At 34.7% G+C, this 57,671-nt stretch carries 52 protein-coding genes and 1 tRNA gene (1 of these 53 running past the window's edge); 35 read left to right on the top strand and 18 right to left on the bottom strand.

All coding sequences use genetic code 11. The features are described 5' to 3' along the window. Nucleotides 1-64: the final stretch of a leucine-rich repeat domain-containing protein gene (locus VFM92_RS11080; protein ID WP_325122289.1), read on the top strand. 2,396 nt of this gene lie to the left of the window's left edge; only the last 64 of its 2,460 coding nucleotides appear in the window; its start codon lies beyond the left edge, outside the window; its stop codon occupies nt 62-64. Between the two features lie 69 nt (nt 65-133). Here VFM92_RS11080 and VFM92_RS11075 read toward each other — a convergent pair whose 3' ends face one another. Then, the gene (locus VFM92_RS11075; RefSeq protein WP_325122288.1) at nt 134-1,240 is read right to left on the bottom strand and encodes a DUF1573 domain-containing protein; all 1,107 of its coding nucleotides are present in this window, start codon (nt 1,238-1,240) and stop codon (nt 134-136) included. A gap of 134 nt (nt 1,241-1,374) precedes the next feature. Between VFM92_RS11075 and VFM92_RS11070 the strand changes: the two genes are divergently transcribed. The 3 genes from VFM92_RS11070 (at nt 1,375) to VFM92_RS11060 (ending at nt 5,128) form a co-directional block, all read left to right on the top strand. After that, nucleotides 1,375-1,761, top strand: a complete 387-nt coding sequence (locus VFM92_RS11070) for a DoxX family protein (protein WP_325122287.1) — start codon at nt 1,375-1,377, stop codon at nt 1,759-1,761. A 1-nt stretch (nt 1,762) separates the two neighbouring features. Continuing rightward, nucleotides 1,763-2,731 carry a tryptophan--tRNA ligase gene (gene trpS / locus VFM92_RS11065; RefSeq protein ID WP_325122286.1) on the top strand — a complete coding sequence of 323 codons (969 nt, stop codon included), beginning with the start codon at nt 1,763-1,765 and terminating at the stop codon, nt 2,729-2,731. A 150-nt stretch (nt 2,732-2,881) separates the two neighbouring features. Beyond that, nucleotides 2,882-5,128, top strand: a complete 2,247-nt coding sequence (locus VFM92_RS11060) for a Tex family protein (RefSeq protein WP_325122285.1) — start codon at nt 2,882-2,884, stop codon at nt 5,126-5,128. A gap of 79 nt (nt 5,129-5,207) precedes the next feature. On the opposite strand, the gene VFM92_RS11055 is transcribed toward VFM92_RS11060, so the two are convergent. The 3 genes from VFM92_RS11055 to VFM92_RS11045 form a co-directional block, all read right to left on the bottom strand. Continuing rightward, entirely contained in the window at nt 5,208-5,951 is a 744-nt protein-coding gene (locus tag VFM92_RS11055) for an MBL fold metallo-hydrolase (protein WP_325122284.1), read from the bottom strand. A gap of 55 nt (nt 5,952-6,006) precedes the next feature. Further along, entirely contained in the window at nt 6,007-7,491 is a 1,485-nt protein-coding gene (locus VFM92_RS11050) for an NAD(P)/FAD-dependent oxidoreductase (RefSeq protein ID WP_325122283.1), read from the bottom strand. A 119-nt stretch (nt 7,492-7,610) separates the two neighbouring features. Further along, a complete protein-coding gene (locus tag VFM92_RS11045; protein ID WP_325122282.1) occupies nt 7,611-8,480 on the bottom strand; it encodes a bestrophin family protein in 870 nt (289 codons plus the stop codon). A gap of 130 nt (nt 8,481-8,610) precedes the next feature. Here VFM92_RS11045 and VFM92_RS11040 point away from each other — a divergent pair, with 130 nt between their 5' ends. Together VFM92_RS11040 and VFM92_RS11035 are read left to right on the top strand one after the other, a co-directional pair. Continuing rightward, complete coding sequence (locus VFM92_RS11040) at nt 8,611-9,081, top strand: penicillin acylase family protein (RefSeq protein ID WP_325122281.1); 471 nt, start codon at nt 8,611-8,613, stop codon at nt 9,079-9,081. A 304-nt stretch (nt 9,082-9,385) separates the two neighbouring features. Continuing rightward, nucleotides 9,386-10,570 carry a hypothetical protein gene (locus VFM92_RS11035; RefSeq protein WP_325122280.1) on the top strand — a complete coding sequence of 395 codons (1,185 nt, stop codon included), beginning with the start codon at nt 9,386-9,388 and terminating at the stop codon, nt 10,568-10,570. Between the two features lie 86 nt (nt 10,571-10,656). On the opposite strand, the gene VFM92_RS11030 is transcribed toward VFM92_RS11035, so the two are convergent. Both VFM92_RS11030 and VFM92_RS11025 read right to left on the bottom strand, forming a co-directional pair. Continuing rightward, nucleotides 10,657-11,175, bottom strand: a complete 519-nt coding sequence (locus VFM92_RS11030; RefSeq protein WP_325122279.1) for a DUF1643 domain-containing protein — start codon at nt 11,173-11,175, stop codon at nt 10,657-10,659. Nucleotides 11,176-11,231: 56 nt separating this feature from the next. Continuing rightward, nucleotides 11,232-13,325 (bottom strand): amino acid carrier protein, encoded by a 2,094-nt coding sequence (locus VFM92_RS11025; RefSeq protein WP_325122278.1) that lies wholly within the window; start codon nt 13,323-13,325, stop codon nt 11,232-11,234. Nucleotides 13,326-13,676: 351 nt separating this feature from the next. Here VFM92_RS11025 and VFM92_RS11020 point away from each other — a divergent pair, with 351 nt between their 5' ends. From VFM92_RS11020 to VFM92_RS11000, 5 genes are all read left to right on the top strand, one after another. Next, on the top strand, nt 13,677-14,807 hold the full coding sequence (locus tag VFM92_RS11020) for a DUF4221 family protein (protein WP_325122277.1): 1,131 nt from the start codon (nt 13,677-13,679) through the stop codon (nt 14,805-14,807). Nucleotides 14,808-14,919: 112 nt separating this feature from the next. Continuing rightward, nucleotides 14,920-15,174: a DUF6364 family protein gene (locus VFM92_RS11015; protein ID WP_325122276.1), complete on the top strand. Its 255-nt coding sequence runs from the start codon at nt 14,920-14,922 to the stop codon at nt 15,172-15,174. Next, complete coding sequence (locus VFM92_RS11010; protein WP_325122275.1) at nt 15,164-15,595, top strand: PIN domain-containing protein; 432 nt, start codon at nt 15,164-15,166, stop codon at nt 15,593-15,595. The genes VFM92_RS11015 and VFM92_RS11010 overlap by 11 nt, the downstream gene beginning before the upstream one ends. 195 nt (nt 15,596-15,790) lie before the next feature. Continuing rightward, complete coding sequence (locus tag VFM92_RS11005; RefSeq protein ID WP_325122274.1) at nt 15,791-16,696, top strand: MoxR family ATPase; 906 nt, start codon at nt 15,791-15,793, stop codon at nt 16,694-16,696. A 279-nt stretch (nt 16,697-16,975) separates the two neighbouring features. Beyond that, on the top strand, nt 16,976-17,365 hold the full coding sequence (locus tag VFM92_RS11000; RefSeq protein WP_325122273.1) for a hypothetical protein: 390 nt from the start codon (nt 16,976-16,978) through the stop codon (nt 17,363-17,365). 55 nt (nt 17,366-17,420) lie between these two features. Here VFM92_RS11000 and VFM92_RS10995 read toward each other — a convergent pair whose 3' ends face one another. Both VFM92_RS10995 and pckA read right to left on the bottom strand, forming a co-directional pair. Then, on the bottom strand, nt 17,421-18,077 hold the full coding sequence (locus VFM92_RS10995) for a peptidoglycan DD-metalloendopeptidase family protein (protein WP_325122272.1): 657 nt from the start codon (nt 18,075-18,077) through the stop codon (nt 17,421-17,423). A 114-nt stretch (nt 18,078-18,191) separates the two neighbouring features. Continuing rightward, a complete protein-coding gene (gene pckA, locus VFM92_RS10990) occupies nt 18,192-19,814 on the bottom strand; it encodes a phosphoenolpyruvate carboxykinase (ATP) (protein ID WP_325122271.1) in 1,623 nt (540 codons plus the stop codon). A gap of 224 nt (nt 19,815-20,038) precedes the next feature. On the opposite strand from pckA, the gene VFM92_RS10985 reads away from it, so the two are divergent. The 4 genes from VFM92_RS10985 (at nt 20,039) to VFM92_RS10970 (ending at nt 23,117) form a co-directional block, all read left to right on the top strand. Next, a complete protein-coding gene (locus VFM92_RS10985) occupies nt 20,039-21,541 on the top strand; it encodes a peptide MFS transporter (RefSeq protein WP_325122270.1) in 1,503 nt (500 codons plus the stop codon). Between the two features lie 97 nt (nt 21,542-21,638). After that, complete coding sequence (locus tag VFM92_RS10980) at nt 21,639-22,181, top strand: SiaB family protein kinase (protein WP_325122269.1); 543 nt, start codon at nt 21,639-21,641, stop codon at nt 22,179-22,181. A 15-nt stretch (nt 22,182-22,196) separates the two neighbouring features. Next, the gene (locus VFM92_RS10975; protein ID WP_325122268.1) at nt 22,197-22,577 is read left to right on the top strand and encodes a DUF1987 domain-containing protein; all 381 of its coding nucleotides are present in this window, start codon (nt 22,197-22,199) and stop codon (nt 22,575-22,577) included. Between the two features lie 6 nt (nt 22,578-22,583). Next, nucleotides 22,584-23,117, top strand: a complete 534-nt coding sequence (locus VFM92_RS10970) for a hypothetical protein (protein WP_325122267.1) — start codon at nt 22,584-22,586, stop codon at nt 23,115-23,117. On the opposite strand, the gene VFM92_RS10965 is transcribed toward VFM92_RS10970, so the two are convergent. Then, nucleotides 23,114-24,148, bottom strand: coding sequence for a PorP/SprF family type IX secretion system membrane protein (locus tag VFM92_RS10965; protein ID WP_325122266.1), 1,035 nt, complete (start codon nt 24,146-24,148; stop codon nt 23,114-23,116). The genes VFM92_RS10970 and VFM92_RS10965 overlap by 4 nt on opposite strands. Nucleotides 24,149-24,202: 54 nt before the next feature. Continuing rightward, entirely contained in the window at nt 24,203-31,711 is a 7,509-nt protein-coding gene (locus VFM92_RS10960) for a PKD domain-containing protein (protein ID WP_325122265.1), read from the bottom strand. 376 nt (nt 31,712-32,087) lie between these two features. Here VFM92_RS10960 and VFM92_RS10955 point away from each other — a divergent pair, with 376 nt between their 5' ends. Continuing rightward, on the top strand, nt 32,088-32,606 hold the full coding sequence (locus tag VFM92_RS10955; RefSeq protein WP_325122264.1) for a hypothetical protein: 519 nt from the start codon (nt 32,088-32,090) through the stop codon (nt 32,604-32,606). Nucleotides 32,607-33,099: 493 nt separating this feature from the next. On the opposite strand, the gene hrpB is transcribed toward VFM92_RS10955, so the two are convergent. The 4 genes from hrpB to VFM92_RS10935 form a co-directional block, all read right to left on the bottom strand. Beyond that, the gene (gene hrpB / locus VFM92_RS10950) at nt 33,100-35,220 is read right to left on the bottom strand and encodes an ATP-dependent helicase HrpB (protein WP_325122263.1); all 2,121 of its coding nucleotides are present in this window, start codon (nt 35,218-35,220) and stop codon (nt 33,100-33,102) included. A 108-nt stretch (nt 35,221-35,328) separates the two neighbouring features. Beyond that, entirely contained in the window at nt 35,329-37,806 is a 2,478-nt protein-coding gene (locus tag VFM92_RS10945) for a TonB-dependent receptor domain-containing protein (protein ID WP_325122262.1), read from the bottom strand. Nucleotides 37,807-37,929: 123 nt separating this feature from the next. Next, entirely contained in the window at nt 37,930-39,279 is a 1,350-nt protein-coding gene (locus VFM92_RS10940; RefSeq protein WP_325122261.1) for an MATE family efflux transporter, read from the bottom strand. A gap of 33 nt (nt 39,280-39,312) precedes the next feature. After that, entirely contained in the window at nt 39,313-39,735 is a 423-nt protein-coding gene (locus VFM92_RS10935; protein ID WP_325122260.1) for a hypothetical protein, read from the bottom strand. A 174-nt stretch (nt 39,736-39,909) separates the two neighbouring features. Here VFM92_RS10935 and VFM92_RS10930 point away from each other — a divergent pair, with 174 nt between their 5' ends. After that, nucleotides 39,910-40,752 (top strand): alpha/beta hydrolase, encoded by an 843-nt coding sequence (locus VFM92_RS10930; protein ID WP_325122259.1) that lies wholly within the window; start codon nt 39,910-39,912, stop codon nt 40,750-40,752. On the opposite strand, the gene VFM92_RS10925 is transcribed toward VFM92_RS10930, so the two are convergent. After that, entirely contained in the window at nt 40,701-41,102 is a 402-nt protein-coding gene (locus tag VFM92_RS10925; RefSeq protein WP_325122258.1) for a hypothetical protein, read from the bottom strand. The two genes, VFM92_RS10930 and VFM92_RS10925, sit on opposite strands and share 52 nt — an antisense overlap. Beyond that, complete coding sequence (locus tag VFM92_RS10920) at nt 41,074-41,472, bottom strand: alkyl hydroperoxide reductase (protein ID WP_325122257.1); 399 nt, start codon at nt 41,470-41,472, stop codon at nt 41,074-41,076. Before VFM92_RS10920 ends, VFM92_RS10925 begins: the two co-directional genes overlap by 29 nt. A gap of 144 nt (nt 41,473-41,616) precedes the next feature. On the opposite strand from VFM92_RS10920, the gene VFM92_RS10915 reads away from it, so the two are divergent. From VFM92_RS10915 to VFM92_RS10895, 5 genes are all read left to right on the top strand, one after another. Continuing rightward, nucleotides 41,617-42,201 (top strand): hypothetical protein, encoded by a 585-nt coding sequence (locus VFM92_RS10915; protein ID WP_325122256.1) that lies wholly within the window; start codon nt 41,617-41,619, stop codon nt 42,199-42,201. An 80-nt stretch (nt 42,202-42,281) separates the two neighbouring features. Then, the gene (locus VFM92_RS10910) at nt 42,282-43,205 is read left to right on the top strand and encodes a lysylphosphatidylglycerol synthase domain-containing protein (RefSeq protein ID WP_325122255.1); all 924 of its coding nucleotides are present in this window, start codon (nt 42,282-42,284) and stop codon (nt 43,203-43,205) included. Then, nucleotides 43,202-44,326: a glycosyltransferase gene (locus VFM92_RS10905; RefSeq protein ID WP_325122254.1), complete on the top strand. Its 1,125-nt coding sequence runs from the start codon at nt 43,202-43,204 to the stop codon at nt 44,324-44,326. Before VFM92_RS10910 ends, VFM92_RS10905 begins: the two co-directional genes overlap by 4 nt. Next, on the top strand, nt 44,307-44,561 hold the full coding sequence (locus VFM92_RS10900; protein ID WP_325122253.1) for a hypothetical protein: 255 nt from the start codon (nt 44,307-44,309) through the stop codon (nt 44,559-44,561). Before VFM92_RS10905 ends, VFM92_RS10900 begins: the two co-directional genes overlap by 20 nt. Nucleotides 44,562-44,577: 16 nt before the next feature. Beyond that, nucleotides 44,578-44,775 (top strand): hypothetical protein, encoded by a 198-nt coding sequence (locus VFM92_RS10895; protein WP_325122252.1) that lies wholly within the window; start codon nt 44,578-44,580, stop codon nt 44,773-44,775. 73 nt (nt 44,776-44,848) lie between these two features. Here VFM92_RS10895 and VFM92_RS10890 read toward each other — a convergent pair whose 3' ends face one another. Together VFM92_RS10890 and VFM92_RS10885 are read right to left on the bottom strand one after the other, a co-directional pair. Next, nucleotides 44,849-45,277: a hypothetical protein gene (locus VFM92_RS10890; protein ID WP_325122251.1), complete on the bottom strand. Its 429-nt coding sequence runs from the start codon at nt 45,275-45,277 to the stop codon at nt 44,849-44,851. 88 nt (nt 45,278-45,365) lie between these two features. Further along, the gene (locus VFM92_RS10885; protein ID WP_325122250.1) at nt 45,366-47,810 is read right to left on the bottom strand and encodes a zinc-dependent metalloprotease; all 2,445 of its coding nucleotides are present in this window, start codon (nt 47,808-47,810) and stop codon (nt 45,366-45,368) included. A gap of 186 nt (nt 47,811-47,996) precedes the next feature. Between VFM92_RS10885 and VFM92_RS10880 the strand changes: the two genes are divergently transcribed. The 13 genes from VFM92_RS10880 to VFM92_RS10820 all read left to right on the top strand — a co-directional run. Then, nucleotides 47,997-49,229, top strand: a complete 1,233-nt coding sequence (locus tag VFM92_RS10880) for a PP2C family protein-serine/threonine phosphatase (protein ID WP_325122249.1) — start codon at nt 47,997-47,999, stop codon at nt 49,227-49,229. Next, the gene (locus VFM92_RS10875; RefSeq protein WP_325122248.1) at nt 49,222-49,860 is read left to right on the top strand and encodes a polysaccharide deacetylase family protein; all 639 of its coding nucleotides are present in this window, start codon (nt 49,222-49,224) and stop codon (nt 49,858-49,860) included. The genes VFM92_RS10880 and VFM92_RS10875 overlap by 8 nt, the downstream gene beginning before the upstream one ends. After that, nucleotides 49,857-50,966 carry a glycosyltransferase family 2 protein gene (locus tag VFM92_RS10870; protein WP_325122247.1) on the top strand — a complete coding sequence of 370 codons (1,110 nt, stop codon included), beginning with the start codon at nt 49,857-49,859 and terminating at the stop codon, nt 50,964-50,966. The genes VFM92_RS10875 and VFM92_RS10870 overlap by 4 nt, the downstream gene beginning before the upstream one ends. Next, nucleotides 50,963-51,718: a TatD family hydrolase gene (locus tag VFM92_RS10865; protein ID WP_325122246.1), complete on the top strand. Its 756-nt coding sequence runs from the start codon at nt 50,963-50,965 to the stop codon at nt 51,716-51,718. Before VFM92_RS10870 ends, VFM92_RS10865 begins: the two co-directional genes overlap by 4 nt. Then, the gene (locus VFM92_RS10860; RefSeq protein WP_325122245.1) at nt 51,719-52,789 is read left to right on the top strand and encodes an asparaginase; all 1,071 of its coding nucleotides are present in this window, start codon (nt 51,719-51,721) and stop codon (nt 52,787-52,789) included. It begins immediately after the preceding gene. Nucleotides 52,790-52,980: 191 nt separating this feature from the next. Then, nucleotides 52,981-53,067, top strand: a tRNA-Ser gene (locus tag VFM92_RS10855). Nucleotides 53,068-53,242: 175 nt separating this feature from the next. Next, on the top strand, nt 53,243-54,082 hold the full coding sequence (locus VFM92_RS10850; RefSeq protein WP_325122244.1) for a MotA/TolQ/ExbB proton channel family protein: 840 nt from the start codon (nt 53,243-53,245) through the stop codon (nt 54,080-54,082). Nucleotides 54,083-54,107: 25 nt separating this feature from the next. Next, entirely contained in the window at nt 54,108-54,437 is a 330-nt protein-coding gene (locus VFM92_RS10845; protein WP_325122243.1) for a hypothetical protein, read from the top strand. Continuing rightward, entirely contained in the window at nt 54,437-55,000 is a 564-nt protein-coding gene (locus tag VFM92_RS10840; protein WP_325122242.1) for a biopolymer transporter ExbD, read from the top strand. The genes VFM92_RS10845 and VFM92_RS10840 overlap by 1 nt, the downstream gene beginning before the upstream one ends. A gap of 3 nt (nt 55,001-55,003) precedes the next feature. Beyond that, nucleotides 55,004-55,468, top strand: coding sequence for an ExbD/TolR family protein (locus VFM92_RS10835; RefSeq protein ID WP_325122241.1), 465 nt, complete (start codon nt 55,004-55,006; stop codon nt 55,466-55,468). Between the two features lie 109 nt (nt 55,469-55,577). After that, nucleotides 55,578-55,916, top strand: coding sequence for an MFS transporter (locus tag VFM92_RS10830; RefSeq protein WP_325122240.1), 339 nt, complete (start codon nt 55,578-55,580; stop codon nt 55,914-55,916). Between the two features lie 2 nt (nt 55,917-55,918). Further along, entirely contained in the window at nt 55,919-56,131 is a 213-nt protein-coding gene (locus tag VFM92_RS10825; RefSeq protein ID WP_325122239.1) for an ISAon1 family transposase N-terminal region protein, read from the top strand. Between the two features lie 108 nt (nt 56,132-56,239). Beyond that, a partial coding sequence (locus VFM92_RS10820) for an IS1634 family transposase (RefSeq protein ID WP_325122238.1) occupies nt 56,240-57,671 on the top strand: 1,432 nt, incomplete at its 3' end.

Raw genomic sequence — 57,671 nt, 5'->3', positions numbered from 1 at the left:
TTTTGATTTTAGTATTAATAAATTTAAAGAACAGCATCCTGACTGTGAGGTCAGATTTTACTAATTTTAAACATTATAATGACAGTTTCAAATTACTAAGGAATACCTTCAAAATACTATCGAATTCAATTCGTTAGTTATCTTCTTTTACATAAGCTTTAATAATTAAATCTCGAGTAGGAGCTGTAGGGTCGTTGCTAAATAAGGTAACTCTCTTAATTTGAGTTCCTCGTCTTCCTATAGAGTCAAAAGATACCTTTATTTCTCCAGATTCATTGGGTTCAAAATTCATTTTCTTTAATTCAGATACTGTACATCCGCAGGTTGTTTTTGTTTTCCTAATAATTAATGTTTCTTTCCCTGTATTGGTGAATTTAAAAGTGTGGCTAAGTTTTTGACCTTCTACTATGTGCCCAAAATCGTACTCTAAATTCTCAAATTCAATATGAGGAGCATTGGCCAGTTCTTGTTCGGTCATAGGAGGAAAATACTCGTTGATCGTTGCAATTACATTTAGCGTCTTACTGCTATTTTCAACTTCATCCGTAAAAATAGTTAAGGGATCATTCATAAATCCCAAATCATCCTTTATTTTAGGTAAGTAATTAATTTCAATTTCAGCCGATGTTTTTGGAAGAATCAGTAAAGGAAGTTTGCTGACTTTTATAAAATCAGCAGATACAAATCTGTCTAAAATTGTGATTGTATCCTCTGATTGGTTATATACTTCAATAGTTTGACTAACTGGTTTTTCGGTGGTAATATTTCCGAAATTAATAAATTTACTTTTGAGTCTGATTCCGCCTAACTCAGTATTAAACTTATCTTCGATTGTTTTTGGTTTAGGTTCAACATATCCTGAAATTCTTAAGATTTTTGTTTCGGGCTCACCTGTAGTTCTCACTGTAACCGTTTTAGAAAATTTCCCGGGTCTGTTTAAAGGATTATAGGCTACCTCAATTTTACCTGTATCACCTGGTAACAAAGCTCCTTGTTCCCAAAATGGTGTGGTGCAACCGCAAGAAGCCCTTACAGATGTTAATTTTATCGAATCAGTTCCTGAATTTACAAATTTGAAAACATGTTTTGCCATTCCATCTGCCTCATTTATGATTTCAAAATCGAAGGAATCTTCTAAGAATGTGATTTTCGCAGTATTATTTTGTGCAAATACTGAAATGTGGAAAAAAAATAGAAAAACAATTGCTAGGGCGCTTTTAAGCAAATGGATATTCTTCATAAATTCGATTTTTAATTTAAAAACGAAGATACACAATTCTTCAACTTTTGAATCTTTAATTGACCTCAATTTTACCTGTAGTAATATGAGTTGTCATTTTTAAGTTTTTATAATTTTAACTTTATTGAAATAAAATGCCTTTTAAAAATTTTAGTTTACTGATTTTGCGCTTGGCTGGTGGTCTAATGATGCTTACGCATGGATATCCTAAGTTTAAGAAATTATTGAGTGGAGATTTTAGCTTTGCTGACCCTATTGGGCTGGGCGAAGAAGTAAGTCTTTTTGCTACCGTTTTCGCGGAATTTATTTGCTCAATTTTAGTAGCTTTAGGACTTTATACTCGCTTGGCTAGTGTTCCTATTCTTTTTACGATGCTAATAGCGGCCTTAGTCGTTCATGCGGGTGATCCATTTGGAAAACAGGAGTTAGGTTTGCTTTATGCTGCGATTTTTGCAGTAACTGCCCTAAATGGTGGTGGTAATTTCAGTTTAGATAAGATAATTAGAAAGAAAAATATATAAAATGTCAAGAATTTTAACGGGTATTCAAAGTTCAGGAAAGCCGCATTTAGGTAATTTATTAGGAGCAATTATTCCTGCTATAAAATTATCTCAAGACCCTAAAAATGAAAGCTTCTTTTTTATAGCAGATTTACATTCTTTAACGACAATTAAGGATGCTGACGTTAGAAAGGAAAACGTAAATGCCGTGGCAGCGGCATGGTTAGCTTTTGGCTTTGATACTGATAAAAATTTGTTTTACAGGCAGTCTATGGTGCCGCAGGTAACGGAGTTAAATTGGTATATGAGCTGTTATACGCCATTTCCGATGCTTGCTAATGCACATTCCTTTAAAGATAAATCAGATCGCTTAGCGGACGTAAATGCAGGTTTATTTACCTATCCGGTTTTGATGGCCTGTGATATTATTTTATACGATGCGGATATCGTGCCCGTTGGGAAAGACCAAAAACAGCATTTGGAAATGACACGTGATATTGCGAGTGCTTTTAATCACAGATATGGAGATGTTTTTGTATTGCCAGAAGCTAGAATTGATGAGCAGATCATGACGATTCCAGGTACTGACGGCCAAAAAATGAGTAAATCCTATGGCAACACTATTGATATTTTTCAAACTGATAAGAAACTCAGAAAAAATGTCATGCAAATCATTACGGATAGCACGCCAATGGAAGAGCCTAAAGATCCTGATATTTGCAATGTTTTCAATATTTATAAATTACTGGCTTCAGAAGAGCAAGTTGCAGAAATGCGAAAAAATTATGAAGGAGGAAATTATGGCTATGGTCATGCCAAACAAGCACTTTACGAACTATTAGTAGCAAAATACTCCAAAGAAAGAGAGCTCTACAATCATTATATGGAAAACATAGACGAGCTCCATAAAAAACTAGAAAAAGGAGAAGAAAAAGCAGCTGAGATAGCGAATAAGACGCTTAGCAGAGTTAGGAAAGTGTTGGGATATTAAAGGAGAAACTAGAGTCTAGATTCTAGAGCCAAGATGAGTTTTGCTTTTCATAATAACCTATGTACGTAAAAGGAAGATTTTAATTAAACTCTTCCTAAAATCATAAATCCAAAGTCTAGAATCTAGGTTCTAGAATCTTAAATCTAAAATATGGATCATATCATTAAAATAGCAGGCGAATTGAACGTTCGTCCGAAACAGGTAAAAGCAGTAGTAGAATTATTGGATGGGGGAGCTACTGTCCCTTTTATTTCTCGATATCGAAAGGAAATGACAGGCAGTTTAGATGAAGTGGCTGTGGCTGATGTACGAGACCGTCTGCAGCAATTACGCGATTTGGATAAAAGAAGAGACGCTATTCTGAAATCTATTAAGGAGCAAGAGAAATTGACGCCTGAGCTGGAAAAAGAAATTAATGCAGCTGAAACGATGGCTAAATTGGAAGATATTTATCTTCCTTATAAGCCTAAAAGAAGAACGAAAGCGACCATAGCCAGAGAAAAAGGTTTGGAACCATTGGCTAAATTAATTTTTGAGCAAGGTAATTTTGATTTAGAAGGCGAAGCGGCAAAGTATATAGATGAGGAAAAAGAGGTTGCAGATGTTGAATCTGCTCTTCACGGAGCTAGAGATATTATAGCCGAATGGACCAATGAAAATGCAGAGTTGAGGGCAGATATTCGGGAGCTATTTCTGGAAAAAGGAAAATTCAGATCGAAAGTTTTAAGCGGTAAGGAGAACGAAGGGCAGAAATATAAAGATTATTTCGAGTGGGAAGAAAATGTAAAGACAGCTCCATCTCACCGGATTTTGGCCATGAGAAGAGGAGAGAAGGAAATGGTATTGATGCTGGATATCAGCCCAGAGGAAGAAGATGCTATTTTCATCATGGAAAAGCATTTTGTAAAAGCTGATAACGAAGCTGCTCAGCAAGTCAAAATAGCATTAGGTGATGCCTACAAAAGATTATTGAAGCCAAGCATGGAGACAGAAATCCGTATTTTCACTAAGAAAAAAGCGGATGAAGAAGCCATTAAGGTATTTTCAGACAACTTACGACAACTGTTATTAGCAGCTCCAATGGGTCAGAAAAATGTAATGGCGGTTGACCCGGGTTTTAGAACAGGATGTAAATTAGTTTGCTTAGATAAACAAGGTAAATTATTGTTCAATGAAGCAATTTATCCTAATGAGCCTCAACTTCAGACCACCAAAGCGGCAGCTTTAATTTTGCAATTGGTGGAAAAATATAATGTAGAAGCCATCGCAGTTGGAAACGGTACTGCTGGCAGAGAAACAGAGAAATTCATGAACTCCATTGGGTTGCCTAAATCAGTGATGATTGTAATGGTCAATGAAAGTGGCGCCTCCGTATATTCAGCTTCCGAAGTAGCTCGAGAAGAATTTAAGGAATATGATTTAACAGTAAGGGGAGCTGTTTCTATCGGAAGAAGATTGATGGATCCATTAGCGGAACTGGTTAAAATAGATGCTAAGTCAATAGGAGTAGGGCAATATCAGCATGATGTGGATCAAAATTTATTAAAAGCAGGTCTGGATGACACGGTAGTCAGTTGTGTGAATAATGTTGGGGTTGAGCTCAATACTGCAAGTAAGCAATTATTAACGTACGTTTCAGGGCTAGGACCATCCATTGCTGAAAACATTGTGAATTACAGAAATGAAAACGGAGCTTTTAAAAGTAAAGAAGAATTGAAGAAAGTGCCTCGTTTAGGAGATAAAGCATTTGAACAAGCAGCTGGTTTCTTAAGAATAAGCGATGCTAAAAATCCGCTAGATAGTAGTTCAGTTCATCCAGAGCGATTTGCTTTGGTGAACCAGATGGCAAAAGATGTTCAGGCTTCGATTAATGATTTGATGAGTAGTAAAGAATTACGCGACAAGTTAGATATGAAAAAATATGTGACGGAATCGGTAGGTTTGCCCACTTTACAGGACATTATGCAGGAATTGGCTAAGCCAGGACGGGATCCGCGTGAGCAATTTGAAGCTTTCTCCTTTACAGAAGGAGTAAATGAAATCAGCGATTTGAAAGTCGGAATGAAATTACCTGGAATCGTTACCAACATCACCAATTTTGGTGCTTTCGTGGATGTGGGCGTTCATCAGGATGGTTTGGTGCATGTAAGCCATATAGCAGATAAATTTGTAAGCAATCCTGCTGATGTAGTGAATGTTGCTCAGAAAGTGGATGTTACGGTTTTGGAAGTTGATGAAGCCAGAAAACGGATTTCATTTTCGTTAAAGAAAGATCCATTTAAGCAACAAGCTAAAGAGGAAAAACCAAAAGGTAAATTCAAGAAAAAAGAGGATGAAAAAGCTGTAGAGGGAGACCTACAAGCCAAGTTAGCTGCTTTGAAAGGAAAGTTTAGCTAAAAGCTTAATTACATATAGCACTAAAAAGCCACTCTATTAATTTTTATAAAGTGGCTTTTTCATATATATCAATCCGTTATTAGTTTTTTGGATACCAGTTTCTTATTCGTACCTCAATATTTTCATTTTTAGCATTTACTATAGACTTGAATTTTTCCACATCTGCTAAACCTCCTTGACCTCTAAAATGAAAAGGATAAACGATAGTTGGTTTGAAGGCTAATACTGCATCAGAAGCCTGATTAATCGTCATAGTGTAAGGAATGTTCATACAAACAAAAGCAATGTCAATATTTTGCAGCGCTCTCATTTCTGGAATGTCTTCCGTATCACCTGAAATGTAAATGACTTTATCAGCAATATTTAATAAATAACCATTTCCTCTACCTTTTGGATGTCTGGATTCTTCGTTTTCGGGTAAGTTATACATCGGTAAGGCGGTAATTTCAATGCCCTTAAATGTGGTACTTTTGTCATTATCCAACGTTTCAATTTTCGCATTGTCTATTCCTCCTAATTGGTCTGCAACAGCTTGAGGTACAATAAAGTGAGATTTGGAAGTATTTAGAGCTTCTAAAGTTTCTTTATTTAAATGGTCACCGTGAATATCAGTGATGAGGATTAAATCGGCATCATTTAAGCCTTCAAATCCTTCTGCTCCGCCATAAGGATCTACATAAATTGTCATGCCATCATATTCAATGGCCAAAGTGCCGTGAACTATCGGATGGATTGTAATATTACCTTTAGTAGTACTGATGACTTCTTGAGCCAATAAACTACTACTCAAAAGAGTGAAAACAATAATTAATAAATTTTTCATAATTTTTTCTTTTGTAAACATCAATATTGACTTATTGTTGAACCGCTCATCATATTTAAATCATGATTCGTTCTTGCTTTTCGCAATTATAACAATAGCAATTCACTTTTTCTTTCAATAAGCCTGATTTTAGGATCGATTTCCCTAAAAGAGCTCTTACACTTTCCTGAATACCTTCTGTAATGCTCGGGTGAGGGTGTACGCATTCTGCTAATTCTTCAATTCCCTTACCCATACTGATAAGCAAAGCCACTGCTTGAATGGCAGTAGATGCTTGTTCGCCCACCACTCTCATTCCTAAAATTCGCATTTCCTCATCATCGGTGACCAGTAATTTGATGAATCCTTGAGTATTTCGCATGGCAACTGCCCTGGCAATAGTGGAATAGTCTGTGGTGACTACCTTATAATTTAATCCATTAGATTGGGCGGTTTTCTCATTTAAGCCAACTCCAGCTACCTCGGGATTTAGAAACATAATAGTGCTGATGTTTTCGTAAATCAGTTTTTTGCTGGGTACATCAAAAATTTTCTCCACCGCATATCGACCTTCTAATTCTCCTACATTGACCAAACTTATATCAGCAGTTATATCACCTACTGCGTATATATTTTTAACGGACGTTTTGGTGTCATTGTCTTCAACACCACGCTGTCCCATTTTGACAGGAACTGCTTCTTTCCAAACATTTTCGTAATTAGGTATTCTTCCCACGGACACGAGCGCTTTTTCAACTTCGAATATTTCTTGATGACCATCAGAAAAGTCCAATTGATAAACAACCTTTCCATCTTTTCTTTCCATATGGGATAAGGAAGAATTTCGGTGGATATGAACGCCCTGAGCCTCCAAATTCTTTTCAATGACCGCTACTACATCTGGGTCTTCAAAAGGCAGAATACTATCTCCCTTATCAATTAAATACACTTTTGTCTGTCCAAAACCAGAGAAAATAGTAGCATATTCACATCCAATTACTCCTGCACCAACTATCACCATGCTTTCTGGGAAATCATCCAGGTGCTCTATTCCATCGCTTGTCAGGATATGCTTTTCGTCTATAGAGATATTGGGTAAATAACGAGGCCTGCTGCCTGTTGCAATAATAATGTAATCAGCTTCAATCGCCAGCCGTTCTTTTTCAGTTTCAACTTCGACTAAATGTTCACTGATAATAGAAGCATTGCCTTCCAAATAGTCTATATATGGAGTGTATTTTGCATTAGTTTGCAATTCCTGAAGATGATTTCTAAGGAGATGTATCCTTTCACTTACTGCACTCTGAACTTCTGATTGAATTTCTTTCCAAACCGCTCTTGGCTTCTCTAATTGATAACGGTCAAGGTTTTTCCGAAATGCCAACATATCCCTAGAAAGCTCCCAAAGTGTTTTGGAAGATAATGCACCATTGGAGATACCAGCACCACCTAATGTGTTTTTTTCTATCAGTAATGTTTTCTTTTCTAAATCAATCGCACGCATTGCTGCCGCGTATCCTGAAGGTCCTGCTCCGATAATTACCAAATCGTAATGCTCCATAAACTCTTATTAATTAATGAAGCAATATAATAATTTATGGGGAAGAAATAGTGTTTTTCTGAGTGGATTGACCTTTAGAAATCTCTATTCACTTTATATAAATATTTTGTTTAACCAATTTAAGAAAGAAGCTCTATTACATTTTTCTCTATCTTCTGAGATAATTCATCGGTTGGTAAATCATTGACATCCCCACCAAAAGGTTCCTCAATTTCTTCTGCTATAAGTTCAACACTTACTAAAATGAAAAATACAAATATATCGATAGGAATAGTGAAATAATGGAATTCGGTGATGAAAGCTAACGGAAGCGTAACGCTATAAGTAAAAATGAATTTTTTGATAAACATACTGTAAGAATAAGGAATGGGAGTATTTTTAATGCGCTCACATCCTCCGAGTATGTCTGAAAACTCTTTCATTTCTTTATCTAAGACAAAAAACTGATGAGCATTTAATTTTCCTTCGGTCAGTAAAGAATTGATTTTCTGATATAGCAAAGATGTAATGGCATTAGGGATGTGATCTTTGGTTTCCAGTTCTTTAATAATTTCTTTATCTTTTATTTTTAATTGACTGACATCTACCCCTTTTCTCAAATGATTTTTTAGCGCAAACGCAAAAGCAGAAATTAATTCTTGAAAAAATACTCTTTCTTGTCTATCATTTTTAGAAATAAATGCATTAAGCTTAGAAGCTAAATTCCTTGAATTATTCAATAATAAGCCCCATAATTTACGTCCCTCATACCATCTGTCATAAGCAGAATTCACTCTGAAAACTAAAAATAATCCCAGAACTATACCAAGTAAAGAATGGACTACTGTTGTGCTGGTAAATTCAATTTGAAAATAATCTTCTAATAAGAAGGTAACTATTCCGGTATAAATCCCCATTAATAGTAAAAATGGAAGCAAGCTTTTCACTACCTGTCTGCTGTAAGAATGAAAAATTAGTCCGAACCAGTTTTTAGGATTGTATTTGATCATAGTGAAATAAAGTTGACAGCAAGAAAAGTTTAGATCTGCAATATTATAAGATTTTATATTCAGATTAAATTTTACTAGATAATTTTATATTTAGTAAGTTCATCATTATTGATTATTGAAAATGAAGTATATGAAGTATATACTAATCCTTATTTGCATTGCAAACATTCCGACTATTTCAGCCCAAATTTCCCCAGAGAAAATTGATATCGTGCGTGATAAGTGGGGCGTGGCCCACATTTACGCAGAAAAAGACGTGGAAGTATCTTATGGTTTAGCCTGGGCACATTCTGAGGATGGTTTCAAGACTATTCAATCAACTTTGCTGGCTGGAAAACTCATGGCTGGAAGACAATTCGGTAAAGAAGGAGCAGGCATTGACTTTTTCACCCAATTTATTGGCGCTCCTGATGTGGTGAAAGAAAAGAAAGACGAGCTTTCTCCTGAGTTCTTAGCCTTATTGGATGGATATATTCAAGGCATAAATTCCTATGCAAAAGCAAATAAAGAGGAAGTATTACACCGAAAGTTATTTCCAGTAACAGCAGATGATATGCTGACTGCTTTTGTTTTGTCGTTAAAGAATTTTTACAAAGTTTAATAATAAATTAAAAAGTACATTGAAAATATCATAGGCCTGAATTTTTCAATTCAATCCCTTTAAATCTTTAATTAAGTTGATAAGCCTATTCATTGAAGTTAATTAATCTGAAGTAGGGGTAATAGTATTTTGATTATTTTTGAGTTGTTAGTGTGAGGATATAGCACATTATAAAAAATGTAGGAAATATTTGGCTAAACTTACATAATTTCAATCATTAGACATTTAGTTTGTAGGCTTTGAACTAGTAACTATTGTCTTAGGTAAATACCTTCGTAGCTTATTTTAACCAAAAATCACAAAAATGGATGCAATTTCTATACTGAAAAGAACGCTTTGTTTATCTCTAGTTCTGTTTATAGTATCATGTCAAGACATTGAGATAAATCCTGATAATCAATCACTTGAATTAAATAATGAGAATATTGAAATCAATGACTCAAGTGTTTTCAACATGACTAAATTCCGAGAATCTTTTGACAAGGTAATTTTTCTAGAGAGTAGTCATTCATATAAATTTTCACATGTAGCAGAAAATGGTCTCCTAGTTAATTCGTACTATGGTAACATATTGTATGGTGAATTTGGGAAGAAAATGGGAGATGTGACGCATGAATATAACAATGATGGCATTATCACCTCATCACTCATCGTACGACATGGAAGGCCTGTTGATTCTGGAACCCGCTATGAATATGAATTTGATGAAACAGGGAAAATCTCCATCCTTTATGATTTTTATGGATACAACATATACCGAAAGCTGAAGATACAGTACAATCAAAATGAAAACCCTAAAAAAATAGAGTACTATCTTCATGATAGAGAGTTGTTGTATAGCAAGCAATTTACTTACAATCAGGATGATATGTTGATTTCATCTTCTGGGGAACGCTATGGGTCTCAATTAGATTATCTTTATGAATATAATGATCATAAAATGCTTGTGCAGATTAGGGGGACGGAAGTTTCATCCACTCGAAGTGTAGAGGTAGAGGAAAATTTTATTTATGATCATGAAAACAGGTTAATCGAAAGAACACTTAAAGACCGTTTTGATGAACGAAAAACCCTTTATGAATACAATGAAGATATAATGCTACAGAAAAGATACAGGTCAAGTGGTCAATTATCAGTTAGTTCAGAAATTGGGAAACATTTTGTCTACCAACAAGAGCAAATTCATTTTTATGACAATAGTGATATTTTTGAAGGTTTACTCAATATTGAATTTGAAAATGGGCTTGAAATTACTGGTACTTTTTACAGCGGTACTGATCCTGAGAATTTGAGTCAAGTGGGTTTTGGAAAAATTGAATACGATAATCAGGCGGATAAAGAACGTATTGATATTTTTGATGCACAAGGTGAATTTCTTTATTATCTAATTTATGGTAGTGGCACTAATAATTGGTTTTTACCAGATGGAAATTCTATCGATTTTGCAGATATCCCCGAGTGGGTCAAAAACATATTTTATTCTATGTAATCGCAATTTCTTTACGAGATAATTTATAACTAAGCACTTTCTTTTATGAGTTTAAAATATAAGAAGGTGTTTTTTGCTTTTAATGCCTATTCAATAATCCTTTCCATATAGTCTTCCATATCAAATGAAGTTAATTCAGTTGTTTTTTTAAGATAAAGTGGATGTTTTGGATGCCCAGATTTTAAGGGATTTCCTGCAGAAAGCCATTGGCAGTCATGAAATTGACTAAGATTAAATATATCTGATAAGCAGTGTTTTAAATAAGGTCTTGAATCAATTAAATTACCCCATGCTGCCCATATTACTGGGTCATTTTCCTCTAGTAGGTTTTCTATAATTTCAAGATTTTCCTCATGATATTTCTTTTGAATTTTTTGATGCAATAGGGTAGGTGATGTAGCTCTTTGTGGATAAAGATTTATCATCACCCAGGCATCAAAATGATTGTGTATTGCAATTCGTTCCACTGATGAAACTGTACCATCATATTGTTCGGGTCTTGCCTGACTAGGATTCACACCAACACAGAATAATGTTTTATTTCCTGTTTTTCCTAAAGTGTAGCGATACTTATCACTAGAGTCTGTATGATAAATCCAATTCATTCTTACAAATTAAAAAAAATTATAGATTTATCACTAGAAAATAATAATCTAAAAAATTATTCATCTGGCTGACCTAGCTTGCCGGCTTTCTTTTTTTCAAAATAATGTGCTAAATCTTTTCTTACTTCTGATGACATAATATAAAGACCAATCATATTTGGAACAGACATAGCTAAAATCATCATATCAGAGAAATCTAATACAGCCCCTAAACTGACAGAAGCACCAACAACCACGAATATCAAGAAAGTAATTTTGTATGTTAATTCTGATTTTTTAGTTTTTCCGAATAAGTAAGTCCAACCTCTCATTCCGTAGTATGACCATGAAATCATGGTAGAGAAAGCAAAGAGAAATACAGCTACTGCTAGAACATATGGGAACCAAGAAATGACAGAACCAAAGGCTAAAGCAGTCAAATTAACGCCAGTCACATCAGGAACTTCATGCATTCCTGTGAAAATCAAAACTAAAGCGGTTAATGTACAAACTACAACCGTGTCAATAAAAGGCTCCATCAATCCTACAAATCCTTCAGAAGGAGCATTATGCGTTTTTGTAGCACTATGTGCGATAGCTGCAGAACCCACTCCGGCTTCATTTGAAAAGGCGGCTCTTTGGAATCCAATAATTAAAACTCCTATAAACCCACCTTTCAATGCACTTGAATTTAAGGCTCCATTATAGATAGCGGAGAATGCAGGACCAATGTTTTCTATATTAATTCCAATAATTACTAGTGCGGCAGCTACATAAACTGCAGCCATAATAGGCACAACCTTTTCGGTTACTTTGGCAATACTTTCAATTCCACCTATAATAACTATACCAACTAAAACAGCTAAACCTATACCAAACCAAAAGCCCCAACCTTCTAATACGGCAAATTGAGTAGCCATAATTTGGAAGGACTGATTGGATTGAAACATATTTCCTGCGCCAAATGAAGCACCTACACAAAGAACAGCAAATACACCTGCTAATATTTTACCCAATCCTTTGATATTTCGTTTTTCTAATCCATGACGCAGATAATTCATGGGACCTCCAAATATTCTTCCATCGGCTTTAATTTCTCTGTATTTAACTCCCAGGGTACACTCCACAAACTTGGATGACATCCCTAAGAATCCAGCCAAAATCATCCAAAAAGTTGCACCCGCTCCACCTATAGAAATCGCTACGGCTACACCAGCAATATTTCCTAATCCAACTGTTGCTGATACTGCGGTCGCCAGCGCTTGAAAGTGTGTTACTTTTCCTGGAGCGTTAGGATCACTAAATTTACCTCTAGCTAATTCAATTGAATGTTTAAAGCCACGAATATTGATGAATCCTAATCTAAATGTGAAGAATATCGCACCAATAATTAGCCAGACCACAATAAACGGGATACTATTTTTTCTGATATCACCATTCGGGTATAAAAGTGGTCTTTCTTCATCAAAGGTGATACTGGCAAAATATTGAGCTCCTTGTTCTATTAAATCTTTCGTATTGTTTGGGCTGAAAATAACATCACCTTCAGCAACATTAAAATCAATTTCCCCATCTTCAGGTGCTTTCACAACATCCGCATCTTTTTTATCGATAGAAACAATTGCTATTTCATCTCCTTTCTTGACTTGAGTTCCATCCTTCACCAATTTCTTCTTTAAAAGAAATATTTTATCTGTCGTTGCAGTCCATTCTGGTGTTTTAATTAATTCTTCATCCGTGTAAATGATTGGATCATAAATACCAATAGCAGCAAAAGGGTCCCAAAACAATACTTTACTCATAAATTGGACAACGGGCTCGAATACTGCATTAAAATTTTCAGTTATAGATTCGGCTTCTATGGTAATGTTTTTAGTGATTGAAATATTTTCAGAATCTGAAATAATGACAGAATATTCTAAACCTTCGATCAATCCAGATGCATCAGATGCGGTCAGTGGTGTGTTTTTGTTTGACCATTTGAATCGATAGGGTGGTGTTCCTCCTGTAGTGTGTAATTTTATTTGACCATCATTGATGGTAGTGGTAGGATTTATAGTTTCTATTTCTACTTTTAGTGAATCACCTTCTTGAAAATTAGCGGCTGATACATTTTGAAGTGAATACGAAATTAGAAACGAGATGAAAATTAATCTTAAAATTTTGTTCATAGATAACAGATGTGTTAAGTAAAAACTGGTTTTAATTTGAATTTCAGTAAGACTATTTTTACTTCTTTAAGATAAAAGAAATAAGATAAATAGTGATTTGATCGTAAAAGACTAAAAAATCAACTTGCATGTATTGATTTTGTTCAAAGCTATAAAGAATTTATAAAACCACCATAGCTAATTCGATAAGTATAATTTTTGAGATATTCGTTAGATTCTTAAGAATCGTAATAATCCTAATTAAGTTATAAATAGTGATGGATATAGTATAAAATTGAATAATATAGCCATACTATTAGTCTGTTCGCTTTCGTTCTCCTCCAAATAAAAATGACTAGTTCGCATTTATTTATGAATACATTATCTGTATTGCTTATTTGCTGCTCAATGTTGTTTTCCTGCAGTCCAGGAACTGGAAATGAAAAAACTTATTATTCTGATTTCGAAGTAGAAATTGATACCATTCTGGTTGATTCTGAGGATGAGATTTTAATGGCTGGATCGGATATTTACACTTCAGGGGTTACAATTGACAATAAGAAACTATATAGCTTGGATCAAAAAAATTTCGCGCTTGAGATTATTGATACCGAAAATTATAGACTAGAAAATAAAGTATATTTCAAAAAAGAAGGTCCTGAAAGCTTAGGAACAGATTATTTTTATGATCTATTTCCTTTACCAAATGAACGATTTGGTTTTACTTTTTATGAAACATACAGAATTCATGACTTAAAAGGAAATCTTATTAAAGAAGTTAAATTAGATGAGAATTGGATTAATGGTAATTTAGAAGGCACAGAGCGTATTGAGTTATCTTCTGTGGATGTTCATGGAAATGTATTAGCAGGTATGCATTTTGATTTCGATAGTTTCAAACCAATTATGTTTTTACTTGATTCTGAAAAAGAAAAAGTTGAAAGTATTGAGTTACCAGAATTTGATAAGATAAAAAGATATAAAATTACGTTAAGGAGAAATGGAGGCTATTTAACTCACGCTGATCCAAATGTTTTTATAAAATTTCAAGAAGATAGTATCCTTATTTCTAATAGTGCATTTAACGATATCTACATCTATAAATGGGTGACCAAAGAATTAAAGCATATGACCTACAATCATCAATTAGTGCCTTCAGGAAAGCAAAAGACTTATCAAAATGATTCCGAATCTGAAGAAGAAATAATTCAAATCATTTATGATATATCAGAAGAGGTAGATTTTACCGAATTTTTTCGGGATGAACTGAATGATAAATATTATCGATTTGCTCATGAAGCCAATTATTTAGAAGATAAGGAGAATCCCACATATAAAGTATTTATGATGGTGTACGACAAAAAGCTAAAGCTAATAGGCGAAAAGGAATTAATGACCTTTGAAAGCGAGGTTACACCACTTTTTGTAAAGGATGGAAAAGTGCATTTTCACTTGAACATGGAAGATGAGCTAGGGTTTATTAGGATCGGTTTGAAAAACTAGTATTCCTAATAATTCCTAATTTCAAGTTGTATAGTTATTAATCTAGTTACTAAGAGCTCTCAATACGTGTTGACTTTGTAAGAACAAACACGTATTTTTGCTAAAAAACATTATGAACACTAAATTGACATTAACACTTGAAAAAGAAGTGATCGAGCTAGCCAAAAAATATGCTAAAGAAAAAGGTCAAAGTCTTTCTGAAATGGTTGAAAATTACTTTAAACTAGTAACTGTTAGCAGGCGGGAAATTAATGAAAAGCAACTTTCCCCTAAAGTCAGAAAACTAAGAGGAATAATCAAAATCGACCAAAAAATCGACTACAATCAAACCTTAACTGAAGAATTATCTAAAAAATATGGCATATAAAGTTTTTATAGACTCAGATGTAGTCATTGACTTTTTTACAGATAGAGAACCTCACGCAAATCCAGCAACCGAACTTTTTGAGTTGAATGAAAATGGGAATATTGTCTTGTTTCTATCAGCTGTAAGTATTAATAATACTTACTACATCGTCAGAAAATTTTTAGGACATAAGAAATCTCTGGAAGTGGTAGAATCCCTCACTGAGATGACTGAAATAATCGAAACATCAAAAGAAGAAATTATACAAGCGCTAAAAAATGATTTTAAAGACTTTGAGGATTCTATTCAGTATTCTTCGGCATTGACAATAAAGGGTTTAGATGCTATTATTACACGAAATATCAAAGATTACAAGAATTCAAAAATTGCCGTTATGACACCTTTGAATTTTCTGAATATGAAATATAAAAACGAAAGCTAAAAAACATAAAGAGTGTAGTGGTTTATTTAATTAGAATTGGAATGAAAGACTAAGCACGAAATGATCTTTAATATATTCAACTTGTACACATGCCAACTTGACAACCCGCTAACTTATCTTGCAAGTCCAAACAAATAATTTCAACTTTGATTTTTCATTATTGAACTATAATCAATTCAGTCAGTTTTAAGTACTATGGCAGAAACATCTCACTGGACAGGATCCGAAAAATATTTATGCGACCCAGCATTGGCGCAAGCTTTTCACATGGCAAGAACGCTTGGAATGCCACTTTTAATTGAAGGTGAACCAGGAACTGGAAAAACAGAATTACCTATTCATTATGCAAAAGATAGAGGTTTAGACCTTGAAGTTTATCCTGTTGGCTCCAAAAGTAATGTCGAGCAATTTGTGGCTCGATTTGACCATGTGAAATATTTGAGAGATTCACAGATTGAAATCTTGAATGCGCAACGAGAGGAAAAAGGATTGGATAGTAAATTAACTACAGGCGATCGAAATCCCGATTCGTTAAATCACTATGTGGTGAAAGGTCCGGCAGCAAAGGCCTATAGCAAACCTAATTCTGTTTTGTTGATTGATGAAATTGATAAGGCGCCAAGAGAATTCCCTAATGACTTATTGTATGCTTTAAGTCATAGAAAATTCATTATGCCAGAATCAGGGGAAGTAATTGAAGTTTCCGAAGAAGATATGCCTGCAATCGTCATTACTTCAAATCGGGAGCAAGAATTACCAACGGCATTTAAAGGAAGGTGTATTTATCATTATATCGGTTTCCCTGATGTGGATACGATGAACAAGATCATTGAAAAGCATCACCCGGGATTGGATGAGAAAGTTGTGAGAGTAGCACTAGACGTTTTTTATCATCTAAGAAGACTGGGATTAGAAAGGGCACCAACCACCCGAGAAATTTTGAATTGGCTTAAATATATGAGCGATATTGCTCCAGCTGATGCAGTTAAAAAAATTGCTGGATTGGAAGGTATAGGTGCTTTAATCAAAACGCAAGCCGATATGGAGCGAATTAGCAGAATGATTGGAGTTGACGAAAGCTTCGGTTCGAATTTGAATTAATTTCGCAAAGCAAAAAATCTGTTTGTAAAAACTTATAAAGCCACTTTTTCGGGGGCTTTATTTTTTTATCAGATTTTAATTGAAGTCTCAACCAACTCTAAAAGTCTCGCCTTTTTACTTTTCTTATAGTGCTGATGAGATTGTTTTTTTAATTGGATGATAACAGTACTAAATTTTTAAAATATTTAGATAATTATTTTGATACCGAAAATTAAAAAGTCATATATTTATAAAAATTTGTAAAATAATATAAATAACTATTTAAATTATAATTTAATAATGAAAAAATTAAGCCTTATTATACTCGCGCTTTTATGTTTATCGACTAGTTATGCGCAAATTAAAGATATTGATATAAAAATGTTGGCAGATGGAGAGTCAATAAATATGGAAGAGGGAATAAAATTAGGTAGCCTTCCCAAGCATTTGTCTTTATCGTCAAACGACATCATTACAGATACTTTAAGCTATATAGCTATTTCACTCGCAAGAGGGCCTTATCTTGTGGTACGTGAAGAATTTTCTAGTCATAAAGATTTTTCTAAGTTTGATTTTGAAGATTGGCTGTCTGAAAATGCTAAAGTAGAAGATAGAATTGTATTTGAGTTAGAAAAAAGCGATGAATCAACAGAGGGAAGTTCACTGATATTAGTTCTGGAAATCCATTAGAAATTTAATTCTGATTTTAGAATATAATTGAATTAGGCTTGCACATAGATTTATATTATTCTTTTATTATAAATCTATTTGGATCTAGGCAGGTACTTTTATAATACTCTAATTCCGAAGGAGCACAAACGCCTGGAAAATCGCCTTTATAGTCTTTCATGTCAGTTATAAGCTGGAAATGCAAATGGGGTGGCCAATCGCCATTTTCCGGATAGGGTCCCAGCTCGCTGAATTTATCACCTTTTTTGATGGTATCCCCAACTTCTATATTCTTCAAACTTCTGAGACTTAGATGTCCGTAAAGTGTGTAAAGTTTTTGGGTGTTTATCTGGTGTTCAAGAATGATAGTGGGACCGTAGTCACCGAAATTATTATTGTTCGCAAAACTGTGAACTTTGGCATCTAAGGGAGCGTGTAAAGCATGAAAAGCTTCGCACCAAACATCAATTCCCAAATGCATACAGCGAGATTCACCTTGTTGAAAATGCGTACTTCTTTGATAAATCATTCGGTTTTCTAAATAACCACCATAGCCATATTTTTTTTTCTTTAGGTTAAGATACCCAAAAACATACTCGTTAAAAATAGGAGTGGATTGGAGATCAAGTTTGACTAAATCAGCATTCTGATTTGAGAAATCGAGTAACTGACTATTTTGCTGGTTTAGCCATTCACCCATCACAGGGCAAATGGTGTGTTGATCTAATTGCATCAAGATTTATAATTTAGCTTTTGCAAAACTACAATTTCAATTCTGGTAAAAAAAGAACTGCCATAAGCTATTAGCCTATGGCAGTACAATTTAACTTAACTAAAAAATTATCTTTTATACTTTTGACATGTTTGGCTTGGGTGCACCTGCCATTATCTCTTCATTAGCGAATTCTTCATATTTTTTGAAGTTTTCATTAAATCCTTTTGCAAGCTTATTAGCCATTTCATAATATCCCTTATCATTTTTCCATGTTTCCCTTGGGCTTAATACCTCGGAAGGAACATCAGGACAAGTAGCAGGAATAGCACATCCAAAAATGGAGTGATTTCTATAGCCAACATCATCTAAGCCACCATTTAAAGCAGCTGTAATCATAGCTCTAGTATATTTTAGCTTCATTCTAGAACCAACTCCATAAGGTCCACCTGACCAGCCAGTGTTGACTAACCAAACTGTAACTTGCTGTTCGTCCATTTTCTTACCGAGCATTTCTGCATATTTTGTTGGATGCAATGGAAGGAAAGGAGCCCCGAAACAAGCACTAAAAACAGTTTGTGGTTCAGTGACACCAGCTTCAGTTCCTGCAACCTTTGCCGTATAACCAGAGATGAAGTGATACATCGCTTGTCCTTTAGATAGCCTGGAAATTGGAGGCAAAACTCCATAAGCATCACAGGTTAAAAAGAAAATGTTTTTTGGAATTCCTCCAATTGATGGAGAAACTGCATTATCAATATGATGAATAGGATAAGCTGTTCTAGTATTTTCGGTTACTTCAGTGTTTTCATAATCTACTGACCTTGTACCAGCATGGAATCTCGTATTTTCAACTATTGCTCCAAATTTGATTGCTTTATAGATTTGAGGTTCTTTCTCTTCTGTTAAATCAATGGTTTTTGCATAGCAACCGCCTTCAAAATTAAATACTCCATTTTCAGTCCATCCATGTTCATCATCGCCAATTAGACCTCTGTTTTCATCAGCCGATAAGGTTGTTTTTCCTGTACCAGATAATCCAAAAAATATTGCAGTATCGCCATCCGCTTTTTCACTCATGTTGGCAGAGCAATGCATAGAAAGCACATTATGATCTGTTGGTAATGTATAGTTCAATACAGAGAAAATACCTTTCTTCATTTCACCAGCATAACCTGTTCCACCAATTAGAATGATGTTTTTAGTGAAATTAACAATTGCAAAGTTTTTTTGACGTGTCCCATCTACTTCAGGGTCTGCCTCAAATTCAGGAGCATTGATGATAGTAAACGTAGGTTCGAAAGTTTCTAATTTATATTTTTCTGGTCGTAAAAACATATTGTAGCAAAATAGATTATGCCACGCTTGTGTGTTTACTACTCTTAAATTTAAACGGTAAGTTTTATCAGCTCCAGCGTAAGCATCTCTAACATAAACTTTTTTGTTCTCAAGGAATTTGAGCATTTTTTCGTGGAGAGCATCAAATTTAACTGAATCAAATGGGATGTTAATATCTCCCCACCATACAGTATCTTTCGTTCTATCATCTTTCACGATAAATTTATCTTTAGGAGAACGACCTGTAAATTTACCTGTATCGCACATTAAGGCGCCAGTATCGGTTAATACTCCTTCTCCATTTGCCAAAGCATGTTCCGTCAATTCAGCAGGGCTGAGGTTCCAATAAGCTTCTGCAACATTATTTAATCCAAGGCTTTCTAAACCGGATTTAGCGGACTTTAATCCAAATTCCTTCATTCTTTTTATAATTTTGCTAGGTATAACATGAATTGGCTAGCAAAGTTATATAATTTACGCTGCTTAAAAAGTAATTTCTAAATCATTTACAAATGTTTTCATAGTGTATGTATTACACTTTCTACCAAAATTGGGGCTGATTTTCGCTTCTGATTTGTTTTAATGAAAAGCCCGTATTAGATTTAGCATTTTAATTTTCAAAATAAAGTTAACTTTTAGATAATATGAGCTCCGAAAAAACTTTTTTTGGCCACCCAAGAGGATTGGCAACCTTGTTCTTTACAGAATTTTGGGAACGTTTCAGTTACTATGGAATGAGAGCCCTTTTGGTTCTTTTTATGGTGGCATCAATCGAAACAGGTGGACTGGGATTGGATGATAAATCTGCTACAGCAATCTATGGTTTATATACCATGTTTGTTTATTTGCTTGCGCTCCCTGGTGGGTGGTTAGCGGATAGATTTTTTGGATTACAAAAAGCTGTTTGGTACGGTGGAATCATCATTGCGTGTGGTCACTTTGCTATGGCTATTCCTACGCAAGAATTCTTCTTTATTGGATTGATTTTAATTGTGATTGGTACGGGCTTGTTAAAACCTAATATCAGCAGTATAGTAGGAGGACTTTATAAAGATGATGAACCAGCCAGAAGAGATGCTGGATTTTCTGTATTTTATATGGGTATTAATCTTGGAGCTTTCATAGCACCATTGATAACAGGTTATTTAGGAGAAAGCGTAAACTGGCATTACGGCTTTGCCGCTGCTGGTTTCGGAATGCTTGTGGGAGTAATTCAATACAGAGCGTCCTCAAAACATTTAGGAGATATAGGGTTAAAGCCTGAAGGTTTTGATCCTGCAAGCGAGAAGCAAATTGCCTTTAGAAAGAAAGTGAAATTAGGTATTTTTGCATTTTTAAGTGCACTTATAATCCTTGTTCTATTAACTACTTTAGGTTATATTAATGTAGATGTTGTAAGTGTTGCTAATATAGCTTCATATGTTGTAGCTGCTACTTTAGTTTTATTTTTTGTGGCCATATTTTTATTTGGGGGACTGAACAGGGACGAAAAGAAAAAAATTGGAGCAATTGCTATTTTGTTAGTTTTTTCAGCAGTTTTCTGGTCAGGCTTTGAACAGGCAGGCTCATCTTTAAATTTATTTGCTGAAAGATATACTGATAGAATAATTGGTGGATGGGAAATGCCAGCTAGCTTTTTGCAAAGTGCTAATCCTCTGTTTATTATTATTCTCTCACCAGTTTTTGGATGGCTTTGGATACAATTAGCAAAAAAGAACCTTAATCCTAGTATTCCATTAAAGTTCGCATTTGGTCTTTTATTCTTAGGATTAGGATTTGCAACTATGATTGTGGCTGCAATGTTTGTAGTCTCATCTGATACCGTTTTGCCTACTTGGTTATTAATGACTTACTTCTTGCACACCACTGGTGAATTATTTTTAAGTCCGGTAGGTTTAAGTGCTGTTACTAAATTAGCTCCAAAACGATTAGTAGGACAAATGATGGGTGCTTGGTTTATGTCAGTTGCATTTGGAAATCTCATTGCTGGACTTGTGGCAGGACAGTTCAGTCAAGATGCCATTTCAGAAGATCCAGGCTTATTGCCAGATATTTTCCAATTCATTACACTATTCATCGTTGCAGCAGGTATTTTGGCATTAATTTTTACACCTATAATCCGAAAATTAACTGGTAATGTTCACTAAATATTATTAATTCTTGTCATTTAATTATTATATTTTTTCAAAAAATAATTGTAATTTGTCAGTTGAATTAAATATCCAATTTACGTTTAGGTAAAAAATGGTAAATACCTTAAATAAATTTAAAAATCTGAAAGAAAACGAGCAATTATTGTTGGCGTATCAAGGTATTATAACTGATAGCCTTACAAATAATTTACTGACTATAGCTGAAAATAAATTAGCTATGACAGAGTATAATTCAAGAATCAAAAAAAAGGTATTTAATATTTTAGTAGAGGTATTACAAAATATTTATCATAATCAAACTGAACTAAAATCCTCTTCTGGAAATTACCAAGAAATTTCGGTCATGGTGGTGAAAGATTCACAGAAATACCATGTCATTTCAGGTAATTATATAACAACCAAAAACAAAGCTTTCCTTAAACAACGCATCGAAGAAATAAACCAATTGAATAGCGAAGAGTTAAGGTCAAAATACAGAAGTAAACTAGATGAAGGCGTATTTTCAGAGAAAGGTCGAGCAGGTTTAGGAATTATGGATATGATCCGTAAATCGGGTGAGCCATTAGACTTTGATTTCAAATCTATCAATAAAGACTTTACTTATTTTAGTTTACAAGTGAATATACAACATTAAGTAAAATTAAATAATATGGAAGCTTATTATCTAGAAGCGACACCCAAGACACCTAAATTAGATTTTAACCCTGATGCCGATACATTTTTAATATCGGGTAGGTCTATTCCTGAAAATTCCATCGAATTTTATAAGCCATTGCTCGATTGGTTGGAAAATTATGTTCATAATCCGTTAGAATCTACTACTTTTGAGGTAAAACTTGAATACTTCAATACAAGCTCTTCAAAATGTTTAGTTGAAATCTTCCGAAAGCTCGAAAAAATCAATGATACGGGTAAAAAAATCAAAATTGATTGGTACTTCGAGCAAGAGGATGAAGATATGGAAGAATCCGGTGAAGATTTTAAGCAAATTATTAAAATTCCATTTAATATGATGGAAATTAAAGACTAAACGTATATGCCAAAAAGTTTTGCCCAGTCCGATGTTTTTCAAGCTGAGATCGATTTTCTCAATGAAGTTCGTGTGCTTGCTGAAGACGACAATATCCCGACTGAAAAGGTAAAGGAAAATTATAAACTTTTATGCGAGAAATATGATAGATTGATTGGTGAGGCTAAGTTATTAACCTCGGTTAGTGACCGCTTGCATGCCAAATTAAATGAGGCCAATGAAAAATTAAAAAAGCAATCAGATGAAATCAATAAGATTAATGACGACCTTAAAGTCAATAATCAGTTATTGCAAGATACAATTGACCAATTAGTGAAAGCAAAAGTTGGTAGAAAAGCTTCGTCTATAGTACTTTTAATTGCTATTCTATTATTTATTGTTTCAGAGGGTTTCCTAGAGCCATTTGTGGAGAACAGAGCTGGTAATGAACAAGTTGGGTTTATTTTTAAACTAGGAATAGCCGTATTATTGAAACCGATTGATGTCTTGGTAGAGCGCTATATGATGAGAAGAGCGTTAAAACAGAGAGATAGGGCTTAAAAAGTTGGGCAAGGAATGTATTGCTTTTTTCTTCTCTTTTTCAACTGAGCTTCGAAATCAAATATGATGGAAATTTCATGAGCTCCGCCTGAAGCTGCACCAAATTCTGAAAGCGTAAAATCATAGCTGTAACCGGCTTGAAATTCATCAAATAATAGTCCGAATTTGAAAATTAGCGCATCACGATCATATAAATTCTCATTTGCATCAGTTCTTCTAAAAGGAACACCTCTAAACCATAAGCCAGCAGAAATAGGGTCATAGTGCCAGTTAAATCCCAAATCTAATTGATCATTTATACCCTGTCTTTTATATACAAAAGATGGAGCTATACTTGAAATATTGTCCATTTTCTTCGGTCCATTATACAATGGGATTCTGACCCCTCCATGAATACTAATTTTCATATTTAGTGGATTAGAATCTCCAATTAGTGACATCTCAGGTTCTGTAATATGATGTAAAGCAAATCCTCCCCATAGTTTTTCGCTATAGACTAACATACCACCTGAAAAATCGAAAAATTGGATATTTTGAACATTACCTAATTCATCATCGAAAGTAAAACTTCTTCCATCCAAAAGTTGGTCTCCTAAAGTGAGGCCGTTTTGATTTAGACCAGTGAAATTGTATGCAAATTGTAAACCAGTACTAATAACTAATTTATTTGCAATGGCAGTTCTGTAAGAATAAAGAAAGCTAGCATTCGTATTACCCAAATTTCCAGATCCGGCAACATCACGTGTAATCATCATTCCAAATCCGCTACTTAAATGGTCTAGGTTATAATCATAAGCCAGAGCATTGGTTACGTAGGCTCTAGGAAGGCTTGGCCACTGAACCCTTGAGTTGAAGGTGAAACGATGCATTTTACCCAAGCCTGTAAAAGCAGGATTTAGATAAATAGGAGATTCATGATATTGCGAAAACTGAAAATCTTGCGCTTGTGATCCATGTATAGTGAACAAAACACTTACTCCTAAAAATAAAGCAAGTGACTTATCAATTAATATTTTATAGAATTTTTCCATTAGCACCTCAATTCAACTTATTACAGTACAAAGTCCGCATTTGAACAAAATTTATCATCTAATTAAAGTTATATCTCCAATCTTAGTATCTCTTCTTCCATTTTCAAAAACTAGTTCGAGGCGATATACGTATACACCTTTCGGCATTAACACACCATTATAGTAGCCATCCCAACCTACATTCTTATCAGTAGATTCAAAAAGTAATTCTCCCCATCTGTTGTAAATCTTCATATTAAATTCTGAGACACCTTCGACCTGCGGAAGGAAAAAATCATTTTGAACTGGATTTGAACTTCCTGTTCCTGGGCCAGCTCTGCTCGGAGTAAATGCATTTGGAACTTTCGATTCTCCTCCCAAAACAACTTTTACCTGAGAACTCAGGCTAATTGAATCAGAACATCCAGTTTCTGTATTTATGGCAATTAGCGTAATATTATAAATTCCGCTATCGGCATAAGCATGAATTGGTTCTTCATCGAATGATTCATTTCCATCACCAAACTTCCAAATATATTCATCGGCACCTTCGCTTAAGTTGACAAATCGGACTTCCTCGGTAGTAAATACCTGTTGATATTCCTCAGGTATGGTAAATGAAGCAGTAGGTGTTTCATTTACGATGATCAGGTCTTCCTTAATAACTTCAGTTCTTTGCCCCGTTATATTGGTGGCTGATAAAGTCACGGTGTAAGTTCCTGGGTTTCGATAAACATGTGTCGGGTTTTCTACTGCCGAAACTCTTTGTCCGTCACCAAACTCCCATCTATAAGTAGCAGGGTCTGCAAATTGTGTAAGGTTTTCAAATTCCACAACTAATGGTAAACATCCCTCTTTTGGATCGGCATCAAAATCTATAATAGGAGGGATTGCACCAATGGTTACAGAAGTTTGATAGGTATCAGTACACTGACCATTAGTTGCAGTCATTCTGATAACAAAAGTCCCGAAAGTGCCATACTCATGAGGTGCTGGATCTACTTCTGTGGAAGTAGTGGCATCTCCAAAAGTCCATTCATATTCCCATTCATTTTTGTTAGTCGTATTATTTGTAATAGTAACTGTACTTTCAGGCAGAATCATTTCTTCTGGTGACGCTTCAAAACTAGCTTCCAATTCAGGATAAACTTCTTTTAATGCACTACCGCTTACTGTGCCAGTACAACTATTAGGTGAATTACTATCTACCACTGAAACTAATGTATAAGTAGTGGTGGTGGTAGGGAATACAGGTTCAAAATGTCTGTTAAATGAGGTTGTGAAAGAAAAATTTTGATTCCCATCTGTATAGGTAATTGTCCAAGGTCCTACACCTGATTGATCAAAAATCAATTCTGTTACTTCCCCATTACAAGTCACATCATTTCCTGAGATTTCAGAAGTAGGTAAATTATTTACATTAATACTAACTGGTCCTCCCAAGCTATTTCCTAAGCACCCTCTATTGTCTATTAATTCAATAACTCTATAAACAGTTGAAGCTTCTGGAGTTAAAGTAATCGATTGCCCATTTTGAAGATTATTATATTCTAAAGTATCCTGATTAGCAGTCATCAAAACATCAAATGGACCATCACCTGTAAAATTAAATGTGATGTTACTGCTTTCTCCTAGACAAACAGTATTATCTCCTTCAATTTCAACTTGCGGTCGATCATAAGCAGTCACAACAGCTGTTCCGGAAATATCTCCCGTACAATTTGGAGTATTTGAATCTCTTACATCAACTAAAGTATAGTTAGTAGTTCCTGTATTAGGGAAAACATCAAAATTATGCACATAGGTGTCATTTTCAGGATCATGACCAGCTGGTGGAGTTATGTTTGGAATGGTAAAAGTATTATTCCCATCAGTATAACGGATAGTCCAAGGTGCATAGCCTGTTAATTCTATTCCCAATTCTACACTTTCATTTGCACAGATATTATCAAAATTTCCAATAATATTAGCAGTTGGTTTTGGATTGATGCTTACCGTAACGGAACCCTCAACAGTACCGCTACAAACAGGCATGTTGCTGTCTGTTACGGAAACTAGTTCATAGGTAGTAGCTACCTCTGGGCTTACTTCCAATTGATAAACCGGGGAACTAATATTCTCTATTATAAAATTTGAATTTTGATCTGTATAAGTCAAATCCCATGGGCCAGCACCAGTTAAATTGATAAATAAATTAGTGGTCCCGTCTTCACAGATTGTAGCATCACCTGATATGCTTGCTGTTGGTGCAAAATTTACATTTACAAAAGCATTTCCACTTACACTTGCAGCATTACAATTTGGATATTCTCTATCTATCACATCCAATACAAAGTAATTACGCGATTGAGTAGGAGTGATGGTTTCAATATGTCCATCATTAATATTTTCCAAAGTATCATTTTCTACACCATCACTATAGATTACATCAAATCCTTGGCTGCCTTCTCCACTTAAATCAAATATTAAGCTAGTCTCAACTCCAGGGCAAATAGTGTTTGGACCATTTAAACTTAGACTAACAGAAGGTCCCGAAAGGACTGTAACTGCTAAAATACTTGGATCACCGAAACAACCATTATCATTTATTTCAGTCACTTGTACATCTCCAGAAAATGAACTGAAATTAATTTTAACCTGATTTCCATTTGCATTTTGACTACTGATAAATGCCCCGAGTGGCAATTGCCAATTATAAGTGGATCCCATACTATGTGGAATGCTATAAACAACTTCTTGTTGAAAACTACATACTTCAGAAGGTCCAGTTAAGTTAGGAGTTGAAAATTCAGGATAAATGGTCAATTCTTGAATCTCTGAAGTATCAGAACAATTACCAACTCCTGAACTTACAATATGTCTTACTTCATAAATAATATCACTTCCAGTAGTATTTTCAAAAACATCAGAAGTAGAGCCATTAGTTTCACCACCTGAAATTGTATTCCAAGTTGCAGAACCTTGAATTCTTCTTTGATATACATAATTTCCTGTTAAACCGGTTCCTCTTGAAGTACTAGTAAAATTTACTTCTAATGGGGAACAACCTTCATCCATATTTTGGAAAAATAAGGCTTCTATAAGAGGGTTAAGTTGAATGTTCACCGTTTCATTTAAAATACAACCATCTGTAGTCTCTGCTGTTACTGTTACGGTATAATTGTCTGTTCCGAAATAGCTTAATCTATTGGTGAAAATATGAGTTTGATTAGCATCTGAGGTAGTGGTTAATGGAGTTGATCCATCACCCCAATTCCAAGTAAATTCAGTGTCAGTAGGAACATCTACATTATTGAGCTCAAATTCAAACTCATAATCTCCATTTTCATCTATTTGGCATAAAGGACTATCGATCACATCTACCTCAAAATCAGGGGATGGGAATACCGTGATTTCTTTTATATCTGCCGTATCTCTACATCCTCCTTCACCTTGTACTACATATAAAATCTCCCAAATCTCTGTATTTATGGTATTGTTTTCAAATAATTCTGTTGCTGTACCACTATTCGAGATAGTACCATCAATTGGATCCCAAGTAGTCGCCCCTTGCAATCTTTTAAAATATTCGTGACCGCCACTAATAGAAGTACCTAATGAAGAACTAGTAAAAGTCACATTTAAAGGATCACAACCTTCCTCAGGATTTGCATTAAACTGTGCTTGTAACCTAGGGTGTAGATTCACTACTTTTGAAACACTTACTGAGCAATTATTTGGTGTTTCTGCGGTTAGCGTTACGGTATAACTATCATCACCAAAGAAACTAGCTCTATTGCTGAATTCATGATTTACTGTAGTATCTTGGTCGGTAGTAAGACTGCTTCCATCGCCCCAATTCCAGGTATATTCAGTGCCTGGAGGAACTTCATTAGTTGAGATTTCAAAATTAAAATCATAATCTTCTTGACAAGCTGGGTTAGGAGAGGTGATATCAAAATCAATGTCAGGTTCTTGAAAAACCCTCACTACTACGGTAGAATCATCTCTACAACCCGCAAAAGATTCACCAATTAAGATAATTTTGTAATCTATGTATGGAGCTGATGTATTTGGTAATGGAGGAAGTGTTAAATTATTAAATCCTGCTGGATTGGATGAACCTTTTACTGTCGGTCCACCATTAAAAACTAAATCATCATTTGGCAATCGAACCTCCCAAGATAAATCGAAATTCCTGCCAGATGGCAAAGCACTAGATTCATTGATGATGGTAACTTGCAATGGCGCACAACCCTCTGAAATATTTGTAGTAAAATTTACTTCTGGAGTTTCCCTAATAGTGAGACTAATTGGAGGATCAGATGCTACATCACAAGTACTTGGCAATAAAGCATTCAATCTTATTTCATAATTAGCAGAATCCGTGAATTCATATTCAAAAATATCACCTGGAGCAGAAGCCGTAAAATCAGTATTTCCAGTTACTGTATTTCCGTCAATTACAGTGGAATCATTAATATTATCCAAATTTTTGATTATCAATTCCCATTCAGTTCCTGCTGGTACATCAGCTGGGTTGGTATTATTCACAAAACCATAAACTGAAGGAGCACAGAATTCATTTCCAACAGTGTCTAAAACTATGTTAATATTTTCTTTAGGTAGTATAATATCATTAAATGGATCAGATAGATCACTTTGACATCCAAATGGGTTGGTGGTTTCTAATCTTACTTCCACATTTACTTGCGGGTCTCCAATATCTGGTCGAGCATAACTCACCCAGAACTCCGCCCCATCGTTTTGAGTGGAGAGTGTATCGCCTACTGTTTGAACTTGCCAATCATAAGTTAATAATCCTGGTTGCTCTGCTTCAAAATAATAAGTAACTGAATCGCAAGTTACGACTGTGTCAATAGGTAGGAAGTCGGAGGTTGGTTTAGGTCGTACTGTTACTGTTCTTTCTGAACTACTAATACAGACTCCCTGAGCATATGGTTGAAGTTCAACAGTAAAATTTATTGGACCTACATTTGGATAATCATTTTCAAAATTAAAATTAAAATCATAGTCTTCTCTGTTCCCACTGGTATGTAAAATTGTATCTCCTCCCAAAACGATATTTCCATTTTTGGCCGTCCAAACTACAGAGTCATTAGCATTTAATCTGTTGTTTGTGGTGTTATCAATTCTGAAAAAGAATTGCTGAGGAGAACAATAAGGTGGATTGTATGTTACATCAGGAGAAAAACTTTCAAAAATATCAAAGCCAGATGCACTTCCAGGTAAAACATCGACTAAAAGAGGAGCTGATTTAATGAGACAATTATTATCAGTGTTTCCATCGGTAGGATTTGCAGTAGCCACTAATCTTATGGAATAAATTTCATTAGTTGCATTTCGGTTGTCAAATATATCAGGAATTAGAAAAGAGCCTGAATCACCTATTGTTTTAGTAATGATTGTCGTCAAACTATCTATCTCTAAATAATAGTCTACATCAACAACGGAAGCATCGTTATTGAACTCATCCGAATTATTGAAAAATTTAATTAGTGTCCCAGGGCATATAGGATCACCTAAATAGGGATCATCTTCTTGAAAACCTTCATAATCCTGTCCGTAAAATGCCTGAAGATCAGCATCAGGATTGGCATAAACAGTTATAGTATTTACAGTAGTGTCACTATAGCAACCCTTGTCAGAGCGAGTGATTAGGGCAACATCATAGTCACCTGCAGCTCCCAGACTTCTTGTAAAATTGTTATCATTATTACTGGCCAATTCTGTGTTAAATGTAACCCCATCATATGAGAAATCCCAAAGCCATTCATTAATAACCTCTCCGTTAATTACTGTTGGGATATTTGAGCTAGAAGGATCAAAGTTTGTAACTTCTCCTTCACAAACCCCTGTCCCAGTAAATTGTGCTTCTGGGCTGTCATAAACATAAATATCTAGTTGATCCGTTGAAGTACAATTGGTTGAGCCATCTAAAATAGTTAATTCAATTCTGTAGTGGCCTGTATCAGAAATTACAAGCGGATTGGAAGGATAAGTAAACGCTGTTACCCCACCACCCCCATCGTCAATATTATCTATAAGAGAGCTTGTAGGAGCTATTTTTTCAATATTCCATTCAGTAGTAAGATTAGCTGTTTTTGCTGAGGTTTCATCAGTTAACTCCAGATTGAGAGGCAAACTTTCTGCACAGATTTCATAAATATTATCTACTGTATTTGGTGATCCAAATGTTCCATCATCAAAGCCAATAGTGGCAATAGGTGTACCTATTATTTCATATTGAGCAGTTACACTTGAACTACAACCGCCAGTAATATTGGTGCTATTATTTACTTTTATTACTTCTACAGTTTTAACACCTGGAGAATTTAAGTCATCTGCATCAGGCCCAGTAGTATTTTCATCATCAAGTGTTCTATTTTGATTATTGTAACTAACAATTAACGGATCGCCAGTTGTAGACCCATCGTATATATTTATCGTCCATGGACCAGGCCCTAAATCAGAGCCCCCATTAGTAATTCTAATTGGTTCTTCTGGGCAAAAAAGATTGCCAGGTTTAGGATCCCCGTTATCATCAGTTATTGAAATTGGATTTAAGACAGGCTCATCAACTATTAAAATTCTTATTGTAAAATTTTCGGGTGCAAAATCGGCATTAGCAGCAGCAGTTAAGGCAGGAGTGCTTGGGTCATCTGGATCATCAAAAGGATTACATACATTCCATGCATTTAGTTGTATATCAAGATATTGACCTGCAACTGTGTTTGTTCCATCAATGGTTATTGACCCAGTTGGATCCATGTCAATGTCACCAGTGGCAAGATTTGGTCCTGGATCATTTTGAATTATCTCTTCTAAATTTAGATTTGAAGCTACTCCACCGATATTAAATGTTGCATTCACGTTTGCTCCATTAATAACCACATCCGGTATTGGGTTTCCACCATCTACATTATAAACCCACTGGAACCACCTTTCTGAAGTGTTGTTGGTCAAAGGGCAATTATAATTACTGACATTATTTAATGGGTTTATAGTTACTGACTCCCCTTCACATACACGGATGATTGGTGCGTCTTCTATACCCAATTCTCCTGGAAAAATATTGTCTTTTTCCCAATAAACAGTTGGTAATGTGTTGGTAGAACTATTGCAAACTTCAGAACTTGGGTGTGTTTCAGGATCTTCTCCTGCATTAACAAATACTATAGAAACATCTACATTAAATTCACATTCAGGTAAGTCTTCAGGATAAAGGTGATATGCATATCTATTATTACTAAATACAGGTGAACCTACTGGTGCCTCAGCTGGAATATTATCTATTACCCAGTTTCCTCCATCCAAAACCGAATTATAATATTCAATAGCCCCTGCATAACCCCAATCTACTTGTACATAAACATCTTTGCCTGCAGGAACATCTACAGATGAAAATCTCTTACCGACCCAAACTTCTTTCTCTCCCCCACAAAAATTATTTTCAATTGGGTCAAATGTCCCTGTTCCACTAGTTGCTCCACATTGTCCATTTACCTTTGTTGTATTTAATAACAATAGGTAAATTGTAAATGTGAAAAGTACTCCATTAATATAGCCACTCTTCTGAAACATTATACAAACATACAAATTTTAATTGGTGTGAAAAATACTATAGTTTATCGAATAATACATTTATTTTATCGAATGGTAAGTGGTTAAAATATAATCTAAAATTTAAATAATTATAAATAAGTTCCTTTTCTTAAGTTTAACCTTCTATTTTAATATCTAGTAAAACTTAAACTTACAATTGTAACATAGTAACCGAACATGAAGATAATTTATTTTTCATCAGATAATTCAATTATTGATTTAAAAATTTATCTATTACACTAACTTTTCTAATAAATTTTAGACGGAATATATTTAGGGCAAGCGGTATAGCGTTTCTTTTTAATTCTAGCTGATTTTTTATTATCCCGAATATTAAATAAACTATATTTGCCGCATGAAAAATACTGGTTACATTTTACTACTTATAATTCTCCTAAGTGCTTGTTTGCCTGATGAGCCTGGTTTTGATGGCTTCAGAAGAGCAGAGGTACAAAGATTGTTGTCCAACCAAGATAGTAAAAGATGGAGTTTAGATGAGCGTTTTTTATTTAATGAACAAGTTTCTTTTGATTTATGTGAAAATCCAAGACAATTGATTTTTAGCTTTACTGCTGCTAATAATGATAAAGATTCTCTTTGGTATGTAAATCCTGCTGATACTTGTGGAAATTCAACTGATACCTTAAAAGGATTTTGGTTTGTGCCCCCAACCCAAACTCGTGAAACTTCAATAGATACTGTTGTTTTTGTTTGGGAACGAACCGATACCGCCTATTTTCAATTGGATGATATTAACCCTAAAAGCTTTAGCATCAGTACATTTTTTAAAGAAGATAGCTTAAGAGAATCTTTCACTCATTTTCCACTTCCTCCTGAAGAAGAAGAAGAGGAAGAAGATGGTGAAGGGAATTAAAGTTGGTAATTGTATACATTAAAAAAGCTAATATTTTATATAGTTTTTCAATAGCCTAAAAGTTGACCGATTGGGTATGCGTCAGACGGTTGAAACATTCACTGGGCTGGCGGTTTGCGGTTTGTTGCTATTTTAACCATATGTTAAATTTGATGAATTGTCTTCTGTGCGTCATTCCTGCGAAGGCAGGAATCTTGTCCTATTGAAACGAAGTTTCAATAAAGTATCAATTGGTAATCCCTTCCTTAATATGTACTTTCTACACTCCTAATTCCATTCTTATATTTTAACCTTTGGTTAAAATCAATAGATTCCTGCCTCCCGACTAAAGTACGGGACAGGTTACGCAGTAATGACGTTCTAAACTAATATATTGCTATATTAAAACTATTACACATATAATGAAAAGTGTTTTATTGATCAGAGCATTTGATATCCTATGTTGTATGTGTCGAAACCATCCAAGGGATGAACTGTAATAAAAATCAAGCCTTCATAAATCTTTTAAAATTTCTTTAAGTGACAACCTCTGAACACTTTTAAAGATATCTTCTTGATCTTCTATTCCTTCCGGCAACCATTTTTCTGCTGTGATGCCCATAAAAGCTAAATCTATGTCAGAATATTCTGTTTCAATTTTATGTTCCTTTATTTCTTCTAAATAATTAGCAAACTCATCATTCGCATTTAGAATATCATCATAATGAAGTTGAATGGCTTTTATGATTGCTTTTCTTTTCTCCTTAGCATTTGGTTCATCATCTAATTCTTCTCTTTTGAGGGTAATATTGCCAATACTTAAGTCATTGCTGACTATAAATTCATCCTCTTCATAGTCCCAAATCACATTCTTTCGGTTTTTTACTAAAGGCATTAAGTCCTTTGGATTTAGTGGTGCCGCCAGAAATATTTTCCCCATTCCGCTTCTTGCGTCTAAATTGGCCACCGTCAGCCAACTTTCATCTGCTAACTCATCTTTATGGCCAATTGCGGCTATACTTCCATTAGATAATTGAAATTGAGCATTATTTCCTCTTTTTGCGGAGGCAATTCTATCCGGATATGCCATGGCTAATAAATACCCTATGGCATAAGGATCAACTTCTTTATTATCTTCTTCAATTTTAAAAAGCGAACGGTAAGAGTTAGCAATTTTTTCAATTTTATTGAAATTTTTGCCAAGTCTATTTTCCTTTCTTAAGGTTCTTAAAGTTTGAATTCGCTCGCTTATATCAGCTCCAGCTTTTTTGTAAAGTGGATCTTTTTCTTCCAATAGAGAAGCCAAATCAATGGCTAACGATATACCATCTTTAGCTTTCACCAACATATGCGCTAAGCGGGGATGGCAGGGGAGTTGATGCATTTGTTTTCCAATCGCTGTTATGGATTTGCTTTCATCCAATGCTTCCAGGTCTAGCAAAAGATTTTCTGCATAAATCAATTTGTCTAAAGGGGGAGGGGTAAGCCAAAAGAGCCTTTTGCTTTCATGAATTTTACGAGCAGCTAAATCTAATTTGAGATTTGCTAAATCAGCAAACAAAATTTCAGCCAAACGATGACTGGGTTTTGTACTTTGCTCTGCTTCCGTCCACATTCTGTAGCATTTCCCTGGAGCTAATCTTCCTGCTCTCCCTGCTCTTTGTGTGGCCTCATCCTTAGAAATGGATTGCGTTTTTAAGCTGCTCAAGGCAGTATTAGGATCGAAAACGGAATTCTTTTTCAATCCAGTGTCAATTACAACTTTAATACCTTCTATTGTCAAACTGGTTTCAGCAATTGAAGTAGCCAAAACAATTTTTCGCTTTCCTTCAGGATGCGGTTGAACGGCTGCCCATTGCTTGTTCCAAGCCAATTGACCAAAAAGCGGATAAATAGCAGCTTTGGTTTTCGATTTCCTTAGTAAATCCTGAATGGCTAAAATATCACCCTGACCTGGTAGAAAAACCAAAATATCGCCTTCATCATCGTATAAGGATTTTTTAATTTGCTCGGTTGTTAATTCTGCAATAAGTCTATTGTCCAGATTTCCAGCATAAACAATATCAACAGGATATTGTCGGCCTTTACTAGCTACTACTTTCGCATTTAAAGCTTTTGCGAGTAATTGCTGGTTTAAAGTAGCGGACATGATGAGGAGTTTTAAATCAGGACGGGTATTCTGTTGTGTAAACCGAGCCAAAGCCAAAGCTACATCCGCATGAATATTGCGTTCATGAAATTCATCAAAAATAATAATAGCAACATCTTTTAGCTCTGGGTCGCTATCCATCATTTTATTAAGAATTCCTTCAGTTACGACCTCAATTCTTGTCTTATCAGAAATTCTTGTTTCAAATCTTATCCTGTATCCAACTGTTTCTCCCACATTCTCACCTAATAGTTGTGACATTCTCTGGGCAATAGATTTTGCAGCCAATCGTCTCGGCTCCAGCATAATGATTTTTTGATTTTCACCCTTCAAAAGTTCCAATAATGCCAAAGGAATGATGGTGCTTTTTCCTGCTCCTGCTTCAGCATTTAAGATGAGATTCTGATCTTCTTTGAACTTTTGAAGAACTTCTGGAAGAATATTAATGATAGGTAAATCAACTTTCGATAAATCTATTTTTGGCATATAGCAAAGATAATGGAGAAAGATAGTTTTTAGTGGGTTAAACTAAAAAAGCTTCTCAAGAGTGATTTCTCTTAAGAAGCTTTGGATAAATTTTATAAATTATTTGAGTTAGAAGTTTTGACCTTCTTCACCGCCACCTTTTTGGTCATCATTAGAAATCCTGCTTCTTTTTTGTCTCGCTTTATAATCTAACTGACCAAATTTATAACTAAAATTAAGTCCGATTGAACGGAAAGGAATCGCAAATACGTTTCTTTGATAGAAGTCGCTTTCAATATCGCCTAATTCAGTTTCGAATGGTTTTCTTTCTTTGAATGGTTCTACAATTGATAAGCCTATGCTCCCTCTTTTATCCCATAATTGCTTTTTAATGCCCATTCCAAAAATAGAGAATGCAGGATTATACCCTTGCAAGGTCTGTCTTCTTGGTCTGGCAAATCCGAAAGCATCAATCATCCAATCATTTGGTAATTTTAGGTTAGAATTGATGTTTCCGCTAAATAACCAAGCATTGTTTTCTACATCTTCTCCTTGAATTACACCTTCAGCCATAAAGTAGTTTGCATTAACCCCACCGCGAATAGTCCAGATTTTGAATAGCTCTGTTGATACAAATAAATTTGAGCCTAGGTTCTGCTGCGTTCCTACGTTTTCAAAAGTAGTAACAGTGGCATTTCGAGCCGGGTCTTCAAAAATTACGGATTGAATTACCTCACTAATGTCATTATAGAAAGCTGAAACGTTAATAGAAGTACCTTTCATAAACGTACTAAATCCAACTTCATAATTATCTGAAAGCTCAGGATTTAAGGTTGGATTACCGAAACTAATGTTATTGATGTTTCCAATTTCTATATATGGGTTTACATTACCCAAACTAGGTCTTTGAATCCTTCTATTGTAAGAGACTTTTACCGAATTGAATTTTCCAAACTTTTGATTCACGATTACGCTTGGTAACCAGTTTTCGTAAGAAAGTGGTTCAAAGTTTTGTTCCGTGGCCTCTGCAAAACTTCCTTGAAGTCCTGTATATTCGTAGCGAACGCCAGCAATAACCCCAAGATTTTTAGTGATATTGGTCTGAGTTGAAAAGTAACCCGCATACACATCCTGATTATAGTAAAAAATATCGGTCCTGTTATCTACTATTTCATATTGATTTGAACCTTGAGCTTGTGCTTCATATTGAAAATCACTTTCAATATCTCTGATAATCGATTTAAATCCAGTTTCTACTTTGAATTTCTCACCGAATGGGTGTGTATAATCAATTTGAATGGTATTTTCTGTATTATTACCATCGTTTATGTTTCTGGCTACTTCGTAATTTTCAGGAGCCTCTTGCCTGATTTCAAATTGTTGGTCTCTTATATTACCATCAATTTTATAGGATGCTGAAAGTTCTCTTCCTTCCTGATTTGGGAATTTCATGATATAATCTAATGACCACTCAAAACCCCAGTTTTGAGAATTATTATCCTGATATCTCTGGTAAGCATTTTCTTCATTACCTAAAGTCGTGGATACAGCGTTTTCACCTTCTGATGTACTGTTAAATCCCCTCAATCTGATACTGGTAGATAAACTATGGAAGGCATTAAAATCATAAAATGCACCCATATTTCCAAAATAGCCTAATCTATTGCTCAAGTTACGGCCATTTTGTTCTCTTATATTGGTTTGACCGTTAACTACTGTTTTCTGATAAAAATCAGTAGTAGCATACTGAGGCCATGAATAAAATGAGCTTCCATTGGCGTTAAAACCTAAACGACCTTTACCCGCATTAATGCCTACCACTCCACGATTGATACGAGTACCAGCCGTTAAATCAACATTTCCAGCAAATCCTTGAGGGGTTTGTTTCTTCGTAATGATATTGATGATACCTGCAGTTCCTTCGCCATCATATTTTGCAGAAGGAGAAGTGATGACTTCCACACTTTTAATTTGGTCTGAAGGGATCATTTTTAAAGCATCTCCGGTACTTGAACCAAACATGCTGCTTGGTTTGCCATTTATAAGGATTTGTACATTTGAATTTCCTCTTAAGGATACATTTCCATCCTGGTCTACAGACAATAATGGAGCTCTTCTTAACACGTCAGAGGCATCTCCACCCATATTGGCAACGTCTTGCTCTGCATTATAAACGATTCTATCAATTTTATTTTCAATAGTTTCCCTTTGACCGGAAACTACAACTTCATCTAATTGATCCGTATCCGCTGAGAGTTGAATTTTTTCGAAATTATGGTCAGGCTCCTTGGGGGTTAGCTCCACTTGTTGAGTAAATTTCTGATATCCAACAAAAGAAACCTCAACGGTGTATTTCCCTAGCTTCAATCCAATTAATTTAAAACTTCCGTCATCACCTGTTACAACTCCATTTATGGTTTCTCCAGTTTGTGGGGATTTAACAACCACTGTAGCATAAGAAACTGTTTCCGAAGTTTTTTCATCATAAATGGTTCCCGTTATTCTCCCTGTAATTTGAGAACTTGCAGCTCCACCATAGCTACCTCTTTGCTGGGCAAAGGAAAGGCTGCTAATAAATAATAATGTTAATAATAATCTGTATTTCATATTCTCAATTTGTTGCTACAAAGGTAGACAGAATTAAGGTGATAATGTTATTTTTTATACACTGAAGGTAATTCTGCTGTCTTTCGATTTGCTATTTGAGGATAAAAGGGAGGCTATATAAAATTAAACTGTAGATGGATTTAATATGATTTTTTTGCTATCGTAAAATAAATAACCCATACAGACAATTGCAGTGGCTAAATCAGCAATAGGGAAGGCCATCCAAATACCATTAAGCTGATAGAAATTAGGTAGAATCAACAGGAGTGGTATCAAGAAAAATCCTTGTTTAGTTAAAGTAAGTAAAAGTGCAGGTAATGCTTTTCCTAACGCCTGAAAATAGGCTGCACTTATCAATTGAAAAGCAATCAGCGGAGTCATTAAAAAGGTGATTCTTAGTGCAGGTACAGTTTGATCGATTAATTCCTGATCGGTTGTAAATATGCTAACAATTTGAGGAGTGAATATCAGAATATCAGCATAAATAATCGAGGACAATAAAGTAGCTGAAATAATAGCCTTTTTTAAGGTTTGACTGACTCTTTTAAATAACTCTGCACCATAATTATACCCAATTATTGGCATGGAGCCCTGTGTGATACCGATAGCTGGTACGTTAACAAGCATCATCATTCTATTGATGATACCGTAAACGGCAATGGAGCTTTCACCTCCATATTTGTATAATGAGTTATTCAATACCAAAAATAATAAACTTACTACACCTTGTCTGGCAAAAGTAACCGATCCGATTGAGAAGATTTCACCAGTTATTTTGAAATCCAAGATAAAGTCCGATTTGCTTAATTTGAAGCCTGTTTTTCCTTTAAAGAAGAAATAGCCTGCATATCCAGCGCTAAACAAATACGAAAATGTGGTAGCCCAGGCAGCCCCTTTAATTCCCCAATCAAGAACTGCAATAAAAATAGGATCCAAAATGACGTTTACAATTGCAGGCACAATCATGACCACCATTGCTACTTTAGGATAGCCAATTGCTCTAAAAATACTATTTGACATCATGGCAAATGCCAGAACTGGAATCCCTAATAAAATAATGCTGAAATAATCGATCGTAGGTTGTAAAATATCGCCTTTGGCTCCAAAAACTTTTAGTATCGGTTCAATAAAAATCCAACAACTTAAACTGAAAAAAATACCCAGAATAATTGTTAAGGTTAGTTGATTACCGAAAGTCTTATTGGCTTTTTCAGGCTTTCCAGAACCTAAGGATCTTGAAATGATAGAAGCACCACCTATCCCAATACCCATTCCAATGGAGGAAATCAAGAAAGTGATGGGGATGACCACTGTAATAGCTGCAATACCAACAGAACCCACAAAATTCCCAACAAATATCGTATCTACTATTCCGTAAATTGATAAAGTAAGAATGCCAATTGCAGAAGGGATTGCCTGTTTCTTCAATAATTGGCTTATAGGTTTGTTTCCAAAGTCGTCTGATGTGGTCATTGAATATAGTTAATGCAGATAAACGTAACTACATTAATTATGTAATGTTGTGTATCCGTTGATGAAATTCAAAATAACTATCACGGACCACATAATGGTTCTTTTCCAGTTGGCCTGAACTAAATTTATGGCCGCAGTATGAATGTCGTTTCCTGCTTCAATCTGATTATGTAAAGGAACTGCTTGAAAAAAAGTGGAAGCCCATAATACAATAATGAGAATGCTTTGAATCAATAATATATAATTGAAACTGGTAAAGGTTAAATAGAACGTACTTCCAATCTGAAATAACATCAGAGGCATCACAACCACCGTAATCATAGCGGTGTATTTTGGATGCCATGCCGTTAAATTGGCATTTTCCATGTAAGTGAAAGAAGGGTAAATAATAAGTTGGACGAGCCAAATCAGTATGAGTAACCCAAAATCTGATAATTCTTTTAAGTTTTGCAGCATTTTATTTAAAAGTGGTGTAACTGTGTTTTGTTTATGTTAAGTCTCTGATATCTAAGGTTATGTATCTTTTAGTATACATAAACTGTTTTATAGTATTGTTATATTATGTTTAATCATTTGCATAAATATGGAGCGATTTTTATAACAAAAGTCGTGAGTTGATGTTTGACTAATATGCAAAAAAATACCCTAAATTTTGACACTCACAGAAATATTTCAGCCAAAGAGTGGGTCGTGTTCATTCACGGAGCAGGCGGAAGCACTGCAACTTGGAAATATCAATTAGAAGCTTTTAAACCTCATTATAACTTACTAATGATTGATTTAAGAGACCATGGATTGTCCAAAGATATTGCACCAGCTTCAGAACAATACGATTTTGATTTAATTACTAATGACATCAAAAAGGTATTGGATGAAAATAATATTGTCAAAGCTCATTTCATTACCTTAAGTTTTGGAAGTGTTATCATGCAAGATTTGAGTATTAAATATCCTCATTTGGTAGCAAGCGCAATTTTTGCAGGTGGGATTTTCAAAGCAAATGCCTTGATTAAGTCCTTTGTACAATTGGCTAGAGTATTCAACCTATTTTTACCCTACAGATGGATGTACGGACTGTTTTCTTATTTGCTAATGCCATACAAGAGGCACCAGAAATCCAGAAAAATTTATAGAAAACAAGCGGAGAAATTAACCCCAAAAGAATATATGAAGTGGGTTGGGCTTTATGGCGAATTCTTTAAATTATTAAATAGATTCTACGAACAGGATATCAAGTTTCCTGCCTTAGCTTTAACCGGTCAGCAAGATTACATTTTTTCCAAATCTGCGAAAGGATTTGCTGCAAAGCATAAAAATGTATTGGTTATAGAAATTAAAGGAGCAGGTCATATCTGCAATATCGACCAGCCAGAAATTTTTAATGAGCTTGCTTTATATTTTACGCATGAGCATAAATACTATCAGGTTGAAGAATTTCCTACTTTCCAAGCCCAAGCTAGCAAAGCAGGATGAATCACCAATAATCGCAACCAACCAACTATTTCAGGAACGCATAAACCTGTTTCTATGCAAGAACCAATTTGAATGAAATAGGTATGTGCAGGAATAAAAGCTAATAGCATTATAATTATTCCGTAAGAAGCATATTTTCTACTGGAATGAAATAGAATGCCTATCGCTAAAACCAATTCTGCGATTCCACTTATTATATTAATGCTTTCGGGATAGGGGAAGTAAGGTGGGATTAAGGGTATATAGAATTCAGGATTGATAAAATGGTTAAGACCTGCTATAAAATAAAAACCAGCCATCAATCTTACTGAGGCCTTACTTTCAAGATAACTTCCAATTCGTTTTAACATGAACCTCTTTTAAAATTAAGAAAAAAGGAATCCACCAAATGAAATCATTTGTAATTAAAGTATAAATAAATTCAAATGGGACGTTTCCTTGTATAAAGTTGAAAAGAAAACCTAATGGACCAAAAATTTTCCCTAAAAATCCAACCATCACAATGGGCCAATGGCGAATGGGGTGGTAAGCTGCCCACCAATAGCCCAAGCCATAAACGCCTATTACCATGCCCATTCCTTGCCAAACCATAGGATGGTTAATTTTTTCCATTCCTACTAATTCAAAAAAGTGCTGTGGGAATAAAACGACCCAGGCGCCCCACAAAATATTATAGATAGCTGCAAGTCGCAATATAAGTTGTTGATTCACTAATTTCATATTCGAAGAACTTGCCAGATTTAAAACTGTTAGAAGAAAATACAGATTAATAAATACATTTATACATAAGTTTTTTTAATTCCATTCGTTCAAACTATCTTTACAGCAAATTAACACAGTGATTTTTACGATAAACAGTTAACCATGAAATTTAAGTTTTCAATTATTTTTTCAATTCTTGTAGTAGCAATTCACTTTGAAGGTAAGGCGCAAGAAGATACCAAATTATCTGAGCAGTATCAAAATATGATTGAAAGCAGTGAGACTTTTGAGCAATACAAAGTTATTTCAATCACAAAAATTAATTCTTTTGGTGAAATAATGAATGATTCAATCAATTCACTGAAAACGAAAGTTTCTGCTGCTACCGCTGCAAGAGAGAAAGCAGAGCAAGAAAGCGATGCAGCTAAATCTCAAATGAGTGATTTACAAAATGAGCTGGAAGAAGCGCAAATTGCAGTCGATAAAATGCCTTTTTTAGGAATTCCGATGAATAAAACTACTTATAATGTAGTGATGTGGAGTATTGTAATTGTTTTAGTTGCAGCCTTAATAATTGTTTATTTCATGTTCTTAAAAAGCTTTAGATTGACTCGACAAGCGAAAAAAGATAAGGATTTGATTGACCAGGAGCTAGAAGATTTAAGACAGCGGTCTCAAGAAAAGCAAGTGAAGATTAAACGAGAATTACAAACTGCTCTGAATAAACTAGAAGAATATAAACGATAATATTTACAGTAATTCAAATTTTGAAAACCACCTTATAATGTGCATCATTGTGAGGTGGTTTTCTGTTTTGGTATAATATATTGAAAAAATCTTTTCTGATATTTCTAAAAATATTCGTTACCGTTTTGGTAATGTCATTTTTATATCAAAAAATTAGAGAAGACAAATCGGGTTTTCTAACTGCTTTCAAGCTTTTTCAGGATAATCTAATTATAATTGGAGCCGTAATTCTGCTCATGCCTTTCAACTGGTTTATGGAGGTATTGAAATGGAAGTTTTCAATTAAGCCTATTACCGAAATTTCATTGCATAAAGCTTCAATAGGGGTTTTAGCCGGAATTGCACTCGGTTTCGTAACACCACATGCAGTTGGAGATTATTTTGCAAAAGTATTTTCCTTGACTCATCACGATCGGAAAAAAGCATTGGGATTAATACTAGTTTCCAGATTGCTGCAGATGCTACCTACTGCTATTTTCGGACTACTTGCGCTCTACATTTATTCTAATGAAAATCTTTCAAAATACGATATCCCAATTTCTTTAACTTATCCTATTTTAAGCATATTAGGATTGATTTTGTTAGGGTTGTTTATTGCTTTATTCTTCAAAAGAAATCATCCTAAAATTCAAGATTATATATTGCCAGTAAGACAAATGGGATGGAAATTAGTTAGCATCTTAGCTGGTTTATCCATTTTACGATATCTAATTTTTAGTACTCAATTTTTACTTTTACTTTCGGTTTTAGGATTAAAAATTAGTTTATTTATGCAATTTATGGGTGTCGCCTTTATGTTTCTGGCTAAATCTATATTGCCAACTTTTAATTTTTTAAGTGACTTGGGAATCAGAGAATTTAGCGTAGCCTTATTTTTTGAAAGTTTGAGCGAAGACGTTGCCCCTGTAATTGCTGCAGGACTAATTTTATGGTTGATAAATATTGCACTACCAGCTTTCATTGGATTGTTTTTTATACCTAAGCTAAAATTGAAAAGCATATGATTTTTGCATTTTTTGCACTCATAATACTTTTCTATGCATTGGCTTTACTTTTTGCCACAAGTATTTGGCGGAAATTACCAGAATTAGGTGAAAGTGGTGAATTAAAATCGGTAAGTATTTTGATTCCCTTTCGTAATGAGACTGAAAATTTAAATTCCTTATTGAATAGCCTTTCGAAAGTAGATTATCCTACTGACTTGCTCAATGTTATTTTAATAAACGATCATTCTACAGATGGATTTAAGGAAATTATAAAATCTCACGAAGACCGTTTCCCATTTAAAATGATTGTTTTAAGTCTCCCAGAACAACTAAAAGGTAAAAAGTCAGCACTGAATGCAGGAATAAAACATAGTAAATCGGAAATCATTTTAACTACTGACGCGGATTGTATTTTTCCAAAAGACTGGGTTCAAAAGATGCAGGCTCCTTTTGAAATTAATCACATAGAGTTAGTGAGTGGCAGTGTTGTTTTTAGGGCTGATGGTATGCGGTCAAAACTATTCCAAATGGAATTTGCGCCATTAATAGGAGTCGGGGCAATAAGCATTGAATTGGGAAATCCGACTATGGCTAATGGAGCTAATTTAGCATTTAGAAAAACGACTTTTGAAATGCTAAATCCTTATGGAGATAATTTAAGAATTCCTTCAGGTGATGATATATTTCTGTTACAGAAGATTAAAAAGAAATTTCCGAATGGTGTTTATTTTCAGAAAGATGCTGTGGTAGAAACGCATTCACCAGATGATTTTAATTCCTTTTACCGGCAGAGGAAAAGGTGGGCTGCAAAGTGGCGCGCTTCCTCAAGTTTTATGGATAGTTTTCCAGCTTTGTTGGTCTGGCTATTTCATTTGGTTTATTTAACTGCCATTATTTACCACCTTATCTTAGGGCAATTTCTACTTATGTTGCCGGTGGTTTTGCTAAAGATATGTTCAGAAGGAATTTTTATTTCATTAATTTTAAAATCTCAGCATAAGAAATTCAATTTTTTAGCTTTTGCAACTTTACAGTTTTTGTATAGTCTGTATGTGTTAATTTTTGGTTTATTGGCTAATTTTGGAAACTACACTTGGAAAGAAAGAAAATATATTAGTAATGAACGAGCAGGAAATTGACCTTTTAGATGAATTGTATTTTGTTCAATCTTACGATGAAGTAAAATCCGCCTTAGGCTGGCAAGATAGTAATCTTCAGAAGTACTTGTTTTCATTGTATAAGAAAGAATATATCAAATTACTAATCAACCATGATGAGGAGTATGCTGGCGTCAAAAACATTAAGCAGATTCCATGGAATAGCCTATATTTTTTGGCAACCAAAAAAGGGCTGATGGAGCATAATGGTTTTTAATTTTAACTAAATTTATATGCTAGCCATCTTCAAATCAATCTCAATATTCATTTTAGCTGGAATCTGTGAAATAGGAGGGGGGTATCTAGTTTGGTTGACTTTAAAGGAAGAAAAACCTTGGTGGGTAGGAGTACTTGGTGCAATCATCTTAGTTGGATATGGAGCAGTTGCGACATGGCAAAGGGCTAATTTTGGCCAGAACACGATCATTTAATAGGTGGATTTATTGCATTAATTGGTTTGCTTATTATGATGTTCGCCCCACGTAACGGTTGAAATGAGATTATCTATTCACTTTTATTAAATCTATATCTTAAACCCATGGTTCCCGAGAAATAGGCGCCACCAGCTTCACCAAATGCTAAGTTTGGTACAAATTCCATTATAAAACCAAAATTTTGATTATCAAAAGGATAGATATTAAGACCAATAGGTAAACCTAATATTGGCGCTTGTGGGGTAAAAGGGATCAGCGATATTCCATTATAAAATTCATAAATATCTTTTTCAATCCAGTCGGCACTGAACATCAGCTTGACAGGAATGACCTCGATAAAGTTATTTGTAAATATTCTGAATTCCGCTCTGTATTTATCATTAAACTCATAGGCGTAAGAACCTTGACTACCATTAGCAGATTGATGAAAACTAACGATTGATTGAGAAAATGAAAGAAAGGGTAAAAGAATTAAGGCTGCGGAGGATATAAATTTCATATGGGTTTTAATTTATGGTTGATTCGAAATTAACAAAATATTTCAACTGAAACGTTAGTTCTAGTTGAAATATTTTGTTTTTAGTTCATTAATTATCGCAACTTCCAATAGGACTTCCAGGAGGTAGAGCTGGTATAGGAGCCACGTCATATTCCATGGGTGATTCCATAAATAGTTTGATTTGACTAACCAGCATCTGATTATTTGACTTTTTCAACTCACTATCTCTGTAATTAGATTTGGCTAATCTGGATGAAATCTTATTTAAAGTTGACATCAATTCCGCTCTTGCCAAGGGAGAAAGGTTTGCATTTTGAGTACTTTTCATCAGATGGTTAACATAAACTGCTTGAGTAGTTAGTTGAATAGCTTCGTGATAGGAATTATCAAGTTTTTCATCAAATATTGTTTTCTCGAAAATAGCCAGTGTTTGCTGAATTCCTGGGTTATTTTCATTTCTAGCATGGTATTCTACCAATCTACTTAACCTTTGAGGATGCATGACTAATTCAAAAATCATAGCTGAAGCCTGTTCTGCAGCTCCAATCGCATCAAAAGTTACACCTGTTCTGCCATCTAACAATTCTCTATTATCGTAATATCCTATTGGTCTTGGATACAAGGTATTCAACAAAGGTTCGGGTAAAGCTAAGTTTTGTGCTTTGACCGCATTAGCAAGACTTATAGCAGCTTCTATTTGCCATTCTGCTGGCAAAATACTCATTTCTTTCAAACTATCATTTCTCATTTTATAAGAATAATCTAAACCACCAATCAACTTTACAGCAGCTTCTGCCTGATAGCGATGGAGAAAATAAATTGGGATAAGAGCCTCTTGGATTTGAGCTAGTGGACGGTCATATTGAATAACATTTTCCCCGAATTTAGCAAGTGCTTTTGACCTAACGTTTAATAAATGGTTCAGCTGAACGGCTACATCTTTGCCATTGTCCCACAAATGAGCATAAGGATGAGCTCCGCCAACTGCTCTAGCATCTCTATCTGATATAAAGCTTAAGCCACGTTCATTTGCTTTCGTCAAAATGCTATTCAAATATTCTTCTTCATTTGCACCAGCGGGAATTTCCTCATATCCGTATCGGATAGCATATTTGTCCCAAAGCCCAATGTTTTCAGCATAAGCATTTTCTATGCTGATATTTCCCTTTTCATCTAATTCTATATTCGGGTGGGGATAATCCATCACGGAAGCATCATCTTCTGTACTTGACGTGAAAGAGTGAGCCAATCCAATAGTATGACCAATTTCATGAGCAGATAATTGTCTTAATCGCCCTAAAGCCATTTCCTGCATGGCATTATTTTCCCCAGTCATATCGTAAGAAGCTAGCAGACCTTCGGCAATTAGAAAATCTTGTCTTACGCGTAATGAGCCCAAACTCACATGACCTTTTATAATTTCACCCGTTCTTGGGTCGGTTACGCTGGCTCCATAACTCCATCCTCTAGAGGATCGGTGGATCCATTGAATGACGTTGTATCGAATATCTAAAGGGTCAGCATCTTCAGGCAACATCTCTACTTGGAAAGCATTTTCATATCCTGCTGCTTCAAAAGCTTGATTCCACCACTTTGCACCATCTAGTAAAGCGGATCGAATGGGTTCTGGAGTTCCTGAGTCTAAATAGTAAATGATGGGTTCTACAGCCTCACTTTTCTCTGCTCCTGGATTCTTCTTTTGTAATCTATGGCGGTTAATTAATCTTTTATTGATATCTTCATCTATAGGAACCGCATAATCTTTGTACGTGGTGCTAAAATAACCTGCTCTCGGGTCAAATTTTCTAGTTTCGAAATCCTCATCAGGTAGCTGTACAAAAGAATGATGCTGGCGAACCGTAATATTATCTGCATCAGGACTTACAGCATAAATTTCTCTTCCTTTTGCTTCCCCTTTAAAGGAAATCCAAAAATCTAATTCGGTGTTCTCTGGAAAATTTCTGGAACCTTCCATATTAAAAGCAGAACGACTTTTATCTAAATTATAAGAACCTTCATTGGCTTGTCGTAATCTTTGGCTTACTCCATGCGTATCTTTAATGAAAAAGTCCGTGGCATCTACTAAATAAGACCAGTCATTGGAAGCTTCAATCTCAAAGCCATGGATAATTGAATGTGCGAATGCGTCTTTCACTGCTTTTTTCTCCGCTTCGTTATCGGAATAAGCTCTGAATTTATAATTCGGCTCAAATACCATTATTTTATTGCCGATTTTATCGAATTTAATGATTTTGCTATTGCCGATTTGTCCTCTGTCTAATCCGATATCATTGGAACCTAATCCCGCGGATAGATAACTTACATAGATAAGTTCCTCATCTAATTTATCGATTTCTAAATAGATTTTGCCGTTCTCTGCATCCCAATAGTAATTCAAAAATCCGCTAAATTTTTCTTTACCAGAAATCAATTTATCAAATTCAGATAACTGGGGTTCAGTTTGTTTATTGGTTTTAAACACATTACAGGAAACTGCAAACAATAAAATGACAATATAGAAATAGTGCTTCATGATGATTTTTAGAAATTTTTTCTAAGGTAAAAAATTATCTCAAAAGATTTAGATGGAATTTGGTAGAAGGTTAATTATTAAAATAAATTGACTAGTCGTCATGCTCCTGTCAAAAAGCATTATTCTCCATTCCTTATGCTCTATCTTCCTTTTCTCGATTCTAATACTTAACTTCACACTTCTATAATGGAAACTGCAATAAACACATCGAACCGATACGAACTTAAAGAATTAGAACTTAATTCTCTGCTTGAAATTACCCAAGCGATAAATGAGAATTTGCCGGAAAATTCATTATATAAAATCTATAATTTCACGTTAAGAGCTAATCTTAAGCTAGGCAAACTGATGCTATTAGTTCACGAAAAGAATAATTGGGAGCTAAAATTATCTTTTGGAACTCAAAAAGACTATGCTGATGTAGATGATAGTACTAATGAATTGGTTAAAAAACAGAAAATTCTATTTAATGCTGATTTAGTAGGTTCTGCTTTCTCGGAATTCGAAGTAGCGATTCCCGTTTTCCATAAAGATGAACTTTTAGCAATCGTATTTTTAGGAGGTGTTACCAACGCAGAAGAAAAGGAGTTAATAGAAAACCATTTAAATTTTATTCAAGCGCTTACCAATATTATCATGGTGGCTATTGAAAATAAGAAAATGGCAAGAGCAAGACTTGAGCAAGAGGTTTATGCCAAGGAAATGGAAATTGCCAAAAAGGTTCAGCAACTACTCTTCCCCAAATCGCTACCCGAGAATAATAACTTTAGTATAGATGCTCATTATTCTCCACATCATACAGTTGGCGGAGATTATTACGATTGGCTTTCTATTGATGAGCATCGAAAAATTGTTTGCATAGCTGACGTTTCAGGAAAAGGAGTTCCCGCAGCATTATTAATGTCTAATTTCCAGGCTTCTTTAAGGACGCTATTAAGGAAAACCACAAACTTAGAGGAAGTAATTCATGATGTAAATCATCAGGTGTTTGAAAGTGCTAATGGGGAAAACTTCATTACTTTTTTCATTGCTTTAATTGACTTGAAGAAAAAAGAGCTGACCTATGTAAATGCAGGGCATAATCCACCTTTTTTGATGTTAGCAAATGGACAGATTGAAAAACTCGATAAAGGAACCTTAGTATTAGGTGCTTTAAAAGAGATTCCATTCCTTGAAATTGGAAAGACTAAAATTAAGAATACTCAAACTCTATTGCTTTATACCGATGGATTAACAGAAGCCTTTAACGAACAGGAGGAAGAGTTTGGACCCGAACGAGTGATTGATATCCTCAATAACAATAATACAGTAAAACCTAGTTTATTATTATCTAAGATATTGGATTCTATAGATGGATTTATCGGTAATCGTCCATTATCAGATGATATCACCTTATTGGCCTGTCAATTTCATGTCTGATTGGGCATTTTATAGAACTCCTCGAATTATACAGCACTTATTTCCTTCATTTATATGGAGCATTAATACGAATGAAAAGGTAATCTACCCAACTTTTGATGATGGTCCAATTCCTGGATTGACACCTCTAATTTTACAAATTTTAAATGATTTTGAGGCAAAGGGAACCTTCTTTTGCGTAGGAGATAACATTCAAAAGTATCCGGAATTATTTAAATCAATCGTGAAGAGTGGGCATGCTGTTGGAAACCACACTTTTAATCATTTAAAGGCCTGGAAAACTGATAATGATGAGTATGTCAACAATGTTTCCCTGTGTCATCTTGAAATAGAAAAACATTTCACTCAGGATAAAAAGCTTTTTAGATTCCCATATGGTCAATTTAATCTAAATATTGCTCAACGACTTAAGAAGGATGGATTTGAACTTGTTATGTGGGATGTGCTTTCAAAGGATTATAATCCTAATATTTCAGCAAATAAAATTCTTCAAAAAAGCATTGAAAAATCAAAGCACGGTAGTATTATAGTTTTTCACGATAATTTAAAAGCAAAAGATAAAATATTACAATTCCTACCTTTGTATCTCAAGTATTTTTCCGATATTGGATTTAAATTTAAAAAACTATGACCTATCTATATTTAGGCCTTTTGACGATTATTTTAGCAGTAATCATCGTGGACTTAATATTATGGATGGCGTGGAAACCAAAAGCTGAGAACCCAAATCCTTACGAAGGTGAATTGCCTTTTATTTCCATTCTGATGGCTGTCCGTGATGAAGTCCATACTGTTAATCTTGCCTTAAACTCACTACAACAGCTCGATTATCCCAGTGATAAATATGAAGTACTTATGGGAGATGATGGTTCCTCCGATGGTAGTTCCAAAATAATGCAAGAATGGGATAAAGAAGAGAACAATTTCTTTTATATTCCTATTCACGAAAAAGTAGCACATCTGGATGCCAAAGCTAATGTGTTGGAGCAATTAGCAGAAAAAGCAAAAGGTGAATTTATGATGATTACGGATGCTGATGTAGAAGTGCCTCCAAGCTGGCTTAAAAAACAGTTGGCTTGTTGGAAAGAAGGTTCAGGAATTCAAAGTGGATTTACGATCATCAAGGCACAAGATTTCATGTCTAGTATGCAAATGATTGATTGGAGCCTGGCATTAGGGATGGTGAAAATTGTAAGCGGTTGGAAAGTGCCTGTAACAGCGGTGGGTAACAATATGATGATAAGTAAAGAAGCTTATAATAAAGTAGGTGGTTATAAAAACATTCCATTTTCGGTTACAGAAGATTTTGCTTTGTTTCAAGCGGTGGCTAAGGAAGGATATCAATATCAACAATTAGCCAATGAGGAGAGTCTGGTAAAAACCTTTGCCATCAGAGGATTTTGGAATCTCATGAATCAACGTAAACGATGGATGAGTGGAGCACTCCAATTGCCTCCTTTTATGATAGCATTGTTAGTCTTTCAGGCATTTTATTATCCCGCTATGATTGCGATGTTATTTATCAACCCATTTGTAGCAATTCCACTATTTGGATTGAAAATCACTTTGCAAAGCTTATTTATTAATAAAATTTTAGAAAGACTTAATCAATATGTTCCTTTAGGGAATCTTTTTATATTTGAATTCTATAGTGGCTTTATTTCTATTGTACTTCTTTTCTTTTATGTCTTACCTTTGCCCGTCAAATGGAAAGGAAGAAAATTTGCTAAAGGATGATTGAAACACATGCACATTTATACGCTCCAGAGTTTGATGAAGACAGAGCGGAAATGATTGAAAGGGCAGAAGAGGCTGGCGTTGAAAGATTTTATATGCCCAATATTGACCATGAATCTATTGACCCTATGATGGAAGTGGAGAATGAATTCTCTAACACCATAGCCACTATGGGCATCCATCCATGCCATGTTCAAAAATATTTTGAAAAGCAGTTGTACGAAGTAGAAGACTGGTTAAATAAAAGGAAATTTGTAGCAGTAGGAGAGATTGGGCTTGATTTCTATTGGGATAAAAGCTTAATGAAAGAACAAAAAGAAGCCTTACGAATTCAAATTGCTTTAGCTAAAAAGCATCAAATCCCCATTATTTTACATTGCAGAGATTCTTTTGAAGAAACTTATGAGATCGTGAAAGAAATGAAAGATGATTCCCTGAAAGGAGTTTTTCATTGTTTCTCTGGAACAGCAGAAGATGCACAAAAAGTAATTGACTTAGGATTTCATCTGGGAATAGGAGGAGTTGTTACCTTTAAAAATGGTGGTTTAGCTGAGCATATTCCTGATATTGATATCAACCGAATGGTTTTGGAAACGGATGCTCCCTATTTAGCACCTGCACCAAAGCGAGGTAAAAGAAATGAACCCGCCTTGTTAGATTTGATTGCTCAAAAAATTGCGGATTTAAAGCAAATGCCTAAAGAAGAACTAGTTTCCATTACCTCAACTAATGCAAAAGCATTATTTTCTTAAATGAATAAGCCTTACGAATTAATTCATATTGAAACAGCCACTCCCAAAGCACCCGAAAGTGCGGTTATGATTATTTATACGGGGGGTACTTTAGGAATGGTCTACGATGAAGACCAATCACTTATTCCATTCAACTTTCAAAATATTTTGAATGAGGTTCCATCACTAAGAAATTTTAATTTAAAGATAACGGTGGCTTCCTTTAATAAGCTGATAGATTCCTCTAATGTAAATCCGCAACACTGGGACGATATCGCTGGATTAGTGGAAGACAATTATGATGAATACGATGGATTTATTGTTATTCACGGGACGGATACTATGGCTTATACTGCTTCGGCTATAAGTTTCATGTTAGCAGGATTAAATAAACCTGTAATTTTTACGGGTGCACAATTGCCAATAGGCGCTGCAAGATCGGATGCCAGAGAAAATTTAATTACTGCGATTGAAATAGCCAGTCAGAAGTTAAATCATAGACCGATTGTGTCAGAGGTATGTATTTATTTTGATAATATTTTATTAAGGGCAAATCGCTCCAAAAAAGTAGAAAGCGTGCAGTTTGATGCTTTTCAAAGTGAAAATTATCCGGTTTTGGCTGAAGCAGGAGTAATTATAGAATATAATTTTTCTGCCTTGAGGCCATTTCAATCTGATTCAGAGCTAAAAGTCAGAAAGAATATTCAGCAAGAAGTGGCCATATTGAAAGTTTTTCCAGGTATTTCAAAAGCTTTTGTAGAAGGAATTTTATCGATTAAAGGCTTGAGGGGCATAGTGATAGAAACTTATGGTTCTGGAAATGCCCCTACCGAAAAATGGTTTATTGAAGCGTTACAAACCGCAATTGATAAAGGAATACTTATTTTAAACGTTTCTCAATGCATGGGAGGGAAGGTAATTCAAGGCCGATATCAGACTAGTAAAGATTTACAATCCATTGGTGTAATAAGTGGAAGTGATATTACTACAGAGGCGGCCATTACCAAAATGATGTATGTATTGAGTCATGCACATTCCAAAGAAATGCAAGTAAATTATTTAATAAAACCGCTAAGAGGAGAAATGGAATAATAAAAAACTCTGTAATTACATAGAATAATACAGTTATTAACTGTAATCCTTCTATTTGCAATTGAATTGCGTATTAATATTGGATTTATATTTACCATTTGGCAAAATGGGCTTGCATGAAGAATAAATTATTAATTTATTTGTGCACGTTTGAAAAGAGTTCAATCGATAAATGAATATTTACAGATAAAGGAGAGGTGCCAGAGTGGCCGATCGGGCTCGCTTGGAAAGCGAGTGTACCTTTGCGGGTACCGAGGGTTCGAATCCCTCCTTCTCCGCATTTTTGTCCAATTATTTATTAAATTATACCTTTAAATATTAAATATTAAGGTGTAGACGTAAAGAATTGCTAAAAATATTTTCTGTTTGTGGATATTTGTGTAAAATTGAGCTTAGTTTTTCACTTAACTAAAAATACATTAACTAAAAAAGAAAATTACAAACAACTTAACTATGAAAAAGCTATTTGTTTTAATGATGATGACCGGAGCTTTAGCATTCGGTTTCAATGGCAATGCAATTGCTCAGGATGATGAGATGCAAGGTGATTCAACCGAAATGTCGAATGATTCTACTGAAGCAGTAGATTCAGCAGCGGCAGGAGAGGAAGACACCTTAGCAACAATGATTGTAGAGGAAGAAGAAATTGTTGAAGAGCAAGGCTTCCACCAGGTAGTCAAAGAAAAATTTATTGAAGGTGGATGGGAGTTCATGTCTGTGATATTGATTTGTTTAATTTTAGGATTAGCTATTTCTATAGAAAGAATTATCACTTTGAATCTTGCTACTACTAATAATAACAAATTATTGGCTAATGTGGAAGATGCATTAAGTCAAGGTGGTGTTGAAGCTGCAAAAGAAGTAACTAAAAACACTAGAGGTCCAGTTGCATCAATTTTTACTCAAGGTTTGATGAGAATGTCGGAAGGTATTGAAATGGTTGAAAAATCAGTTATTTCATACGGTTCTGTTGAGATGGGGCGTTTAGAAAGAGGTTTGGTTTGGATATCATTATTCATCGCTCTTGCACCAATGTTAGGTTTCATGGGAACTGTAATTGGTATGATTGAAGCATTTGATGCAATTCAAGAAGCGGGCGATATTTCTCCTTCATTGGTTGCGGGTGGTATTAAAGTTGCCCTTTTAACAACTGTTGCTGGTTTGATTGTGGCTGTTATCTTACAATTATTTTACAACTATTGCGTTTCTAAAGTAGATTCATTGGTAAACCAAATGGAAGATGCTTCAATTGCTTTAGTTGATATCTTGGTAAAGCACAAGCTTACTAAGTAAGTTTTAACCTTAAAAAATTTACTAAATGGAAGATATAGGAGTAAACATAATGTTGTATGCAGCTTATGTGTTAGTACTAGTAGCAGTTATAGGAGCGATTGTATTACCATTAATAGCAGCAATAAGTAACCCTAAAAGTTTATTGAAGTCAGTTTTAGGAGTTGCATTGATTGGAATAATTTACCTAATCGGTTGGGCACTCTCAGGCGATGAAGTAACTGCTAAATATATTGCATTTGATATTACAAGTACCTCATCAAAAGTGATAGGTGGTGTTTTAATAACTACTTATATATTGATGGTATTTGCTGTAATATCAATCGTAGTTTCTGAATTAAGCAAAATTATAAGATAATGGCTAGAAAGAAAGAGAGAGCAAAAGCAGAAGTGAATACTGGTTCAATGGCCGACATTGCATTTCTATTGTTAATATTCTTTCTTGTAACTACCACTATTGCATCAGATAAAGGACTTACTTTAACATTACCCCCTGAGCCGGATGATGCGGAGCAGGTCGATGTAAAGATTAAAGATAGGAATCTTTTTAAAGTAGCCATCAACTCTGCAGACCGTCTCTTAGTGGAAGGTGAGCGTTTGGATGATTACACTGAGATTAAGGATATGTTGATTGAACATATTTTAAATCCTAGTAATAATCCAGAATTATCTGAGAGTCCACAAGATGCAATCGTTTCCTTTAAAACAGATAGAGGAACAAGTTATGAGATTTATATTAACGTGCTGGATCAATTGCAAGGTGCTTACTATCAGATTTATGCTGATAGAGCAGGTATTTCAGTTGACGAATACAGATCGTTAAATTTAAATAATCCAAAGGAACAAGCCCTTTATGATAAAGGTAAAAAAGATATTCCAATGGCGATTTCAATTGCGGAACCAACTAATATAGGAGGATAAGTTATGTCAAAGTTTAAAAAGAAAAGCAATGCGAGTCAGGAAATTCCGACCTCAGCATTACCGGATATTATCTTTATGCTCCTGTTTTTTTTCATGGTGACAACGGTATTAAGGGAAACTGATATAATGGTGGAACAAACAATACCAAAAGCCGAGCAATTGAAAAAGATAGAAAGGAAATCTTTGGTTAAATATCTTTATATTGGTAAACCTAAACAAACAGAAAAGTTTGGGGGTGAAGCTAAAATACAAGCAAATGATGTGTTTATTGAACCAAGAGATATTCTTTTATGGGTTGCAAGAGAAAAAGATAAATTAGCAGAAGCTGAAAGAGATAAAATAACCATTGCCATGAAAGTGGATAGCGAAGCGAAAATGGGTATCATTACTGATGTTCAGCAGCAATTAAGAAAAGCAAATGCTCGTAAGTTGATGTATAATACACTAAAACTTACAAAAGATAATTAAAAGAGTTAGGCATTTATATTTTCATATAATCATTAAGTTAAACCTCATTTCAAAATTTTGGAATGAGGTTTTTTTATACTATTTCGGATAATCACAACATTCATCTATCGTGAAAATTAATAATGCTAAAACCATAAATGCATGGTGCATGTATGACTGGGCAAACTCAGTTTATGCTATAGTAATTAAGTCATCAATATTTCCTGTATTCTATAATACAGCAACTCAAAATACTTTCAATGGTGAGCTTGTTGATTTTTTCGGTTTTCAATTAGTAAATACTGCATTATACTCTTTTGCCATTTCATTTAGTTTCTTAATGGTGGCCATAATTTCTCCATTATTGTCCGGAATTGCCGACTATTCTTCTAATAAAAAAGGGTTTATGCAGTTCTTTACCTATTTAGGATCAAGCAATAATTCTGGGGATTTAGGATTGAAGAATTAACTTTGTCAAAAAAAGACAAAGTGGATCAGAGTTTAATTGAGTTGTTTTTGCCAGAAGGGATTCTCGAATATTTCCGGGTTACTTCAGTTAAAAAGAAAGAAGATAGTTTTCAAATCAGTTTAGAGGAGAAGAACATTACACCAGATGAGTATAGTGGGCAAAAGTTATTGTCTAAAGGTTTTTATGATGTGATTACCGTTCAGGATTTCCCCTGACTTCCGCACTCATTTTTGAATAATTTCATAAGTTAGTGATATACAGAGATTAAGGTGTTTTTGATTTGGTATTTTGGGTGTTAATTTTATTGAATATCTTTGGTTTCTATGTTTTTACGCAAACTCAAATCGAAGAATGGTAAGACCTATTTTCAGGTAGTTGATAAGAGTTCAGGCAGCTATAAGGTAATTAAGAGTTTTGGAGGAAGCGATGAGAAGAAGAGATTACATGAATTAGAATTACAGGCAAAGAGCTGGATTCAGAGATCAACAGGAATGCAAGAACTTGATTTTAGCAATAGTGATCAAGTTATTGAGCAGGTTCTTGGATCTATTGATAAGATGAAGCGTGTGGGCTTTGACTATCTTTTAGGACAAATATTTCACGATATAGGTTTTAGCAAAGTCAAGGATGAGTATTTTAAGCATTTGGTTATAGGTAGGATTGCTTATCCGAAAAGCAAGCTAAAAACCACAGAATACTTGCTGCGATACCACCACATTGATTGGGATGAGGATCAAGTATACCGATATCTTGATAAGCTCTACTCTACACAAAAGGAAATTGTCCAGCAGATTAGTTATGATCATACGTTAAAGGTTCTAGATCATAATATCAGTGTCGTATTTTATGATGTTACCACTGTTTACTTTGAAATAGATCAAGAAGATGAACTGAGAAAGACGGGTTTCTCAAAAGAAGGTAAACATCAACATCCCCAAATTGTACTTGGTTTATTGGTCAGCAAAAATGGCTATCCCTTAGCCTATGAAATTTTTGAGGGTAATAAATTTGAGGGCCATACCATGTTACCTGTAGTTGATGCCTTCAAACAGAAGTACAACCTCAATCAATTGATAATTGTGGCTGATTCTGGACTTCTCTCAAACACCAACATTGAGGAGCTCCAGCAAAAGGGTTATGAGTTTATATTGGGAGCTAGGATAAAGACCGAAAAGGATAGTATCAAAAAGAAAATCCTAGCACTTAATCTTTCAAACGGACAAAGTGCGGTCATAAATAAAGGTGCTATAAAGTTGATTATCACCTATTCTGATGACAGGGCTAAGAAAGATCGTTATAATCGAGAAAAAGGGCTTAGAAGACTTGAAAAACAGTTAAAGAGCGGTAAACTCACCAAATCAAACATTAACAATCGAGGCTACAACAAGTTCTTGAAACTTGAAGGGGAAATCAACATCTTTATTGACCAAGAAAAACTAGAGAATGATTGTAAATGGGATGGTCTAAAAGGCTATGTTTCAAATGCTAAAATGAACAAAAGCGAAATCATTGAAAACTATCAACACCTATGGCAAATTGAGAAGGCGTTTAGAATCGCAAAATCAGATCTTAAAATCCGACCTGTTTACCACAGGTTACAAAGAAGAATTGAAGCCCACATTTGTATCTCGTTTGTTGCATATAAGGTTTATAAAGAACTGGAAAGGCAATTGATGCAGAAAAAAGCAACTATCAGCCCGAATACAGCTATAGAGATAGCTGAAAATATATTTGAAATACAGGCTATAATGCCTG

This window comes from Marivirga sp., assembly GCF_035704835.1.
Lineage (GTDB): Bacteria > Bacteroidota > Bacteroidia > Cytophagales > Cyclobacteriaceae > Marivirga.
This window is presented reverse-complemented; position numbering and strand designations above follow the sequence as displayed.

Bases quoted from the DNA above. Each gene is read 5' to 3' on its own strand.
- VFM92_RS11075 (WP_325122288.1), bottom strand. From the start codon at position 1,240: ATGAAGAATATCCATTTGCTTAAAAGCGCCCTAGCAATTGTTTTTCTA.
- VFM92_RS11070 (WP_325122287.1), top strand. From the start codon at position 1,375: ATGCCTTTTAAAAATTTTAGTTTACTGATTTTGCGCTTGGCTGGTGGT.
- trpS (WP_325122286.1), top strand. From the start codon at position 1,763: ATGTCAAGAATTTTAACGGGTATTCAAAGTTCAGGAAAGCCGCATTTA.
- VFM92_RS11060 (WP_325122285.1), top strand. From the start codon at position 2,882: ATGGATCATATCATTAAAATAGCAGGCGAATTGAACGTTCGTCCGAAA.
- VFM92_RS11055 (WP_325122284.1), bottom strand. From the start codon at position 5,951: ATGAAAAATTTATTAATTATTGTTTTCACTCTTTTGAGTAGTAGTTTA.
- VFM92_RS11050 (WP_325122283.1), bottom strand. From the start codon at position 7,491: ATGGAGCATTACGATTTGGTAATTATCGGAGCAGGACCTTCAGGATAC.
- VFM92_RS11045 (WP_325122282.1), bottom strand. From the start codon at position 8,480: ATGATCAAATACAATCCTAAAAACTGGTTCGGACTAATTTTTCATTCT.
- VFM92_RS11040 (WP_325122281.1), top strand. From the start codon at position 8,611: ATGAAGTATATACTAATCCTTATTTGCATTGCAAACATTCCGACTATT.
- VFM92_RS11035 (WP_325122280.1), top strand. From the start codon at position 9,386: ATGGATGCAATTTCTATACTGAAAAGAACGCTTTGTTTATCTCTAGTT.
- VFM92_RS11030 (WP_325122279.1), bottom strand. From the start codon at position 11,175: ATGAATTGGATTTATCATACAGACTCTAGTGATAAGTATCGCTACACT.
- VFM92_RS11025 (WP_325122278.1), bottom strand. From the start codon at position 13,325: ATGAACAAAATTTTAAGATTAATTTTCATCTCGTTTCTAATTTCGTAT.
- VFM92_RS11020 (WP_325122277.1), top strand. From the start codon at position 13,677: ATGAATACATTATCTGTATTGCTTATTTGCTGCTCAATGTTGTTTTCC.
- VFM92_RS11015 (WP_325122276.1), top strand. From the start codon at position 14,920: ATGAACACTAAATTGACATTAACACTTGAAAAAGAAGTGATCGAGCTA.
- VFM92_RS11010 (WP_325122275.1), top strand. From the start codon at position 15,164: ATGGCATATAAAGTTTTTATAGACTCAGATGTAGTCATTGACTTTTTT.
- VFM92_RS11005 (WP_325122274.1), top strand. From the start codon at position 15,791: ATGGCAGAAACATCTCACTGGACAGGATCCGAAAAATATTTATGCGAC.
- VFM92_RS11000 (WP_325122273.1), top strand. From the start codon at position 16,976: ATGAAAAAATTAAGCCTTATTATACTCGCGCTTTTATGTTTATCGACT.
- VFM92_RS10995 (WP_325122272.1), bottom strand. From the start codon at position 18,077: ATGCAATTAGATCAACACACCATTTGCCCTGTGATGGGTGAATGGCTA.
- pckA (WP_325122271.1), bottom strand. From the start codon at position 19,814: ATGAAGGAATTTGGATTAAAGTCCGCTAAATCCGGTTTAGAAAGCCTT.
- VFM92_RS10985 (WP_325122270.1), top strand. From the start codon at position 20,039: ATGAGCTCCGAAAAAACTTTTTTTGGCCACCCAAGAGGATTGGCAACC.
- VFM92_RS10980 (WP_325122269.1), top strand. From the start codon at position 21,639: ATGGTAAATACCTTAAATAAATTTAAAAATCTGAAAGAAAACGAGCAA.
- VFM92_RS10975 (WP_325122268.1), top strand. From the start codon at position 22,197: ATGGAAGCTTATTATCTAGAAGCGACACCCAAGACACCTAAATTAGAT.
- VFM92_RS10970 (WP_325122267.1), top strand. From the start codon at position 22,584: ATGCCAAAAAGTTTTGCCCAGTCCGATGTTTTTCAAGCTGAGATCGAT.
- VFM92_RS10965 (WP_325122266.1), bottom strand. From the start codon at position 24,148: ATGGAAAAATTCTATAAAATATTAATTGATAAGTCACTTGCTTTATTT.
- VFM92_RS10960 (WP_325122265.1), bottom strand. From the start codon at position 31,711: ATGTTTCAGAAGAGTGGCTATATTAATGGAGTACTTTTCACATTTACA.
- VFM92_RS10955 (WP_325122264.1), top strand. From the start codon at position 32,088: ATGAAAAATACTGGTTACATTTTACTACTTATAATTCTCCTAAGTGCT.
- hrpB (WP_325122263.1), bottom strand. From the start codon at position 35,220: ATGCCAAAAATAGATTTATCGAAAGTTGATTTACCTATCATTAATATT.
- VFM92_RS10945 (WP_325122262.1), bottom strand. From the start codon at position 37,806: ATGAAATACAGATTATTATTAACATTATTATTTATTAGCAGCCTTTCC.
- VFM92_RS10940 (WP_325122261.1), bottom strand. From the start codon at position 39,279: ATGACCACATCAGACGACTTTGGAAACAAACCTATAAGCCAATTATTG.
- VFM92_RS10935 (WP_325122260.1), bottom strand. From the start codon at position 39,735: ATGCTGCAAAACTTAAAAGAATTATCAGATTTTGGGTTACTCATACTG.
- VFM92_RS10930 (WP_325122259.1), top strand. From the start codon at position 39,910: ATGCAAAAAAATACCCTAAATTTTGACACTCACAGAAATATTTCAGCC.
- VFM92_RS10925 (WP_325122258.1), bottom strand. From the start codon at position 41,102: ATGTTAAAACGAATTGGAAGTTATCTTGAAAGTAAGGCCTCAGTAAGA.
- VFM92_RS10920 (WP_325122257.1), bottom strand. From the start codon at position 41,472: ATGAAATTAGTGAATCAACAACTTATATTGCGACTTGCAGCTATCTAT.
- VFM92_RS10915 (WP_325122256.1), top strand. From the start codon at position 41,617: ATGAAATTTAAGTTTTCAATTATTTTTTCAATTCTTGTAGTAGCAATT.
- VFM92_RS10905 (WP_325122254.1), top strand. From the start codon at position 43,202: ATGATTTTTGCATTTTTTGCACTCATAATACTTTTCTATGCATTGGCT.
- VFM92_RS10900 (WP_325122253.1), top strand. From the start codon at position 44,307: ATGAACGAGCAGGAAATTGACCTTTTAGATGAATTGTATTTTGTTCAA.
- VFM92_RS10895 (WP_325122252.1), top strand. From the start codon at position 44,578: ATGCTAGCCATCTTCAAATCAATCTCAATATTCATTTTAGCTGGAATC.
- VFM92_RS10890 (WP_325122251.1), bottom strand. From the start codon at position 45,277: ATGAAATTTATATCCTCCGCAGCCTTAATTCTTTTACCCTTTCTTTCA.
- VFM92_RS10885 (WP_325122250.1), bottom strand. From the start codon at position 47,810: ATGAAGCACTATTTCTATATTGTCATTTTATTGTTTGCAGTTTCCTGT.
- VFM92_RS10880 (WP_325122249.1), top strand. From the start codon at position 47,997: ATGGAAACTGCAATAAACACATCGAACCGATACGAACTTAAAGAATTA.
- VFM92_RS10875 (WP_325122248.1), top strand. From the start codon at position 49,222: ATGTCTGATTGGGCATTTTATAGAACTCCTCGAATTATACAGCACTTA.
- VFM92_RS10870 (WP_325122247.1), top strand. From the start codon at position 49,857: ATGACCTATCTATATTTAGGCCTTTTGACGATTATTTTAGCAGTAATC.
- VFM92_RS10865 (WP_325122246.1), top strand. From the start codon at position 50,963: ATGATTGAAACACATGCACATTTATACGCTCCAGAGTTTGATGAAGAC.
- VFM92_RS10860 (WP_325122245.1), top strand. From the start codon at position 51,719: ATGAATAAGCCTTACGAATTAATTCATATTGAAACAGCCACTCCCAAA.
- VFM92_RS10850 (WP_325122244.1), top strand. From the start codon at position 53,243: ATGAAAAAGCTATTTGTTTTAATGATGATGACCGGAGCTTTAGCATTC.
- VFM92_RS10845 (WP_325122243.1), top strand. From the start codon at position 54,108: ATGGAAGATATAGGAGTAAACATAATGTTGTATGCAGCTTATGTGTTA.
- VFM92_RS10840 (WP_325122242.1), top strand. From the start codon at position 54,437: ATGGCTAGAAAGAAAGAGAGAGCAAAAGCAGAAGTGAATACTGGTTCA.
- VFM92_RS10835 (WP_325122241.1), top strand. From the start codon at position 55,004: ATGTCAAAGTTTAAAAAGAAAAGCAATGCGAGTCAGGAAATTCCGACC.